This is a genomic window from Coleofasciculus sp. E1-EBD-02, from assembly GCF_040218245.1.
Taxonomy (GTDB): Bacteria; Cyanobacteriota; Cyanobacteriia; order Cyanobacteriales; family Coleofasciculaceae; genus Coleofasciculus.
Genome location: NZ_JAVJQN010000069.1, coordinates 1 through 41,722 on the forward strand (window position 1 = coordinate 1; position 41,722 = coordinate 41,722).

General features: G+C 44.7%; 36 protein-coding genes. 18 read left to right on the top strand and 18 right to left on the bottom strand.

What is annotated here, in order from left to right:
- The first annotated feature begins 93 nt into the window (after positions 1-93).
- A complete protein-coding gene (locus RIC07_RS11830; protein ID WP_446394705.1) occupies positions 94-231 on the top strand; it encodes a hypothetical protein in 138 nt (45 codons plus the stop codon).
- A gap of 198 nt (positions 232-429) precedes the next feature.
- Here the strand turns inward: RIC07_RS11830 and RIC07_RS11835 are convergent, their stop codons facing one another.
- From RIC07_RS11835 to RIC07_RS11845, 3 genes are all read right to left on the bottom strand, one after another.
- Entirely contained in the window at positions 430-978 is a 549-nt protein-coding gene (locus RIC07_RS11835; protein ID WP_446394706.1) for a Uma2 family endonuclease, read from the bottom strand.
- A 77-nt stretch (positions 979-1,055) separates the two neighbouring features.
- Positions 1,056-4,655, bottom strand: coding sequence for an NACHT domain-containing protein (locus RIC07_RS11840; protein WP_446394707.1), 3,600 nt, complete (start codon positions 4,653-4,655; stop codon positions 1,056-1,058).
- A 628-nt stretch (positions 4,656-5,283) separates the two neighbouring features.
- Positions 5,284-5,475, bottom strand: coding sequence for a hypothetical protein (locus RIC07_RS11845; RefSeq protein ID WP_446394708.1), 192 nt, complete (start codon positions 5,473-5,475; stop codon positions 5,284-5,286).
- Between the two features lie 82 nt (positions 5,476-5,557).
- Here RIC07_RS11845 and RIC07_RS11850 point away from each other — a divergent pair, with 82 nt between their 5' ends.
- Both RIC07_RS11850 and RIC07_RS11855 read left to right on the top strand, forming a co-directional pair.
- Positions 5,558-5,698 carry a hypothetical protein gene (locus RIC07_RS11850; RefSeq protein ID WP_446394709.1) on the top strand — a complete coding sequence of 47 codons (141 nt, stop codon included), beginning with the start codon at positions 5,558-5,560 and terminating at the stop codon, positions 5,696-5,698.
- 163 nt (positions 5,699-5,861) lie between these two features.
- Positions 5,862-7,586, top strand: a complete 1,725-nt coding sequence (locus RIC07_RS11855) for an ABC1 kinase family protein (protein WP_446394710.1) — start codon at positions 5,862-5,864, stop codon at positions 7,584-7,586.
- Positions 7,587-7,914: 328 nt separating this feature from the next.
- On the opposite strand, the gene RIC07_RS11860 is transcribed toward RIC07_RS11855, so the two are convergent.
- The gene (locus tag RIC07_RS11860) at positions 7,915-9,414 is read right to left on the bottom strand and encodes a glycosyltransferase (protein WP_446394711.1); all 1,500 of its coding nucleotides are present in this window, start codon (positions 9,412-9,414) and stop codon (positions 7,915-7,917) included.
- A 181-nt stretch (positions 9,415-9,595) separates the two neighbouring features.
- Between RIC07_RS11860 and galT the strand changes: the two genes are divergently transcribed.
- Complete coding sequence (galT, locus tag RIC07_RS11865) at positions 9,596-10,594, top strand: galactose-1-phosphate uridylyltransferase (RefSeq protein WP_446394712.1); 999 nt, start codon at positions 9,596-9,598, stop codon at positions 10,592-10,594.
- 117 nt (positions 10,595-10,711) lie between these two features.
- Here galT and RIC07_RS11870 read toward each other — a convergent pair whose 3' ends face one another.
- Positions 10,712-11,617: an Rpn family recombination-promoting nuclease/putative transposase gene (locus RIC07_RS11870; RefSeq protein WP_446394713.1), complete on the bottom strand. Its 906-nt coding sequence runs from the start codon at positions 11,615-11,617 to the stop codon at positions 10,712-10,714.
- Between the two features lie 299 nt (positions 11,618-11,916).
- Between RIC07_RS11870 and RIC07_RS11875 the strand changes: the two genes are divergently transcribed.
- The 7 genes from RIC07_RS11875 to RIC07_RS11905 all read left to right on the top strand — a co-directional run bounded on the left by RIC07_RS11875 (position 11,917) and on the right by RIC07_RS11905 (position 20,991).
- Positions 11,917-13,023 (top strand): ATP-binding protein, encoded by a 1,107-nt coding sequence (locus tag RIC07_RS11875; protein WP_446394714.1) that lies wholly within the window; start codon positions 11,917-11,919, stop codon positions 13,021-13,023.
- Positions 13,024-13,089: 66 nt separating this feature from the next.
- Positions 13,090-13,521 carry an FHA domain-containing protein gene (locus RIC07_RS11880; protein ID WP_446394715.1) on the top strand — a complete coding sequence of 144 codons (432 nt, stop codon included), beginning with the start codon at positions 13,090-13,092 and terminating at the stop codon, positions 13,519-13,521.
- Positions 13,522-13,671, top strand: a complete 150-nt coding sequence (locus RIC07_RS11885; RefSeq protein ID WP_446394716.1) for a hypothetical protein — start codon at positions 13,522-13,524, stop codon at positions 13,669-13,671.
- Between the two features lie 639 nt (positions 13,672-14,310).
- On the top strand, positions 14,311-17,004 hold the full coding sequence (locus tag RIC07_RS11890; protein WP_446394717.1) for an MHYT domain-containing protein: 2,694 nt from the start codon (positions 14,311-14,313) through the stop codon (positions 17,002-17,004).
- Positions 17,005-17,042: 38 nt separating this feature from the next.
- A complete protein-coding gene (locus RIC07_RS11895; protein WP_446394718.1) occupies positions 17,043-17,276 on the top strand; it encodes a hypothetical protein in 234 nt (77 codons plus the stop codon).
- Positions 17,254-17,781, top strand: coding sequence for an enoyl-CoA hydratase-related protein (locus tag RIC07_RS11900; protein WP_446394719.1), 528 nt, complete (start codon positions 17,254-17,256; stop codon positions 17,779-17,781). Before RIC07_RS11895 ends, RIC07_RS11900 begins: the two co-directional genes overlap by 23 nt.
- 558 nt (positions 17,782-18,339) lie before the next feature.
- A complete protein-coding gene (locus RIC07_RS11905) occupies positions 18,340-20,991 on the top strand; it encodes a DUF5682 family protein (protein ID WP_446394720.1) in 2,652 nt (883 codons plus the stop codon).
- Between the two features lie 157 nt (positions 20,992-21,148).
- Here RIC07_RS11905 and RIC07_RS11910 read toward each other — a convergent pair whose 3' ends face one another.
- Positions 21,149-23,527: an NACHT C-terminal helical domain 2-containing protein gene (locus RIC07_RS11910; protein WP_446394721.1), complete on the bottom strand. Its 2,379-nt coding sequence runs from the start codon at positions 23,525-23,527 to the stop codon at positions 21,149-21,151.
- Positions 23,528-24,086: 559 nt separating this feature from the next.
- Here RIC07_RS11910 and RIC07_RS11915 point away from each other — a divergent pair.
- The 5 genes from RIC07_RS11915 to RIC07_RS11935 all read left to right on the top strand — a co-directional run bounded on the left by RIC07_RS11915 (position 24,087) and on the right by RIC07_RS11935 (position 25,896).
- Positions 24,087-24,353 (top strand): hypothetical protein, encoded by a 267-nt coding sequence (locus RIC07_RS11915; protein WP_446394722.1) that lies wholly within the window; start codon positions 24,087-24,089, stop codon positions 24,351-24,353.
- Between the two features lie 48 nt (positions 24,354-24,401).
- On the top strand, positions 24,402-24,650 hold the full coding sequence (locus tag RIC07_RS11920; RefSeq protein ID WP_446394723.1) for a DUF1816 domain-containing protein: 249 nt from the start codon (positions 24,402-24,404) through the stop codon (positions 24,648-24,650).
- A 329-nt stretch (positions 24,651-24,979) separates the two neighbouring features.
- Positions 24,980-25,309 (top strand): hypothetical protein, encoded by a 330-nt coding sequence (locus RIC07_RS11925; protein WP_446394724.1) that lies wholly within the window; start codon positions 24,980-24,982, stop codon positions 25,307-25,309.
- 73 nt (positions 25,310-25,382) lie between these two features.
- Entirely contained in the window at positions 25,383-25,580 is a 198-nt protein-coding gene (locus tag RIC07_RS11930) for a hypothetical protein (protein ID WP_446394725.1), read from the top strand.
- Positions 25,581-25,608: 28 nt separating this feature from the next.
- Complete coding sequence (locus tag RIC07_RS11935) at positions 25,609-25,896, top strand: DUF1830 domain-containing protein (protein ID WP_446394726.1); 288 nt, start codon at positions 25,609-25,611, stop codon at positions 25,894-25,896.
- On the opposite strand, the gene RIC07_RS11940 is transcribed toward RIC07_RS11935, so the two are convergent.
- The 8 genes from RIC07_RS11940 to RIC07_RS11975 form a co-directional block, all read right to left on the bottom strand.
- Entirely contained in the window at positions 25,893-26,024 is a 132-nt protein-coding gene (locus tag RIC07_RS11940; protein WP_446394727.1) for a hypothetical protein, read from the bottom strand. The genes RIC07_RS11935 and RIC07_RS11940 overlap by 4 nt on opposite strands.
- A 164-nt stretch (positions 26,025-26,188) precedes the next feature.
- Entirely contained in the window at positions 26,189-27,013 is an 825-nt protein-coding gene (locus RIC07_RS11945; RefSeq protein WP_446394728.1) for a PhzF family phenazine biosynthesis protein, read from the bottom strand.
- Positions 27,010-27,936 (bottom strand): Rpn family recombination-promoting nuclease/putative transposase, encoded by a 927-nt coding sequence (locus RIC07_RS11950; protein ID WP_446394729.1) that lies wholly within the window; start codon positions 27,934-27,936, stop codon positions 27,010-27,012. Before RIC07_RS11950 ends, RIC07_RS11945 begins: the two co-directional genes overlap by 4 nt.
- Before the next feature lie 148 nt (positions 27,937-28,084).
- Positions 28,085-28,975, bottom strand: coding sequence for an Rpn family recombination-promoting nuclease/putative transposase (locus RIC07_RS11955; protein WP_446394730.1), 891 nt, complete (start codon positions 28,973-28,975; stop codon positions 28,085-28,087).
- Positions 28,976-29,014: 39 nt separating this feature from the next.
- The gene (locus tag RIC07_RS11960; protein ID WP_446394731.1) at positions 29,015-30,679 is read right to left on the bottom strand and encodes an AIPR family protein; all 1,665 of its coding nucleotides are present in this window, start codon (positions 30,677-30,679) and stop codon (positions 29,015-29,017) included.
- Positions 30,680-31,402: 723 nt separating this feature from the next.
- Entirely contained in the window at positions 31,403-31,786 is a 384-nt protein-coding gene (locus RIC07_RS11965; protein WP_006099434.1) for a response regulator transcription factor, read from the bottom strand.
- Positions 31,787-32,052: 266 nt separating this feature from the next.
- A complete protein-coding gene (locus RIC07_RS11970; RefSeq protein WP_446376392.1) occupies positions 32,053-32,676 on the bottom strand; it encodes a hypothetical protein in 624 nt (207 codons plus the stop codon).
- 451 nt (positions 32,677-33,127) lie between these two features.
- Positions 33,128-33,274: a hypothetical protein gene (locus RIC07_RS11975; protein WP_446394732.1), complete on the bottom strand. Its 147-nt coding sequence runs from the start codon at positions 33,272-33,274 to the stop codon at positions 33,128-33,130.
- Between the two features lie 122 nt (positions 33,275-33,396).
- On the opposite strand from RIC07_RS11975, the gene RIC07_RS11980 reads away from it, so the two are divergent.
- Positions 33,397-33,747 carry a Mo-dependent nitrogenase C-terminal domain-containing protein gene (locus tag RIC07_RS11980; RefSeq protein ID WP_446376396.1) on the top strand — a complete coding sequence of 117 codons (351 nt, stop codon included), beginning with the start codon at positions 33,397-33,399 and terminating at the stop codon, positions 33,745-33,747.
- Between the two features lie 38 nt (positions 33,748-33,785).
- On the opposite strand, the gene RIC07_RS11985 is transcribed toward RIC07_RS11980, so the two are convergent.
- The 4 genes from RIC07_RS11985 to RIC07_RS12000 form a co-directional block, all read right to left on the bottom strand.
- Positions 33,786-35,849, bottom strand: a complete 2,064-nt coding sequence (locus RIC07_RS11985) for a prolyl oligopeptidase family serine peptidase (RefSeq protein ID WP_446394733.1) — start codon at positions 35,847-35,849, stop codon at positions 33,786-33,788.
- Positions 35,850-35,978: 129 nt separating this feature from the next.
- The gene (locus RIC07_RS11990; protein WP_446394734.1) at positions 35,979-37,307 is read right to left on the bottom strand and encodes a TMEM143 family protein; all 1,329 of its coding nucleotides are present in this window, start codon (positions 37,305-37,307) and stop codon (positions 35,979-35,981) included.
- Positions 37,308-37,570: 263 nt separating this feature from the next.
- The gene (locus RIC07_RS11995; protein WP_446394735.1) at positions 37,571-39,316 is read right to left on the bottom strand and encodes an LIC_10190 family membrane protein; all 1,746 of its coding nucleotides are present in this window, start codon (positions 39,314-39,316) and stop codon (positions 37,571-37,573) included.
- 116 nt (positions 39,317-39,432) lie between these two features.
- Positions 39,433-39,618, bottom strand: coding sequence for a DUF2283 domain-containing protein (locus RIC07_RS12000; protein ID WP_446394736.1), 186 nt, complete (start codon positions 39,616-39,618; stop codon positions 39,433-39,435).
- 279 nt (positions 39,619-39,897) lie between these two features.
- On the opposite strand from RIC07_RS12000, the gene RIC07_RS12005 reads away from it, so the two are divergent.
- Positions 39,898-41,451 carry a hypothetical protein gene (locus RIC07_RS12005; RefSeq protein WP_446394737.1) on the top strand — a complete coding sequence of 518 codons (1,554 nt, stop codon included), beginning with the start codon at positions 39,898-39,900 and terminating at the stop codon, positions 41,449-41,451.
- The last annotated feature ends 271 nt before the right edge of the window (positions 41,452-41,722 follow it).

Sequence of the window (41,722 nt, forward strand, 5' to 3'; positions counted from 1 at the left end):
TCATTGTTTGGGAGTTAGGGGTGAATTCGATAATTTTATCGGGAAACGCAGAGGTTCGCAGAGGGTAGCGCAGAGGTTCGCAGAGGGGTTATTGTGGCGTTTTGGGTGGGGTGCGATCGCGTTTGTTTTTTGAACACTGAAGATCCAGAACTGGGAATTGTTGATATTGGCGCGTTGGCGGAACCTGTTCCAAAGAGAACGTATCGCATCCATATTTCTGGCATGTTCTGACGCTTTAACGGATTTCTTGACTAGGGCAATTTGCACTCTTACTGATGGGATAAGCTTAAACCCGTGATTTCACCGAATGTTTGTGTTGAATCGGGATGAAATCGACCCTATAGGTGGGCATATTTTCCCATTATGAAGTAAGTCTAAAATAAAACCACCGCATTTGTCAATACTGAAATAGAAATGATTTTAGTGATTCTAGGCTAATAGTTCATCAACAGTTATACGGAAACCGGGTAAAACAGTTTGTGTACTCACCACTTCCCCAGAAGTAAATACCAATCTCTGGTTGTGAGTGGCGATAATAATCCAACGGCTTTCTGGAAAGACTAACCAAACTTCCTCACCTCCTGATTGTAAATATTCTTGGGCTTTGAGAATCACATCTTCAGCTAAATCAGTGGGGGAAACGATTTCTGCACTCAGGGGAAAACTGCGGGGGAGGACTTTTGCATCACCATATTGGGTAACGAGTTCTGGGGGAAGATAGGCGACATCGGGACAACGCCCTTGTTTATTGGTGCGACAAGGAACATCTGTATATACTTTTCCTCCTTGTCCACTAGAGTCTTGATAACTTCTCCAGTAAAAGTACAAGTTCCCCTGAATTTCACTATGTTTGAGTGTCATGCCATTGGTCTCGATTAATTCTCCATTGATCCATTCTGTACCAATGGGGGGATTTTCCATCCAGTCTTCTAGGGAGATGGGTTGGGGGTAAATGGTGGGAATTGTTGAGGTGATCATGGTTAGGGGTGAATTCGGTAATGTTTATAGGGTAACGCAGAGGAACGCAGAGGGTAGCGCAGAGGTTCGCAGAGGGGTTATTGTGGCGTTTTGGGTGGGTGCGCGTTTGTTTGTTTTTGGCGTAATTTGTCCAATTGTTCGCGGGCAAAGCGTTGCACGTTAGGATCTGGATCGTATGCTATCAGGTTTTGCAAGAGTTTGAAAGTTTGAGGATAATGAGGGTATTGTTTTACAATAATCTCAAGTCCGGTTTTTCGAGGATTATTGTCATAACAACTATAAAAATTCAAATCATGTTCGACCACAAAATAACACAAAAAACTGAATATAGATGAGTTGTTTTTCCAAGCCAATGCTAATTCTTGTATTGCCACTTTTCGCACAGTTTGGTTTCTATCGAACAGGGCGCATTTTTTGATCAATGTTAAAATATCAGGGTCATCTTTCCAGCCACGAGCTAACTCTTTTAAGGCTGACTGCCGCACGGTTGCCCTGCTAGACTGAGCGCATTTTTTGAGAAAAGCTAGGGTATCAGGATCATCTTTCCAGCCACGGGCTAATTCCGGTATGGCTAATTCTGGCACAATTTTAATGCTATTAGACTGGACATGTGATTTTATAAAAGCTAAGGTATCAGGGTCATCCTTCCAGCCATGGGCTAATTCCTGTAGAGCGAATTTTTGCACTGATCTATCGCTATTGAACTGGGTACAGGATTTGAGAAAAGCTAAGGTATCAGGCTCGTTCTTCCAGCCACGGACTAATTCCTGTAAAGCACATTGTCGTACTGATGCATCGCTCTTGGACAAGATAAAAAACTTTATAAAACCTAATGTATTAGGATCATTTCTCCAGCCACTGACTAATTCCTGCAAGGCGAATTTTCGTACATTAATATCCCTGTCAGACTGAACGCATTTTTTGAGAAAATCTAAAGTATTAGGCTTGTCTTTCCAACCACGAGCTAATTCCTGTAATGCGAATTTTCGCACAGTTACATCCCTATCGGACTGGACGCATTTTTTGAGAAAATCTAATGTGTCTGGCTCATCCTTACAGGTACGAACTAACGTTTGTAGTTCAGCTATTCGTATTTGCGGATTTTCATCATACTGAACACGGATTTTGAGACTTATGATTTGAGTATCATAGTGCCAATTATGAATTAACTCTTTTAAGAGCATCTCTCTTACCCTGGAAGAGTTGTCATAATAGGCGCGAATCTTAAGTAAATACAAAGTTTCAGTATGATATTTCCAGCCCTTAATTATCTCCTGTAGAATAGCTATTCGCACATCTGAGTTATTATGGGACTGAGCGCAATAACTTAAAAGCTGAAATGTATCAGGATGTTCTTTATACCCCTGAACTATCTCCTGCAAAATTGCTTGGCGCACTGAAAGAACGTTGTTTTGAGCAAGACGAGATATAAGCCAAGGTAAAGTTTTGCTGTCCTCTTTCCAAGTTGAGGCAATTGTTGTTACTGCTTGAGTCTGAATTTCTGTGATTAAGCTGAATTGTTTTTGATTTTTAATCTGCTTATAATCTACCCATTTGCATAAGGTTTTCAGTTGATCAAGGAGTTGAGTCGCCGTTTGGCTAATCTGGGAACGAATTCTAACTTCAGTAAGACATTTAGCTGCTAAAAATAAATTCCTAAACTTAGCCGCTTTACCATTCTGCTTGATTAAATAATCGATAATTTCCCCAACAAACTGCTCATCAATCATCGCCGCAATTAACCGCAGTACCTCATGCCAACTCTCCTCCTGCCAATGCTTGCCAAATACCTCCGTCTTAAGTTCCTCTATGGAAAGCGATTGTTTCTCTTTAAATTGCCAGACAAACTCCCACGCACAGAAAAACTCCAGGAACGTGCGATGGACAAAGGAATAACAATCAGCACCAGAAAAACATAAAATAAAATTTCGTTCCCGTAACTGCTTAATAATTAACCGAGACACCGTTCGCGGTTTTTCTACGTCTTGTAGCGTCTCTAAATATCCCGCTAAAATCCGTTCCAACTCATCCACATTAATTAAATTCCCGGCTAACCCTTGAGGTGCGGCTTGCATCTGATACGCTACTCGCCGCAACATCGCCTGTTTTTCTTTGCGAGTAATCGTGTCGGGGGACAGTTTTTCATCGGGGGGTAATCCTTTCTCAATATCCCATTCATGGAGGAGAACCCGCGATGCTTCATCGTAAAGTTCTGCCCGTTCCCGTGGCAATTCTCGGTTGCGATTTAAGATTGCCATCATGGTTAACAATAAGGGATTTCCGGCTAATTCCCGAATCGCGGGTGACTCATTAATTGCCCGTTGTAAGCGGTTTTGTAGTCGGGGTTTATCCGGTTGATTCCCAAAGGCTAAATCATGCCATTTCTGTACAAATGCCTGAATTTGCTCGGCTTCAAAGTCCTGTAAGGTAAAATGACGAAACTGGGCATCCCGTAACCGTTGGGCTTTATAGCCAATAATCCGAGAGGTTACCATGACTCGAACTTGGGGATATTGATTCGTAAAGCGGATAATCTCGGTAATTAGCGTATCTCTAGCAACGGGGTCAAATATTTCATCTAAACCATCAAATAAGACAAATGCATCCCCGGCTTCTAAGACTTCATCTAAGCGATGTTGATTCAGATGACAAATCGCCGCCGCCCCCTGATGGATAAACTCCAAGAAGGTTTTCGGTAACGTGCGATCGCGGGCATAATTCCGTAATTCTATCAGCAGGGGAATTGTTTTTGTCGGTTTCTCTGCCCAATCTAGCGCCACATATTGGGCTAATGTGGATTTCCCGGAACCTGGATCACCTAAAATAACGATGTAGGGGTAATTGGGTTGATGGAGTATGTCTAATACCGAACGAATCGGCTGTCGGTAGTAGGTTTCCCGATACTGTTCCAATTCTTCCGGGGAAATCTGTTCATCTAACTGGTTGGCATCTTGTAACCGTTTCAGATAATCTCTAGGAATATCATAAAGCGGCATGGCTTCCCGCACCATTTGAGGGACAAACACCTGCCATAAGCGCATCGGGTACTTGTAGCTACCGGGATCTAAGGTTTCTAATTTGAGATAGCCATAGAACTCTTGTAGGCTTTCCCGATACTGGCGTAGGTCAAAATCTGGGATAATACCTGCGATCGCGTCAGTATTGTCTCGAATCGCCTCTAGGTTCTGGGAATCGAGAATCATTCTTAATTCATCAGACTCTCGACAGATTGCTTTCACTCGCCGGAGATACTGCTGAGTAATCGCTTGCCAATCAAATTCTGCTGGTAACGCCTTTAATTGCAGGATTTCCCAGGTTTGGGCTAAGGTATACCCATCCAGAGAACGACACCCCTCGGCAAAGGCTTGACTTAACTCTTGCTTAACCGCCTTATCGTGAATAAATCTCTTTAACGCCCCCTGATAGGGTTTCAATTCATCCTGACTCAACCCCCAGGTTTCCAACTCCTCTTGTACCAATTGCAAGAATTCCTTTAGGGCTTTACCCATGGCTTTCACCAGAGGTTCTTTGTTGAAGCGTTCCGGTAAGGCTTTAATGCGATCTTTGAAGAAATCTTTCGTATAATCTTCTAAGGTTCCCTTCGCCAACTCCTTGAGAACATCCCCAAAGACGAATCCAACCGCATTGGCAACCCCCCAAACAACGAGCGCATCCATCCGATACTATCCAACGACTCATCTCTATTTTTCTACTATAGTCGCCAGTGGGTCAATGATAATCTTAACGACTCTAATCATGATTTCACCCCATAGTTGTGTTGAATACAGGATGAAAACAGACCCTATAGGTGGGCATATTTTCCCATTATGAAGTAAGTTTCTCACAAAATCCTGGCATTTGTCAATACTGAAATGGCAATTATTTTCCCTGTTCGGGAGTTAGGGGTGAATTCGATAATTTTATCGGGAAACGCTCCAGGTCAAGAGAGGGGTTGTTGTCGCGTTTGGGGTGGGGTGCGATCGCGTTGGTTTTTTGAACACTGAAAATCCCCTGACTGAGACGATAACTGGGAATTGTTTATCAAAGCGCGTTGGCGGAGCCTGTTCCGAAGAGAACGTATCGCATCGACTTTTTTACAGGTTCTGACTCTTTAACTGATTCAGAGACGTTGTGCTTCCTTGAGACCTTTCACACTCTTACTGATGAGACAAACTTAAACTCCTGGTTTCAGTTATAGTAGGGGTGTTGAATTGGGATTCAATCGACCCTATAGGCGGGCATATTTTCCCATTATGAAGTAAGTCTCCCACAAAACTACGGCATTTGTCAACACTGAAATGGAATTTATTTTCCCCGTTTGGGAGTTAGGGGTGAATTCGATAATTTTATCGGGAAACGCTCCAGGTCAAGAGAGGGGTTGTTGTCGCGTTTGGGGTGGAGTGCGATCGCGTTGGTTTTTTGAACACTGAAAATCCCCTGACTGAGACGATAACTGGGAATTAATTTATCCAATTGTTCGTGGGCAAAGCGTTGCACGATGGGATCGGGATCATTTGCTCTTCGGTTTCGTATGCGAGTTGGTTTGGGTTCTCAAAGGAGGCAACTTTACAAATGACAAATGACGAATGACAAAGGACGATCTTCACCGTTAACTTTAATTGTCCCCACCTACTTATTCTATTCTCCCAGAAAGGCGATACCAACCAATCCAACATCGGCTAGGAACACCCAAATAGCTACTGAAAGCTTTATCAGGTAATGGTTTCAGCCCACCTGCTTCCCGTCAGCCTCTCGACTCTCCCCACTCCCCCTCAGCACTGTTGTGGTCTGGACTAAGTAGGATCACTTAGAATATACTTAACAAAACGATAAAAAAATAAATAAACTTTTCTAGTTTGTTACGTGAGAGGCTATAAATCGCTGTGAGTCAGCATTACATTGAAGTTGATTATCTTGAAGCCGAGCAGATTAAACCCCGACGGCGCTATGATCCCGACGTGATCGCAGCTAAATACCGCTATCGCCCTTGGGTGGTTCTCTGGCGGGCGTTAAGGATTATCTGGAACTTCGTACAGTTTATTCTAGGTCTCAAGTGGGACGAGTGGCGGAACCAAGTTGAGCGGAATCGGTTTAAACGCGCTACTCAACTGCGACAGATCCTGACTCGCCTCGGTCCGACATTTATTAAAGTGGGACAAGCGTTATCCACGCGCCCCGATTTAGTTCGCAAAGATTTTTTAGAAGAACTGATTAAGCTACAAGACCAACTTCCACCCTTTGACAATAAAACCGCCTTCGCGATTATTGAGTCAGAGTTAGAGCGTCCGGTGAGTGAAGTCTATCGCCAAATTTCCCCTGATCCAATCGCGGCGGCAAGTCTCGGTCAAGTCTATCATGCTTATCTCTATACCGGGGAAGAGGTAGCGGTTAAGGTACAGCGCCCTAACCTACTCAAATACCTAACTCTGGATCTCTATTTAATGCGGAAGTCAGCCGGCTGGTTATCCCGATGGCTTCCCCTGAATCTGGGTCATGATCTGACATTAATTGTCGATGAATTTGGCATTAAGTTGTTTGAAGAAATCGATTATGTCAACGAAGGTCGCCATGCGGAACTCTTTGCTAGTAACTTCCGTGATGATCCCAGTGTTAAAGTACCGACCATTTATTGGAGGTACAGTAACCACCGGGTCTTAACCTTAGAGTGGATTAATGGGTGTAAGTTAACCGATACTAAAAGTCTTTGCACAGCGGGACTTGATGCTGACCAAGTGATTCAAACAGGGGTCATAGCGGGTTTACGTCAACTCTTAGAACACGGCTTTTTCCACGCTGATCCCCATCCCGGTAACTTGTTTGCTATGCCCGATGGTCGCATGGCTTACATTGACTTTGGCATGATGGATCAGTTGGAGGAAGAAACGAAAGAAACGATTGTCAGTGCGGTTATTGATTTAATTAATAAGGACTATGTTGAGTTAGCGAAAAAGTTTGTCATCCTCGGCTTTTTAACCCCAGATACAGACATCACACCAATTATTCCCGCCATAGAACGAGTGCTGGGAGACGCGGTGGGTCAAAGTGTACGGGACTTTAATTTTAAAACGATTACGGATAGTTTTTCCGAGTTAATGTTTGAGTATCCGTTCCGAGTTCCCGCCAAGTTTGCCCTGATTATTCGGTCATTGGTGACTCAGGAAGGGTTAGCGTTAACCCTGAATCCAGATTTCAAAATTGTTGAGGTGTCTTATCCTTACGTCGCCAAACGTCTACTCAAAGGAGAATCGCCAGCTATGCGGCGGCGGTTGATTGAGGTGTTGTTCAAGGATGGTAGGTTCCAATGGCAACGCTTAGAGAATATGATTGCGATCGCGCGATCTGATGATAACTTTGATTTGCTCCCCACAGCGCAACTAGGATTGCAATATCTGTTATCGGAAGAAGGGAAGTTTTTGCGGCGTCAGGTACTATTGGCGTTGACGGAAGATGACCGATTGCACACTGAAGAAGTGCAACGCCTCTGGAATTTGGTCAAAGATGACTTGAAACCAGGACGATTATTTAATGTGGCGTTAAATTCTTTGGGTAATATGTCAACGGAGCAAATTGCGGCAATTTTACCCTTGACGGCGATGCTTCGTGATTAGAGCGCAACAAGACATGATATCATGTCCGGTTGAATACCCATAATTAGGGTGATGGGGAGATGGGGTGAGGGTGAGATGGGGAGAAGTTTTTATTATGGGTGATGGGTCCAGACATCAGATGAATCAAAGTCCTCCTTTTTAAGGGGGATTTAGGGGGATCTAAACGTTTAACACTACTCATATAAGTGCAGCGCATAATAGTAGTTTTTCTCCCCCAAGGGCGGGTTTAGTAAAGTTATCGATTTGTGCCAAAATGTTATCGGTAAAACTCGCCCCTACAGCTTGGCTTCATCGGATTTTTAGCGCCCAAGCGCAACTAAGAAACTGGCTATTTACCAAAGTAGAGTTGACTCAGTTCTGCCAAGGAAACATCATTTTCCGGTTGGGGATCACGCCAAAACGGATGAATCGGGAGTTGCGGTACTCGACGATTGGTTTTAGGTGACGATAAAATCTGCTCAATTACGTTTAAATAGCCTTGAGCCGTACTCTCCCAGGTATAGTGATTTAATACCAGTTGCTGAGTCCGACTAGAAAAACTCTGCCACTCAGATTCATTACAGATTAACCGCTCCAATCCTCGCGCCATATCCGCCGGATCATCGGGGTCAATCAAAACGCCATAGTCTTGATTATCTGTCTGTAAGCTTTCTGTAATTCCGCCATTTTGAGTAACGACAACTGGCAATCCGGCGGCGGCGGCTTCTAAGGGGGCTAAACCAAAGGGTTCAAACAGAGAGGGTAGGGCAAATACGGAGCGGCGTTGGGCTAAAAAGCGATAGGTTGCGGCTAGGGCGGGTTGATCGGGGACGCAAAAGGCGCTAATTTTGCCCCATAAGTTATGGTCATTCACCACTTCTCGGATTGGTGCTAATACCTTTTGTTCGGTTTGTTCATCCTTTACTTTCTCCTTTAGGGGATTATCTAACCCAGCCGTAATTAGCACCACATTGGCTCGTTCTTGCAAGGTGGGACTGTAGGCAAAGGCTTGCACAAGTCCCAAAAGATTCTTTTTGGGGTCTAATCGACTCGATGCCAGAATCACGGGTAAATCGCGCCGCGACTCAGCAATATCCCGCGCTAATTTATCTTGAACTAACTGATAGGTTGCCTCTTCGTTGGCAGAGCGAACCTCAGCACTAAACATAGCTGGGTCTACTCCCGGTGAAATTACCGCAAAGCGAGCATCATTATGGACATCGACAGCATCCCGATACGCCGGATGACTATATTGGTTGAAGCGTTCTTGGCGAGTATTAGTAATGTTAATCGCCGAGTGATTCATGCTTAAACGTTCGACAACCAGGCGGCGTCCAAAGAAGTAATAGTTGTTCATTTGTGCCAAATTTTCTGGCGTCACATTGAGTTTATCCATCTTTTGAGCGCCCAGGGAATGAGCGGTAAATGTGAAGGGTATACCTGTTTGCTCTTCAAGTAATAGACCCGCCAGTCCCCCGTCTGCGTAGTGGGCGGTCATGATGTCGGGAAAATCCCCCTGTTCTTGATAAAATTTGAGAAGATTAGACACCCAATCTCGAACCAAATGAGTCCAGAGTAACTCTTTGCGTAAAAATTCCTGGGGTCCGGCGGGTAAGCGGACAATCCGGACATTTTCTACACCGGGATACGCATCAAAGGGTTCAGCAAACCCCTCCCACTCTGGATCGATGATTTGACGGGTGAGAATATCAACCCGGTGTCCCTGTGCCGCGATCGCCAGGGCGACTTGCTTGACATACACCAGTTGACCGCCAAAGTCGGGATGTTCTGTAATATACCTGTCATCTGGGTCAAAGTTGCCTTGGGGGTTGAGAAAGCCAATGTACATTGTCTGAATAATGAATGATGAATGAGGGATGCAACGGATGAGTTGACATCAGACAAATGATGTCTGGATGATAAATGATAGACGCAACGGATGAGTTAACATCAGACAAAATTCCGATCAGAACGATTATCAACAACTATAAGACAACGATTATCCAAGTACATTATAGGGGCTAGATAGTATGCAATCCGGTCAAATCCGACTCAACAAGGTGACGAAAGAATGGGTGATTTATGCACCCAGTCGGCGTAAACGTCCCCAGGATTTTCAGCAACAGAGTCGCCAAAAACAAGCTTCAGGGATTCTACCTCGAGATTGTCCCTTTTGTCCCGGCAATGAACATAAATCTGAGTCAATTTTTCTGGAAATGCCCAGCCGACACCACAAAGGCTGGCAAACGCGAGTTGTACTGAATAAGTTTCCGGCGTTAACCCCCAATGAAGACAGAGAACGATCGCAGGAGGGTATTTATTTAATGATGCCCGGTTATGGTCAGCATGAAGTGATTATTGAAAGTCCTGATCATGATCAAGATCTTGCCACAATGTCAATCGAGGACGTAGAAACGGTGATTGAGACGTATCACAAGCGCTACGTCTCACTCATGCAAGTCCATAAGAATATGATGGCAATCATCTTTCGCAATCATGGGATGAAAGCGGGTGCATCGTTAAGTCATCCCCATTCTCAAATGATTGTCACGGGTATGGTTCCGCAAAATATTCGAGTGCGAGAACAAGAAGCCCAGCGATATTATGATCAATGGCAACGATGTGTGTATTGCGATATTTTAGAGTTTGAACAGCATCACCGCAGACGGGTGATTGCTGAAAATGAATCATTTCTGGCGTTTATTCCTTTTGCGGCTGATGTGCCCTTTGAAACTTGGATTATGCCAAAGGAACATGAGGCAGATTTTGGCAGTATCTCCGCTATAGAAAAATCCCATTTTGCGTTAATTCTCAAAAATGTCCTGACTCGGTTGTATGAAAAGCTAAGCGATCCCGATTATAATTATGTGATTAATACCGCTGCCCGTTACAAAGCAGAAGAACCCCAAATTCACTGGTATTGCCAAATTAGCCCTCGGCTAACGACTCCAGCCGGATTTGAACTGGGTTCTGGGATTAGTATCAATCCTTCTTTACCTGAAGTTGATGCCGATTTTTTGAATTCTTAATTGGTCGAGGGAACAGGGAACAGGGAACAGGGAACAGGGAACAGGGAACAGGGAAAATTTGAGGCTTGTTCACATTTCTTAGTACAGCGTACAAAATTTATGTCCAGGTACTTAGTTCTACAAATTCTCAGACTCTTCCTCGCGCAGTTCTCGAACGACTTCCAGACTTAATCCCGTTGTTCCCGCGATCGCTTCGTCATCCAGTAGGGTGAGTAGCTTTTTAGCAATAGCGCGTTGTTCTTCTTTTTTGCCTTCTTGACGACCTTCTTGACGACCTTCTTCCCGCGCCTCCTGCGATGCTTCTTCGGTAGCATATTTAATGCGTCCTATCTCATCTCGCAACTGCATGGCTCGACGACTGACTTCCTCGGCTTCTGCTGGTGTCAGGTTCGCTTGATTAGCTATCGTTAACGCTTTTTCTATTGCTGTAACTTCTGCCAAACTTTCGGGAATTTCTTCTAAGTCTTGAGCCTGCGTCATAAAATAAATCCATTTCTCTGCCAATGTCTGTAATTCTGGCAATTTTTTCACAAATCTCGGTAATTCCACAAAAATTAGCTGCAATTCATGTTCAGGATATTCCGATGAGCTTTCTTGGTCTTTGAACACAAAATGATGAATACATTTATGGCTTTCTTTGAACAGAATAAAATCGGTGATTGTCACGGCAATAACTGGCGTAATCTCCAGGTAATAGTCTCCTGATTCCAACTGATTAGCATAAGCTTTGCAGAGATTGTAGGTCACTCGCTTATGAAAAGCGGCTATCCGTGCGACCTGCATTTCAATGAGGACAATTTCTCCATTATTTAGAACAGCCCTGATATCCAAGTAACTATCTTTTAAGGTTTCGACTTGACCGGGATTGTAAGGGTTGACAATGGTTAAGCTAGAAATGACACTTTCCCCATTGTAGACAATTGCATTTAAGAAGCTGATGAGAATGTCTTCACTTTGGTCTGAACCAAATATTTTTTTGAAGGCATAATCAATTTTAGGGCTAATAAATTTTCTCTTAGTCATAATTTATTCCTCTTTGAAACCATAGCAATTCCAGAGTATTTATGATAAAAACAGATCAAAGATTTCGGGAATAGGGAACACCTGCAACTTTTATTGTAAGTACCTGGACATAAACGCTGTACGCTGTGCTAAGAAATGTTAACAAGCCTCAAACCCTTACTGTTGCCTGTTGCCTGTTGCCTGTTGCCTGTTGCCTGTTGCCTAATCTCAACCGTTAACTTTACTTTTGTCCGACTACTTAGTGAGAAAGTTAGTTTAGTATAGCAGGTACGGAAGAGTCTTTTTCAGGACAAACAACTGTGAATCGTGCAAAGCTAAACAATCAAAACTTTTTATTGCGTGAACATGCGGAACAACAGTTTGCCGAAGAATTAGCGGAATTGGCAAAAGCAGATAAACGCCAGCGCCCACCGAACTGGAATTTATCCCCCTGGGCAGTCACAACGTATCTATTGGGAGGTACACTAGAGAACGGGTTTGTGGTATCGCCCAAGTATATTGGCGATCGCAGACTCATTGAAATAGCTGTAGCCACCCTCACCACAGACCGCGCCTTACTCCTGATGGGGGTTCCGGGAACCGCCAAGTCTTGGGTATCAGAACATTTAGCTGCTGCTATTTCTGGGGATTCAACGTTACTGATTCAAGGTACAGCCGGAACCAGTGAAGAGGCGATTCGCTATGGGTGGAACTATGCCCGCTTACTGGCAGACGGTCCCTCGATGGAAGCGCTAGTGGCAAGTCCGTTGATGGTGGCGATGGAAGCGGGGAAAATTGCCCGTGTCGAAGAATTAACTAGGATTCCGGCAGATGTCCAAGATACGCTGATTACGATTCTCTCGGAAAAGATGCTACCAATTCCCGAATTGGGGGATGAGGTGCAAGCGATTAAGGGCTTTAATATTATCGCCACAGCGAATAATCGCGACAAGGGGGTCAATGATTTGTCTAGCGCCCTGAAACGCCGTTTTAATACTGTTGTCTTACCGTTACCTAAAACCATTGATGAGGAAGTCGAGATCGTTCAACAACGAGTCGCAAGCTTAGGACGTGCTTTAGAACTCCCGGTGCAAGCCCCTGCTTTAACCGAAGTCCGGCGGGTGGTGACAATTTTTCGAGAATTGCGTAGCGGTATTAGCGAAGATGGTAAAACTAAACTAAAATCTCCCAGTAGTACCCTGAGTACAGCCGAGGCAATTTCGGTGGTGAATAGTGGGTTAGCCCTAGCCGCCCATTTTGGCGATGGACACCTCAGCGCTGAGGATATTGCTTCGGGATTGGTGGGTGCTGTGGTGAAAGATCCGATCCAAGATACGTTAGTGTGGAACGAGTATCTCGAAACTGTGGTCAAAGAACGCAAAGACTGGACAGACCTGTATCGCGCTTGCCGAGATGTTGGATCTTAGGATCAAGTTGTTTCAGTCGGCGACTCCTGTCGCTACCATTATCTGTAGTGCTTGAGCATAAGTGAGATGTTGCCCATAGAACCTTCTCCAGATTCTCCACCCGCATCGGATCAGTCATCTACTGATGCGGTAAGTTCTGATACGTCTGATTTTCCGGAGGGACATGTTCTCATTGTTCAAGATGACCGAGGACGACATCGGTTTGTTTTAGACGGTGAACTCTATTCCATTGGCAGAGACCATGATTGTGATATTCGTCTGTTTTCACAGTTTGTCTCCCGTCACCACGCCACGTTAATGCGAGTAGAGGGTGAGGATGGGCATGATGCCTATCGCATTGTTGATGGCAATCTCAAAGGGAAGTTAAGTTCTAATGGCTTGTTAATTAATGGTCAAAAGCACCAAAGCTATGAGCTGCAAAATGAAGAGGAGATTGTCTTTGGTCCTAATGTGAAGGCGATTTACTACCGAGTGCGGCGGGATCAGGGGGAGGGTTAATTGGTCATTGGTCATTGGTCATTGGTCATTGGTCATTGGTCATTGGTCATTGGTCATTGGTCATTGGTCATTGGTCATTCGTCATTCGTCATTGGTTATTCGTCAGCGTTGGAGGACTATTTGCAGAAGTTAATCTTAATCTCAGTTTAAAAAAAACGAATTAGCCCTTGACTTTGCGGGAGATTTTAGGTACTTTTATATCATGGGAAAATGTGCCGTCCTATAGACCCCGATCAACCGTAATTCGTAGGGTGGGTTAGGCGGTAATTAATTCACAACACAAACCCTTTAATTGGCGCTTCGCCGTAACCCACCACGTTATCGAAATAATGGATTTCCCGGTAACGATATGCAGCGACTCGCCCCTACAGCCCCTACTTTTCCTAACTGAATAATATGAAGTTTAAATGCACAATAGATTAACCCTGTCCTCATCTACATAAATAACGGTTATTTTATGCCTTAAGATACAGTCTCATCTAAATCTTAAGAGTCATGGCAAGAACGGGTTGTTTTTCTTAGAGTTAGGTATAGTCAGTTTTACTGAATAGCTATCCCCATCGTCTCTAAACTTAGTTGTATCGAACCGAATCAAACAGATAGCCAGGATTAGGATGGATTTTGGGGTTTAACGTGAGATTGTAGGCATAACTTAAGCAGCAAACCTGTAGTGACTCCCTCGGCTTAGGCAAAAAAGCAGGGGCGATTGCTGCGGGTGAGTAACTTGAAACCCTACTGCACTAACAGCAGTGATTCAACTCTCTAGTGGTTGAATTCATTTCACCACTAATGGCTGTTAAAGCCATCGATATTTTCGACCTATCCCAACGGGTAAAACGTAATCTAACTCACACGGATACAACTATGACGGCTACCTATAACTTCAACCTAGTTCTCCTTTCTATTGCTATTGCCATCATTGCCTCCTACACCGCACTTGATCGGGTGGGGCGTGTCACTGTGGCAAAAGGACGGACTAGCCAGTTGTGGTTAGCTGGGGGTGCGGTGGCGATGGGGATTGGCATTTGGTCAATGCATTTTATCGGTATGTTGGCGTATAACTTGCCAATTCCGATATCATACAACCTTTCTCGTGTCTGGGTGTCGCTGCTGGTGGGAATTCTGGGTTCCGGAGTGGCGTTGTGGCTGGGTTCTCGTCCTCATATAAGGTGGCTGCAACTGCTATTAGGTAGTGTGTTTATGGGATTAGGGATTGCCGCGATGCACTATACGGGGATGATGGCAATGAAATTAGAAGCAGTTGCCGATTATAACCTGACGCTGGTGGCGGTTTCGATAGCGGTTGCGATCGCAGCCTCTTTTATTGCCTTAGGGTTAGCGTTTCAACTACGGCATATCCAGGCTGATGCGAGAATCTTACCTAAGCTGGCGAGTGCGATTGTTATGGGTTTAGCGATTTCGGGGATGCATTATATCGGCATGGCGGCGGTTCGCTTCCAAGGGACAGATTCCATTGTTCTGCCTTCATCCTCAATGATTGATAACCTGTGGCTGGCTCGATTTATCGCCGTGGCGACGTTGTTTATCTTAGCATTACCCCTAATTGTCTCCTTATTTGATCAACGCCTGAATGTGGAGAAGGCAAAAGCTGAAACCTTGCGCCAAAGTGAAGAACGGTTTCGGGCGTTGCTGCAAAATGCTTCTGATTTCATCACCGTGGTGACAGGCGAGGGGATGATTCGCTATACCAGTCCCTCTTTACCGCGTGTGTTGGGGTATGACACGGAGGATTGGCAAGGTAAAACCATCGGGGAATTTGTCTTAAATGACGATAATCCCATCGCTGATAGTCTGTTAACCCAAGCCCTGGATTCCCCTAACGCTAATGTAACCGTTGAATTACGATTACCCAACGCCTCAGGTGAGGTGCGCGAGTTTGAAGTCATCGCCAATAACCTGTTGCGTCTGCCGAGTGTGGCGGGAATTGTCCTCACCTATCACGATATTACCGACTGTAAGCAGACGTTTCAGGCACTGCAAGCGTCGGAACAGGAAGCTCATTCCCTTGCCCAACGGGAAGCTTTACTCAATTATCTAGGGCGAGAGATTCGCAATTCTTTGGATGTGAATACAATTCTAGACACGGCTGTTTTCTCGGTTCGCAGCTTGTTAAATCTCGATCGCTGTCAATTCCTCTGGCGTACCCCAGACGGTGGAAAACCCAGTATCGCCATTACTCATGAGGCGCGAAAATCGGGTTTACCCAGTCGCGTCGGGTACTACTCGAATCCAGAAGTCATCTCTTTGATCCAATCCATCCAGGATTTAGAGATGATTCAGATTAATGATGTCACCAAAGACCCAGACTTGAATACCGCTCAACGCCAACTCCTAACTCGGTCTCAGGTTACAGCGCAACTGATTCTCCCCCTGAAAACGAATTCCGGTCAAATTGGTGCTTTAGTTTGTACTGATTACCGAGAACCCCATACCTGGAGTCAGAGTGAAGTCGAACTCCTGACGGCGGTTGTCGATCAACTCGCGATCGCGATCGACCAAGCCCAACTTTATGCTTCTGCCCATAGCACCGCAACCACGGCGACGGCGCAAGCGAAGGAATTGCAGCAAACTTTGCAGAAGTTACAACAAACTCAGGCGCAATTGATTCAAAGTGAAAAGATGTCCAGCTTGGGTCAAATGATTGCCGGGATTACCCATGAACTGAATAATCCGGTGTCGTTTATCTATGGGAATATTAAACCCGCTCATCAATATGCTCAAGACTTGCTGCGGCTATTAAAGCTTTATCAGCAGTATTATCCAGAACCCCCGGCGGCTATTCAGGAACAAGCTGAGGCAATGAATCTGGAGTTTGTGATCCAAGATTTTCCCAAACTCTTAGGGTCTTTAAAAATGGGGGCGGTGCGTATCCGGGATTTAGTCAAATCTCTGCGGAATTTCTGCCGCTTGGATGAGGCGGATGTGAAGCCAATGGATATCCATCAAGGAATTGAGAATACGTTGCTGATTTTGGGTAACCGACTCAAAGCCAAGGAGAATCATGCTCCTATTGAGATTATTAAACAGTATGGTCAATTGCCCCAGGTGGAGTGTTATGGGGGGCAATTAAATCAGGTGTTTATGAATCTCCTGGATAATGCGATTGATGCCCTGGATGATCAATCCCCGCCATTACAAATCACGATTAGCACCGAGGTTCTGGAAGAGACGGATCAGGTACGGATTCGGATTCAAGATACGGGTTCAGGTATCCCTGAGGATGTTAAAACTCATTTGTTTGATCCGTTTTTCACGACTAAACCCGTGGGTCAGGGTACGGGGTTAGGATTGTCGATTAGTTATCAAATTGTCGTGGAAACACACAAGGGTACATTACAGTGTTTCTCCCAACTTGGCGAAGGAACAGAGTTTTGTATCGATATTCCCATTTCTCAAACTCAAGGTAGAAATCTTGGTGATTCAGTATCCCCGAAACCGTTACGGGAAACCTGTGAAGTTTAATTGTCCTTTGTTTCCGAATGACGAATGACCAATGACTAATGACTAATGACCACTTAGAGGTTGCATCTATGAAGATATTACTTTTAGCCACAGCATACAATAGTTTAACCCAGCGCACTCATTTAGAGTTGGCGTATCGGGGTGATCAGGTTTCGATTGAATTAGGCTTAAATGACGAGGTAATGATTGAAGCCGTGGAACTCTATCAACCGGATTTAATCATTGCGCCAATGCTGAAACAGGTGATTAATGTTAGCCTTAGCCGCCGATAAGGTTTATGCCCGTCGGGGGATTGTTTTAAATCCGCATTATAAGCGCATGGGATTATATGGATCAGAATATTGGACGTATTCTCTCCCCAAGCGAGTGGGTTCTCAAAAAGCCTGGGAATTGACGGATATTTGTATGCCCATGGGAACTAAAGTTGCCCAGAAAATCGGACTGATTGATCAGGCGTTTGCGGATCAACCGGACAGTTTTCGCCAGCAGATTCAATTCGTCGCTGAAGAATTTGCTCACCATCCCGCTTATGGGCAACAATTAGCGCTGAAGCATGAACAACGGCAACGGGATGAACGGTTTAAACCCTTAGCGGCTTATCGAAATGAGGAGTTAGCTCAAATGAGACGCAATTTCTATGATTTTGAGCAATCTTATCATCAACAGCGGTATAATTTTGTCTATAAAGTTACGGCGTCCCAGACACCGCGTCATTTAGCAATTCATCGTCAGAGGGCGGATTCGCAAAAGGTATGTTCGCTGATTTTTGCACAATGAAAGAGTTAATCTACGGCTTGCTCGGCATGATTTGGTAAGGGCGTATGTCTATTTGCTCATCGTGATTTGGTAAGGGCGCATGTCTATGCGCCCCTACAAGGTTTCCAACTAATCCGATTTAACCCAGTCGGTAGGGGTTGATTTCTTACAAGAGGAAGGTATCACCTATGATCTGTTTTGAAAGGGGATCAGTATAAGTAAAACTTTATAGTCTGTCGGTTAGCCTTTTAAATCTGTCAAGTAAAGCAAATGATACGTTTTCTGTTAAGGAATGTGAACACCTAAAAAACAACTGGAAACCCTTATCTTGCCGTTGTGCCGGGACTGTAGTATGATTTGTGAAGATAAATTAAACATGAGACGTTGGGTTTATATTCGCTTTTATCAATAAATTGAGTCAAAAAATCCTCCAATAGCTGATTATGCCAACAATCGGGCAGTTTTAAGGATCAAGCACTACAAGTATTACACGCCGATCTCAATGACATAATTTTGGCAACGCCATCCGTGGCTGATTTGACAAAAAAAACGCTATATGCAGGGGAGTCAGACTGAGAAATGAGCATCCATATCTTTGGCATACGTCATCATGGACCCGGATGTGCGCGATCGCTCTGTCATGCTCTGCACAATCTCAAGCCGGATATCCTTTTAGTTGAAGGTCCCCCGGATGGGGATGGGATGCTCCCGTTAGTTGCCCATCCCCAGATGCAACCGCCTGTAGCGTTATTGGTTTATAGACCCGACCAGCCCCAGAAAGCCGTGTATTATCCTTTTGCTATTTTTTCCCCAGAATGGCAAGGGATTGATTATGCCTTAACTCAAGGGATTCCGGTGCGGTTTATGGATTTGCCTTTGGTGCATCAGTTGGCAGAGGGAGATGGGGAAGCAGGGGAAGCCGGGGAAGCCGGGGAAGCAGGGGAAGCAGGGGAAGCGGGGGAAGCAGGGGAAGCAGGGGAAGCGGGGGAAGCAGGGGAAGCAGAGGGAGCAGGGGAAGCAGGGGAAGCGGGGGAAGCAGGGGAAGCAGAGGGAGCAGGGGAAGCAGGGGAAGCAGGGGAAGAGGATGAGATTTACTATGATCCTTTGGGTTATTTGGCAAGAATTGCTGGGTATAGTGATGGGGAACGCTGGTGGGAACAGTTAGTTGAACATCGCCAGGAGAGTACGGATGTATTTGAAGCGATTTTAGAAGCAATGACGGCGTTGCGTCAGGATGTACCCCCCAGAGATGATCCGAGGGAAGCGCAACGGGAAGCCTATATGCGGAAACAGATTCGGGCGGCGCAAAAAGAAGGATTTCAACGCATTGCTGTTGTCTGTGGTGCATGGCACGCTCCTGCTTTGGTGGATATGCCTGCGGCGAAAGCGGATAATGCGTTGCTGAAAGGATTGGCGAAAACGAAAGTGGAAGCCACTTGGATACCTTGGACTTATGGGCGACTGGCATTGAAGAGTGGCTATGGGGCGGGGATTGAATCGCCGGGTTGGTATGGTCATTTGTGGGATTGTTATCAGGATGGGGGAGATGGGGGAGATGGGGAAGCAGAGGAAGCTGGGGGAGCTGGGGGAGCAGAGGGAGCTGGGGGAGATAGGGGAGATGGGGGAGATGGGGGAGATGGGGGAGATAGGGGAGATAGGGGAGATAGGGGAGATAGGGGAGATAGGGGAGATAGGGGAGATAGGGGAGATGGGGGAGTTGATTCAAGTCTGAGTCAGGGCGGGTTTTGTACCAACGTTACTATCAATCGCGACAAGAAAGTCCCTAAACCCGCCCCTACAGATACGTCAGGACACATATCAAAACTCAACAATCAACAATCTGCGATCGCGATTCGGTGGTTGATTAAGGTGGCGCAGTTGTTGCGTCAGGAAGATTTAGATGCCTCATCTGCCCATATTATTGAAACGGTACGGTTAGCGGAATCTTTGGCAGCATTGCGCGATCGCGCGTTACCGGGTTTGCTGGAGTTAAATGAAGCGACGCAAACCGTTCTATGTTTTGGCTCTGATCTACCGATGGGTTTAATTCAGGATCAACTGATTGTGGGTGAACGATTGGGAGAGGTTCCCGATGATACGCCCATGGTTCCCTTACAACGAGATTTACAGCAGCAGCAGAAACGCTTACGCCTCCGGGCTAATCCCACCGAGAAACAGTATGAACTCGATTTACGCAAAACAAATGACTTAGCGCGATCGCATCTTCTCCATCGTCTCAATTTACTCGGTATTCCTTGGGGGATACGACAATCGACAAGGGGGAAAGGAACCTTTAAAGAAGGATGGCGGCTGCAATGGCATCCAGAATTTGCGGTGAAACTCATCGAAGCCGGGATTTGGGGGAATACGATTGATGCAGCAGCGACGGCGTATGCCCGAAATCAGGCACAACAGGCGCAAGCGCTACCCAGTCTGACTCAGTTAGTCGAAACGGTTTTATTGGCAAACTTACCTGATGCGTTACCCGAAGTGATGCATCGCCTGCAAACTGAAGCCACCCTGAATCGAGATGTCGCCCAATTAATGGAAGCGTTACCCCCATTAGCGCAGGTATTACGCTATGGCAATGTCCGCCAAACTGATACTCGGATGATTACCTCGGTGGTGGATGGGTTGGTGACTCGGATTTGTCTGGGTTTACCCTTAGCTTGTGCCTCTCTGGATGATGAAGCGGCGCGACATATCGATCAGCGTATCCAACAAATGAATTACGCGATTTCCCTGTTAAATAATCCTGACTATAAACAATCCTGGCAACAGGTATTATGGCAACTGGCAGATCAAGCCAACCTGCATGGGTTACTCGCGGGTCGAAGTTGTCGATTATTATTAGATGCTGGGGTATTTAAGGGAAATGACGCCTCCCGTCGGTTAGAATTTGCTCTATCTCACGCCAGTGAACCTCCCCAAGCGGCGGCTTGGATAGAAGGGTTTTTACAGGGGAGTGGATTGTTACTCGTGCATGACCATACCTTGTGGCAGATAATTGATGATTGGGTTACTCAGCTTCCGGGGGAAACCTTTACCGAGATATTACCCTTATTACGTCGCACCTTTGCCAGCTTTTCTACGGCTGAACGCCGCCAAATCGGTGAACGAGTTAAACGGGGAACCTCTGTTGAGACACCAGGGATAGGGGAAGAGGAATTGGATGGCGATCGCGCGAATGCGGTTTTGCCGATTGTGGCGCAATTGTTAGGTGTTAGATAAGTCGGTAGTGGCGTGGCACACCTTAATTGGTGGATTAGCATCGTAGGGGCGCACCGACGTGCGCCCAATTTCACCGTCAAATCTATCCCACAATTTTAGACAAATGACAAATGACCAATGACCAATGACAAATGACGAAGGACAAATGACGAATGACTTATTCCCGATACAAAAATAACTCGTCCTCCATTTGTTGCTGCACCTCAATATTCACCTCATCACTGCTCCTTAAACAATCCACCACTAATTGATTCGCATCATAATAATCCCACAGCGATCGCGTCTGGTTTCTGCTAAACTGCCACTCATGTTCCCCTTGGTCATGTTGTCCCATCAAAAAGCCAACTCGTTTGATCCAAGAGTGACGATGATTAAACCACCACGAGTTCAACATCTCCCCATTGGATTGAAACTGAAACACCGGATCGAGTAAAGTTGTTAGCGATCGCGCTAATGTACCCAGACGCTCAGGATCAACCGCTAGGTAAAATGCCAGACTATACTCTAAGATAGCGTTGAGGATTAACGCTCGGTATAACGGCGGCGGTAAAGACGTTGGGGGTAAATAATCCTCCACCTTAAACGCTAAGGCTTCCGGTACTGTAAATTTGGCGTCCAATTTTTGGGGTAAGGACAAGCAGGAGGGTAATTGCTGCAACGGTGGCGGTTCCAACGGTTGATCAAGCCGAGAGGAATTGAGTGTCTGGGTTAAGCCTTGATCTAAAATTAAAGCCAGGGCAAAATTAAAGGCACGCACGGCGGCTGACTTGTGGGATAATGGGCTAGATTTCGATTGATGGTCTATCCAGTTCACGAATTGCCCTAATCGCTGATCCGGTATCAATAACTGATCCACCTCTTGTTTCATCGCCTGGATTAATTGTTCAGGGTGACGCAATAGAGTGACAGTAAATAAAAATACCTCTCGCCAAGATTGTTCGGTCAAGTGAGTGACTAATTCCGCGATCGCGTCAGGATTCTGATTCGTTTTCGTGGTAAACTCTCTAGCGGTGAGGTATTGCTGAAGACTCCAATTCGCAAAGGAATAAACTCGCCGCGATCGCTCTACCAATACTCCATGGTGACATTCAATCGCTTTTAAAATCCCTTGACTCTGTACTTGTAAACCAACCGGATCAACATCTTGATAATCCGGGATTGTTCGCAGATAGTCACCAATATAGTGTTCCACCTGAGATTTGGCAAAGCAATACCGCTGTTGGGTAAAGGTAACAGACGCCACTTGATCCAACAACTTCAACCGATTCACCAAAGACAAGGGTTGTTCAGCCGAATCTCGCTCAACCCCTTTGCAATCATCCCATTTCTGGAGCAAAATATCCAATCCTTCCTGATATAGCCTAGCCTGTTGGCAAGGAAAACGGGCTTGGGATTGGAAGACATGACAGATGAAACTGAGAAATAGAGGGGTTCTCGCCATGTCCTGAATCGTCCGGTTTTCCGGATACTCCAGTTGTACCCTAAACTCAGCCGCTTTCGCTAACCCCCTCTCCCAATTCGCACCAGCCACCGCCACAAAGTACTTCTGGGCAAAATCGCCTATTTGAGTCAGCGTCCAATTGGCAAGTTCCACCTCAGTAAATCCACCAAACCGATACAAATCCGCCCCAGTGCGACAGGTGATCACATAGCGATTTTTAGGATAACGATAACAGAACCACCGCAGTTTGTTGAATAGGGAAAAACGCCTCGATGGGGATACCTCATCCCAGCCATCTAGCAAAATCAGCAGTTTTCCCGCTTGGAGTAAGGTGTTCACCTGATCCCCAGAGATACCGCGATCGCGAAACTCTTGGCAGATATAATCCAGTAAGCTTAGAGTATTGGCATCTTGCACCAAATCCCTCCATTCAATATAAATCGGCACCTGATCCGCCGCAAATTTGCCGTGATTACACTGAGTCGCCACATACTGCAAAAACGTCGTTTTACCCGTTCCCGGTTTCCCCCAAAGGATTAGGTTGGTTGGTCTTGCCAATATCTCCATTGCCAACACTCGTTCCGGAGAGGTTCCATCCGGACTCAACCCATAACCCCTCTCCCGATTCACCTGAAAATGTCGCCGCCAATCCGCCAAGTCGAACCAGCATCGGTTGGGGATATCTTGCCAAACCTCCACATCAATATAAATATCCGCTAAGGAAATCGGTTTCGGCACATCCCATAACGGCACAGTACCCAATTGAGTCTCAATCTGATCCTGGCAGCAAGCACGAACCTCAGCAACTAAGGCATTGAGTTCCACAGGCTGATTTGCCGCAGGATGCATCGGTTGGGATCGCCTCTCGTCTGGAACCTGAGTCGCCACCTCTTGCCAGGATAAATCCAGTTGCAAGCAAATCTCAATGAAAATCCGTCGCTCAACGGGACGACCTGCAAAAAATTTACTGATGGATTGGCGAGTCTTAATCCCAACTTTTTTCGTCAGCACTTGATGAGTCCACTGTTTCCGCGCCATGGCTTCTTTGGCTTGGACGATACCCTGTGCATTTGCCGAAAGCGATCGTTTACTCATATCACACCTTAACCCTTCTCGAACACCGATTCCGCGATCGCATCCTGTTGGGGAGGTTCTGAAAAAACGGTAACACCGCTATACAATAATCTCTTTGTTGATGTTGAATGAACGCGACAAGATGCATCTCAACATCCAATCTGGTTCTCCTCAACTGGGATGACTGAATTGGTAGTCGATGAACCTGAATTCAGTTATTTGATTGGCGCTACCGATTTAGGTGATATAGAAAAAACACACCAAATCGTACCAACTTATACATATTGACCATAAATCTCAACGCGATGTTGATATATCACCCTATAGACTAGGATAAAGCTTCTCAAACTAGAGCCTAGCATAAGTTTACCTAAAGTATCATTTTGTTATATTCATTAAAGAAAATAAGCAAATAATTAAGTTATGCAAAAAAGCACAAACACAAACCTTTCTGATTTAAATCATACAAATTCAAATCAACAAAAACATTGACGAACTCCGGGGATCGTGTAATCTATGAAGTAGATAAGAATTACAAGTTTCCCAGCTTTTGAAAAATGAGAAGGTAGGTTTTCAGAAAATGGAACTCTTGCAACAGGTAAGACTCACTGACTTCCCCCAAACTAACTTGAGTCACTTAAAATATGGATTTACCTATAAAATCTCCCAAGAGCTAGAAGAGCAGATGCTCTTGATCAAGATTTTCCTCAAACTCCTAGAAGACTCCCAGGGACACCTGAGCGACGATCAACAGTTAGAGTATCTGCAAATGATTCAAGACTCGGTACACCAGATGACTCAAGCCTTACAGGAGGCGATCGAGGATTTTGTCGCCGAAACTGGTTAACCTTTAGTTAACCAGCCGTCTGATAACATTGAGGGAGATAATCATGATATGAACTTAAAAACAGAACAGTCTTTAGAAATCTTGTCCAAACTGGGATTAGCCTATTGGCTGGAAGTGATTACCCATGATCCTTGGTGTGTTTACTACTTTGGTCCCTTTGGCACAATCCAAGACGCTGAATTATCCCAGCACGGTTATCTGCAAGATATTCTCGAAGAAAGCGCCCAACTCATCAGCATAACCATCAAACAATTTCAGCCTCACACCCTAACCATTTTTGAAGATAGTCTGGTTTGAGATTGGGGTAAACCTGAGTCATTTGTCTCTGGATTTATGGCATTAATTCCTGTTTAAACATGAGGTGAGCGGGTTAAAACGACAGTATCCTTTTACTGTTTTTATAACCCAATCATTTTTTCTTTAATTAACCCATAGACGTAGATTGCTTCTTTTTTGGAAGCGAGTATGACGATTTTCATCGTTAACCTTAATTTTGTCTGACTACTTATAGACACGAAATGCTGTGTCTAGTCAAGACAATTTTGGGGTTAAAGTTCAACGACTGAATCGATGTCCTTGACTTGTGTTACAACCTAAACACCTGAATCGACTTTGACGTTATAACCATGAGCAACAATGTGCCAGTCCAAACCCGCCTCTTGAAAGTCATTCAAGAAGAAATTGAAAACGCCTTAGACGCTTATCCGAACAAGTTTTGCCGAATTTTTTTTACCTGTCCCAACCTACGCCATGACTTACTCGGCTACGTTTTGTGTAAACTATCGAATGATCCCCAAGCTGTTGCGGTTAAACAAGGCAAAAAACTGTGCAGTAAGCATACGTTTCCCTATTATTCGTTGGAAATGCGATTACACCTGGAATCGTATATTCGTGAAGGCATGAATTGTTTATTGTCAGATAGCTACCACGGTTTCAATTTCGGGAATAGGGAATAGGGAATAGGGAATACTCTTTTTTCCCTTCTACTTTCATTGAATTCTTTTTTAATCAACCCATTTTAATCAAATCATGAGAACCATCAACTATGCAGTATCAATCTGTCGTCATTGCGGTCACTATCAACTTCAAAAAGGCTGGGGAGGTTACTGTCAACAGCTAGGCGTGGCTGTACAGGGAAAATGGAAAGCTTGTCCTTTAGCCATTTCCCCCTTTGTCACCTGTGCTGAACACCTCGATGGGGTGGACTGTGGCTTAATGCATCGATAATTAGTTCCTTCCTGTGGTATCACTTCCCATGTTTAATTCCTTACCGACTGAATACACCAATCGAATTCTCTGCTACTATACAAATACCAGTAAACAGATTCAGATCATTCGGATCACTGATATTCCCAATTGGTACTTTGAACGAATTCTATTTCCCCAACAGCGCCTCCTGTTTGAAGCAATTCCCCACGCTCATTTAGAAGTCTATAAAAAGAGATTTGGCGTGGCAGATTTAGCGGCTACGATTCTGTGCGATTTTTTGCAAGTGCAACAGGAAACGGAAACGCCTTCTCCTTTATATAGTGCTACGCGCTAGGCAATAGGCAATAGGCAATAGGCAATACTTGTAGTGCGAGCATCTTGCTCGCTACTGAGTCGTCTAATTTGAACTTGCTGCACAACTTCCAAACCCTTAGCTATCAATGCTTTGAGTGGCATTGACATTGGCTCATCTTCAAGAAAATGGGGTAAAACCCTTTCATACCCTTGCACCGCCATCAGGGAAAATGTATCATTGCTCCCCCAGCTTCCCCAGCTTCCCCAGCTTCCCCAGCTCCCCCAGCTTCCCCAGCTCCCACAAGACTTATTCAGCAGACCCTAATTCTGCATTACTCCGTCAATTCCCCCCGCATCACAGTAACCGCTTGTCCGCCCAAAATGACGCGATACGTTCCTTCGGAACAGGCTCCGCCAACGCTCCCGGTATACTTTACCTTGACTACCCCGCCTCGATGGGAGGCTTGATAGGCTAAGAACTCATCTTGATTCATGCGATCGCGCCAGAACGGTGCTAGACAACAATGGGCTGCACCCGTCACCGGATCTTCGTCAATCCCTAACCCCGGTGCAAAGAAACGAGAAACAAAATCATACTCTGAACCTGAATCAGTCTGACTGGTAACAATTACCTCAGATATCGGTAAGGTTTTAAGTAAGCCAAAATTGGGCTGTAGATGTCGCACCATCTCTTCCGATTCCACTTCCACCAAATAGCCCAAAGAATTCTGCCAAACGGACTGAATCGGTACACCTAACGCTGACGCAAGGTTTGGGGGGGCGGTTGTAGGTTGGGAATGATTCACCGGGAAATCTAACTCAATCCATTCACCCTGACGCTGGGCGATGAGTATGCCGCTTTTGGTATAAAAATGAGCGGGTTTCTCCGGGGACAGATGACCCTCTGACCACAAAACATGGGCGCTAGCTAAGGTAGCGTGACCACAAAGGGGGACTTCTACTGTCGGAGTAAACCAACGCAGATTAAACCCATCCTCTTGCGGAACCAAAAAGGCAGTTTCCGACAGATTCATCTCCTGTGCCACATTCTGCATCCAGCGATCCGGTTGGGGAGTCGGTAAAACACAGACAGCGGCTGGATTACCCGTAAATGGAGTGCAGGTGAAGGCATCAACTTGAATGATTGGCTGGTTCATAGTTTCTCAATCTCTTCCCTAGTCAGTCCTGTTGCTGCTGTGATGGTATCAAGATCAGTCCCTTGTTGTTTTAATAGTCTGGCTATGTTAACCTTCTCTTGCTGTTTGCCTTGCTCCATGCCCTCTTGGATACCTTGCTCCATACCCTCTTTCATCCCTTTCTCCATGCCCTCTTCTAAACCCTCCAATCTTCCCTCTGAGCGGGAACTTTCGATTAGACTGATTTCATAGCGCCGATTTTCCATAAATCTCAGGTAGTTGGCTCTTTCTGCTTCACTCAAACTATCGACGAGTAAGTTTTCCTTCGCTTCCGCTAAACCTTGGGCAGTAAACTCATCTTTGATTTGGCTCTTTTTCAAGAAATATATCCATTCATCTAGGGTATCCTTCGCTACCTCGTTAAAGTTGTTGACTTTAATCACATAATACTCTGGAAAAACCTCATAGACATCTTGGATATTAAACAGTTTCCGCTGGTTGATTGATAGCCCCAACCTGTCTTCTATATGCAAGCCCCGAAACTCTAATGTCCCGTGGTAAATATAATCATCTCCTTGTCCCAGCGAAAAGTAGACGATATTCACTGAATAGACTTTCTTGACGTTGCCGTAAGGTTCTCCTTTTTCCAGAAAGTCGGTAATTAATCTGGATGTGCCATAGAGCATCCGATGAAAATAATCTTGTTCTGTACTATTTTGCACCTCGATGAGAATTAATTCTCCCTGGTCATTTTCGGCGAGAATATCGACTCGATTTAGCTTATCTTCCTCGGCTTGTTGATTGCTTTCACCTTCGAGTATGGATTGAATCGTGATCGGTTTCCTCAACAACTCGCTTAAGAAACCTGCCAAAACACCGTAATTGGCTTTGTTTCTCAGTAATTTTTTAATCGCCCAATCAAATCGGATGTGGGTTTGGGGCATAAGGGCATTGATGAGAACGTCTACTGCATCTATTTTGACAGATTTCGTCTTAATCTTTCAAGATAAGCGTCTCAAGTCTTATGTAATGCGAGCATCTTGCTCGCTACCCATTCCCAATTTAAATGCGTGACAGCTTAGGCTAATTGCGCTACAATTTCTCAATCTCTTCTCTAGTCAGTCCAGTTGCTGCTGTGATTGTGTCAACATCAGTCCCTTGTTGTTTTAAAAGTCTGGCTATGTTAATCTTTTCCTGTTGTTTGCCTTGCTCCATGCCCTCCTTGAGTCCCTCTTCTAAACCCTCCAATCTTCCCTCTGAGCGTGAACTTTCGATTAGGCTGATTTCATAGCGCCGATTTTCCATAAATCTCAGGTAATTGGCTCTTTCTTCTTCACTCAAACTATCGACGAGTAAATTTTCCTTCGCTTCCGCTAATCCTTGAGCAGTAAATTCATCTTTGATTTGGCTCTTTTTTAGAAAATATATCCATTCGTCTAAGGTATCCTTCGCCACCTCGTTAAAGTTGTTAACTTTAATCACATAATACTCTGGAAAAACCTCATAGACTTCTTGGATATTAAACAGTTTCCGCTGGTTGATTGATAGCCCCAACCTGTCTTCTATATGCAAGCCCCGAAACTCTAATGTCCCGTGGTAAATATAATCATCTCCTTGTCCCAGAGAAAAGTAGACGATATTCACTGAATAGACTTTCTTGACGTTGCCGTAAGGTTCTCCTTTTTCCAGAAAGTCGGTAATTAATCTGGATGTGCCGTAGAGCATCCGATGAAAATAATCTTGCTCTGTACTGTTTTGCACTTCAATGAGAATTAATTCTCCCTGGTCATTTTCGGCGAGAATATCGACTCGATTTAGCTTGTCATCTTCGGCTTGTTGATTGCTTTCACCTTCGAGTATTGATTGAATCGTGATCGGTTTCCTCAATAACTCGCTTAAGAAACCTGCCAAAACACCGTGATTGGCTTTGTTTCTCAGTAATTTTTTAATCGCCCAATCAAATCGGATGTGTGTTTGGGGCATAACGGCATCGATGGGAACGTCTACTGCATCTATTTTAATTTACTGAAGCCTAGTTATTAAGTCGCCGCGTCGAAAGGTTGCAGATAGCTGCTGCAAGGAAATCTCCTGTCTACCATAAAGCTCATGAAGCGCATTTTGAATATCCTGTACTGAGGCGTTGAAATAAGTTTCGCTATTTTGTGCAATAAGCTGTTGAGCAGTTGGGAAATTTTGATGGCTAATATCTCTCATGTTAATCCCCAGCTCAGCAAGGATTTTTCGCCCCATCTGCATAGCAATAAAGCATGAAGCATAGCGAACGAAATCCGGGTCAGTAGGCTCTGGTCGTTTGCGGCGATTTTCTGCGATTCTGTATAGTTGCACAGCAATTATAACCTGTGAACCGTTCAACTGATCCGTGAATATTGAATCATACAGTTTGCCAAAATGTTCACGAGAGAAGAATTTAGCCTGATGCGGTTTTTTTCTCCAGACAGATAGTACGGCTTCAGCCGCTACTCCTGAAGTAATATCTGTAGAGCGGGTACTTGTATCAGAGCGCTTACGCCGATAATTAAATCCTAATTGCTGAATATCCATCTCTAATCTTTGCTGACGTTCATCATTAGCGCGTAAGTCTTTGAGATCTACTGGATTTTGGCTATTCGTGGCATAAGTAATTCTTGTAACTAAGTCTTCATTTTCACGAGGCAATTGATAAAGCCGAAGAAGAACATAAGCTTGAGCATTTTGATGAAGTAAATCCGGTTCCTGCAAAGTTTTGAATATGGTCATGCATGTCTGACCACCGTTAATGATTTGCAAATTTTCGACACGCACCTGATAATCACCATCTTGTAATGCGTTATAGGAAAAATTGTCACACGTTAAAGTTATGCCATTATTGTAAAAGTAGAAATTATTTTTTTCCTGACTGGTTAAAGTATGGCGAATACCTTCGTTAACACGATTACCCTGTAAGCCTAAATAGCGACGAATATTACGCTCTAATAATCGTTCGCCATGCCGAGCAATGAGAGTTGCAATCTCAGTTACTGAAATTCTTCCTACCAGTACTCGGCTAAACTCCATATCTTCAACTATAGCTTTTCCACTTAGCTGCAAAGTATCTTTTACTGGTCTAGTAGCTTGAAGGATTTGGACTAAGCGCTCGTGATTGACGTGTTCCCATGTCACCTGATCGCCGAAACCAGTACGTTCAATAGCTTCCTGAGCAGATTGATTCCACTGCAGTCCATTATTACAGGCTAGTGCTCGAACTTGGGGAATATAGCCATCTTGAATTAAGCTACGAGCTTCTTCCACCTTGGTAAGTAGTCGTTGATTGATATGTTCTAATCTAGCTGCTGGATTAAACAAATACTGAATGGCATTTATTAAACTCTCTATGCCTTGCTCAGGAAAATTCGAGTCTCCTGCTAGATTATTCTTATATTTTGCTTGAAATAAAGTAACAGTAAATTCACCATCATATTCTTCAGAAATATGCATGGCATCTACTCCAAAGTCACCACCTCCTTCAGTCAGGCAATCAAAAGCATTATCGTTCTCTAAATCTAAGATGGTTTTAACACAGAGATAAGCAAACGCTAAAGACTTGAGTCTGCTTTGATCGTTTATGCGTAACTCTTCAGCAGCCTTTTGACGGATATCGTTAACAACTGATGCTAAACGTTGATCAATAATAGATGCGTTGATATTCATGCAGTAGCTACCTATTCTGTCCAATACGAAGTCTGGAGTCTAGTGGGTCATAAGGGAAAAGTACAGGATTGGATGCAGGGCGAAGAACTGTTTTGAGGCTAGCATACAATGCCAAACTTTATTGAAGCGGCGATGCTCGCCTAGTCAACCCTTACTACTCAACCGTTCTAGCATAAATTCCTTGGGTAGGCGATCGCACTATACTAAGAACTATACTAAGAACTGTTAACAAGTCTCAAACCCTTACAAGGGATATAGCTTGCTTCTCAAGGGCAGCGAGTTCCCCACAGTTAACTTTCATTGCCCCACCGTACTTATCATTTCACCTTTTTTTCACGTTTTCTCTCTAAGCTTGCGGATGGGTGAAATAAGGAATGAGCTTTAGTTTGATAGAGTCATCTCCTTGCTTAGAAGTCAGATATCAATCGGTTATACAGGGTCACAGCAGCAAAAATGCTTGTCATTGTTGAACCCTAATGATTTGAGCCTGAAGGGGTATAAGTCTCCCGGTGAAGGTAGGTAGTGCATCGCGGCAAAAATACTTGAGCAGCTTCGTAGAGACGATGAAGCTGGGGGAGCTGAGGGAGCTGGGGGAGATATTAGCTGTTCAGTTATTTCTGCCTTCTTGCAGTAGTTAGGTATTAGGTGAGTGTTAGATTGTAGTGGGAGCGTCTCCCTAGCGATTTGGGAGATTTGATCTCTTTTAACTTAAAAGATGGTCAATCAGCTTGCCGCTTGATGATGGGACTTTAATAATTTCTTTACAGTCTCGACAATTTCTTGGGGATGACAAGGCTTGGCTAGGTAAGCATCCGCGCCTTGCTTCATTCCCCAGTAGCGGTCAAAATCCTCTTTTTTCGCGGAACACATTAACACCGGAATATTCTCAGTCTCAGGTTCCGATTTCAGACGACGACAGACTTCATAGCCATTCATCCGGGGAAGGACAATATCCAAAATCACCAAATTTGGGTGAAATTGCTGAATTTTCTCCAGCGCCTCCACACCATCCCCAGCCACAATCACTGTCAGCCCTACACGCTCAAGCAGCTTAGAGAGCAAATGTTGTTGGGTGAGATCGTCCTCTACGACTAACACTGTACTCATAACAACCTATACCTACTATGGCTCTCTAGCTTTTAGGTATTATAACATTTACTCTGAGCGACAAAATATCGTCATAAGGCTGATTTCGGGTTACTCAAGTTCCGCAATCTGGCTGAATTTGGGAGTGCAGGGTGCAGGAATGATCGTGACGTACCCTGCACCGCTGTTCCTTCGCTTCTCTCAGGAGGATAAGGGAGATGGGGACGTTCCAGACGTAGCCGACTACATCTGGAACAGTCACTCAGGCATCCGTCAAAAACTTAAGATTACCGAATCGGCGGACAATTCAAATCAATTAAATATCCCCCTGCCTCAATCACAAAATCATCGAAATCATCATCATTGCCAACTTCTACCCGTCCCCCATCTTCCCAAGACACGCGACTTCCTGTAATGTTACCCTTTCTCCCCCCGTCCAAACGACCATTAAACTGAGCCAAGTTTTGGGTCGAAACAATACGACGTCGGGTTTGACCCGTAGGACTTACGGATTCGAGAAAGAAAACATAGCGGTTATTGGCTTTAAACATAAACTCGTTGAATTGATTTGATATCGTTCCCCCCTCAACTGTTCCGACAAAATCCGCTTGCGTCCCCAGATCATTTTGACCAGGAGAGGTTTGTATCGGCTGGTTTGTGCCAAAAGCATCATAGGGTTTGACCTCCTGAAACAGAATCGTTTCTTCCCCGGTTGTTTCATTCCGTACACCAAAGGCGGCTTGGTATGATCCATGAGATTGCAGGAATTCAAATTCCACAATCGTATCCTCTGGGAATTGCACTGCCCGATTATCAAAGATATCCTGAGCTTGCACAGACGTTGCCAAGGTACTCATTAATCCAGTCGCGATCGCGCCAATGAACCAAGATTTGCTGTAGAGTTGTCTCATTGCGAATTATCCTTATTATCAAAACCCTGTTCTTGAGCGAAGCGAAGGATAAAAATTTAATCCTTTACCACGCCAACAGCGCCAGATTTGACCAAGAACATGTCGCATCTAATCCGGTAATCTGAATCATCTTTTAGCTTCAGTTCTCAGTTGTTCTAACGCTGACAAGCAACAGGTACTGGTAACGTTAACATCATCATCGCGCACCCTAGCTTAATAACTACTATTATAGAGTGTTGCGATCAGTACAATATTCCACGGAAATATAAACACTTAAAGTTATAAACACTTAAAGTTGGCGACTCGCCCAACTTTTAATTCATAGGAGATTTCCTACTTAGGGTTTGCGGCACAACTCCAAAAGCATTATCTATCAAGGCTTTGAGTAACATGGACATTGGATCATCTTCAAGGACATAAGGTAAAACCCTTTCATACCCTTACACCGCTATCAGGGAAAATGTATCATTGCTCCCTCAGCTTCCCCAGCTCCCCCGGCTCCCCCAGCTCCCCCAGCTCCCCCAGCTTCCCCAGCTCCCCCAGCTTCCCCAGCTTCCCCAGCTTCCCCAGCTTCCCCAGCTCCCCCAGCTTCCCCCAACAGGACAATGCCTACAAGCAGAGCTAATCAATGATAATAGTTTTTTATATTTGCGCTGTCGCTAAATTGGGTTAAATTATGAATAGAGACAAACAAACCACACATACGGAGCAAATCAAACCATGTATACCACCTACCAAAACGGACTGATCAATTCCACCCCTGTTGAAGCCAAGACAAACCCCATCACCCCTCCCACCTCGCCCCAACAACCCATCAAGCCACTGCAAACCATCAAGCAATGGTTAGAGAACATCGAAATTCACAACCCCACCAAAGCTAGATTCTTCTGCAAAATGATTCCCGCTCAATGTCCCTTTGAACGCGATATCTGCCTCTTTGGGCGTCGGGTTGCCCACATTCCTCCCTTGTGCAAACTCAATCCTTTCTATGACGAATTCGTTAGCCTTCGCTTTCGCGCCCTTTGCTACTTGGCTGATCAATGTGGGGAAGATATCAGTGCTTATTGTTAATCATTTGTTATTCGTCCTTTGTCATTCGTCATTCAAGACTAAAAATCCATGACTCGCTGCAAAAATGCCCACTTATCGGCAATCTCTTCAATAATCTTAGCCGTCGGTTTTCCCGCACCATGACCCGCCTTTGTTTCAATGCGAATTAAGACCGGATTATCCCCAGAATGTGCCGCTTGTAACGCTGCTGCAAACTTGAAACTATGGGCTGGAACCACGCGATCATCATGATCCGCTGTCGTAATTAATGTGGCTGGATAAGCCGTTCCTGGCTTGAGATTGTGTAAGGGAGAATAGGCATAAAGTGCCTGAAATTCCTCTAGATTTTCCGGTGAACCAAAATCAGAACACCATGCCCAACCAATCGTAAACTTATGGAAGCGCAGCATATCCAGAACCCCAACTGAAGGAAGGGCAGCACGGAATAAATCGGGACGCTGAGTCATACAAGCCCCGACTAATAAACCGCCATTACTTCCGCCACCAATTGCCAGTTTTTGCGGACGAGTATATTTATTCTCAATTAACCATTCCGCTGCGGCAATAAAATCATCAAACACATTTTGCTTGTTCAGCTTTATTCCCGCTTGATGCCAATCTTCGCCATACTCTCCACCGCCTCGGAGATTCGGAATCGCATAGACGCCTCCCATTTCCATCCACACCAGATTACTAATTGAAAAGCTGGGAGTTAGGGAAACATTAAACCCGCCGTAACCATAGAGATAGGTGGGATTATTGCCATCTAATGCTAACCCCTTTTTGTGGGTAATAAACATCGGCACTTGTGTCCCATCTTTACTCTGGTAAAACACTTGCCGTGTTTCGTATTGAGTCGGATCAAAGTCTACAGTCGGTTGGCGAAATAGGGAACGTTCCCCAGTTACCATATCGTAGCGGTAAATTGTGGCTGGGGTGGTGAAACTGGTAAACACATAGAAGGTTTCCGTATCATACCGCTTCCCGCCAAATCCCCCGGCTGAACCAATTCCCGGTAATTCTACTTCCCGAACAAAGGCACCATTGAGGTCAAAAATCTTAATCGAAGAACGGGCATCTTTGAGGTAATCGGCGACAAACTGGTTATTCAGAACCCCGACATCTTCTAATGTTTCTTCAGCTTGGGGAATAATTTCTTGCCAGTTCTCTCGCCCTGGGTTATGAATATCAATGGCAATCACCCGACCTCGTGGGGCGTCTAAGTCAGTTTGAACCCAGAAGATTGATCCGTCATTGTCAATCAGACTGAAATTTGCTTCAAACTCGGAAATTAATTCGACGATGGGAGAATCGGGGTTTTGTAAGTCTTTGTAGAAAACCAGATTTTTGGGATCAGTTCCTTGACTGACATAAATAATCAGATAATGCCCATCTTCTGTCACCGACCCATTAAACATCCATTCTTTCTGGTCAGGACGATGATAAATTAACTGATCATCGGATTGGTCTGTGCCGAGTTTGTGATAATAGAGTTTGTGATAATAATTGATATCTTCTAATTTTGTGGCATCGTTGGGTTCATCATAACGGCTATAGAAAAACCCTTGATTATCGGTTGTCCAGGATGCACCAGAAAACTTCACCCATTTGAGATGATCGGATAAATCGTCTCCCGTTTCCACATCCCGCACTTTCCATTCTTGCCAGTCGGAACCGGAGGTAGATAAACCATACGCCATGCGGTTGCCATCGTCACTAATCGCGATACCCGATAGGGCGATAGTCCCGTCTTCGGACAGGGTATTGGGGTCAATCAGGACTCTGGGTTCTCCATCCAGAGAGGTTAAGGTGTAGAGAACGCTTTGGTTCTGAAGTCCATCATTTTTGAAATAGAAGTAGCGGTTCCCTTCTTTATAGGGAATGCCATATTTTTCGTAATTCCAGAGTTTGGTGATGCGCTGCTTCAGGGATTCCCGTTGAGGGATGTCTTCCAGATAGCCGAAGGTGACTTTATTTTGCGCTTCTACCCAGGCTTTGGTTTCGTCGGAGTCGGGATCTTCTAACCAGCGATAGGGATCAGCGACTTTCGTGCCATGATAGTCGTCTACTTGGTCAGCTTGGCGGGTGGTGGGGTAGGTCAGAGGTTGGTGAGAAGATGGCATAGTCGGGAATGTGAGGCAGTGTTTTCTAGGGTAGCACTCTTTGGGGAAGGGTTAGGAAGCGTGTGGAGGATGGGACGCGATCGCGCAAAGATTACCATACCAAAACACGACTCTGAAGCGCTTGATGATTCAGGTGTAGAGAAAGATATGATCCCAAATGTAATCGATTAATCGTTTAGCATCATCTAAAGGCAGAACCTGACAACATCCTCGCTTATCTTTGGTCAATAACGGAATTTCCGGGAGACTTGCCGTATCTTTGCCATCTTGCACCAATTTACCCCGGATATCCTCTAAATTATGAATCGGACCATTGATATCAAAATCAATCTTTGTGCCAAACTTATTATCCATCCAACTTTCAATTTGGTTGTCCAACTGTGCAGGAGTTAGGGGATTCTGGTTAATTAAAAGATGGTAATAAACTAGAATTATCTCTTTACATTCCTCCTCTTCCGCCGCATCAATTAAGGCATGAAACACGCTGGCATTATTTGCCATATTCTTAAAAAACAGGGTTTCGGTCACAGTTTGGCGGAATTTAATCTGCTTACTCTTATAATTGCTATACTGCTTATAGGCAAAACCTCCTAATGTCACCAGTAGCGATAACACAGCAACGAGGACGGGCATAATATCACGCACCTCCTCTTCACTTGCCTGAATCGTGTCCAGAACTGATGGTCCCATGGTAAAAAATAAAATAGCCCCAATCACAACGAGAAGTTTAGGCAGAACTCTCAAGATGACTGGAACAGCGGCACCAACAGCCGGAACGATTAAGAAGAGACGGTCTTTCCAGGTCATGCTAATTTTGATATTGGGGAAAAGGAGTTCCAAGTCAAACTTAGGGATATTCTTGTAAAAATAGAGATACATCTTCCCTGGTGTGAACTGGAGAGAATCTAGTTCATCGCCTTTGTGTTTGAAATAATCGGCGTCTTTGAATTTAATCAATAAAACAACTCGTTCAAAAAGATTTATTGTTTTGTCTTTTTTCTTCAAAAACTTTTTAACCTGAATCGTTTTTTCAATATCTCCCCGACAGTAGCAAACGAGTTGGTCAAATTCATCAAAATCAACATCAGTTTTCAGTTGAATTAAGGACTTTTCCTTAAAGGCGCGTTGTAAACTATTCGCAGAGAGGGGAACATAATTGGCGCGTTCGAGAATCGTCTGAAAGTCAGTCACCACATTCGCTTCGCGTTCGGCTAACTTATCGGGAGTGAGTTCAATCCGGGATTGAGTATCAGCATCGGGGTTGAACGGATCATAATTATCCTTGAACCGTTCCAAATAGGCATGAAACTTAAAATGATAATAGGCGGAAAGTAGCGTGCAGAATTCTCGGAACTGTTGCACCTTCTCGTTAGCTAACTGTCCATCGTCTAGGCACAGTTCGATTAAGTCGCTGCGGCGATAGGGAATAAACGCTTCTCGGTCTTGATAAGTTGCCATATTTTACAATAGACTAAGTAGTCGGGCAAAATTAAAGTTGACTCTTGAGACTAGGGAATAGGGTACAGAAATGACTCTTCGCTTTGCTAGTCGGGCATGGCGCGTGATTGTGTAGGGGCGGGTTTCACCACTATCCTTTCCTTAGCATCTAGATGTAACTAAACCCGCCCCGACTGAGTGCGAGAGTTTTGACCCTTCACTTCGGAAAGAGAGCATGTTTTTGACAATCTTGAACTCAGTTAACAAAATTGATGTCCAGGTACTTATTTCACAGACACAAATCCAGCACCAATTCCCTGTGACGGGTCACGAAGTCGGATATTTTTAATCGGTACGGCTGAACAAGGTAATGGAGATGCCCAACATCGGACTGTCCAGTCGGCTGGATAGACATAAGTAACATCATTCACTTGGTCAGATACTAGATTAGCACTGGGTAAGGGAGGAGGTAAAATCAATCGCGATTGAGCATTATCCTGAATCAGACCAACGGTAGTTAAGCCAATGACAAATAGGGAAGTCAACAGGATTGTTTGAGGTTGTTTTAGGGTATGAGTAAATCGAAACAGCGGTTGGGTTAATTTAGAGGGGATCTTCTCAAACAGAATTTGACCATATATCGACCCAAATAAAGCTGGAATAAGCAGAAAATAGCCCAAGCCAAACCGGAGTAAAGGACTTTGGAGCATAATAAAGGTAATGCCGAGTAATCCCAATAATACTATCCAGGCAGTTCCTAATTTGAGGTGTTTTTTAAATTGTCGGAATATAGGGATAGAAAAAATAATAACAAAAATTGTAATAAATGCCATTATTTGAGATTTAATCGAACCTTTTAACCATCGCCAAAGTCCTAACGCGATAGCCGTCAATCCCGACTCATTTGAATCCGAAAATACCCACCAAAACTTGATGGGCTTAGTTTCTTTTATGGCTTCTTCGATGGGAACTGACCAAGGCAGGTCGAGGCACATAAAGGTGGAAGGATACAGGGGACATCCGGATGTGGTCAGGCTATATAAAACCATGGGTGATAGGATTAATAGAGTAATAGCACTGCCTGTCAATAGCCGCTGAATATTTAGTTTCAATTGATTACCCATCAGATAAAACAGAAATCCTATGGGGAGCAGCGGTAGCGCCGAAAGCTTAACGGTTACGGCTCCGGCTGATAGGATTAGGGGGATAGTTTTGGCATCGAAAAGAGGCGTTTTGGCATCAGTATCCCGTAAAGAAAATTGAGCGCTGTGGGAAATAACTAGAATTGACCAGGCTGTCACGCCAATCAGAAAGGCTACGGTTACATCAGGAGAAAATGAGATGAGTATCGGTGAACCCGTAAACGCGGTTCCTGTATAAACGAGAATAGCGATCGCTGAAAATATCAATAAAAACCAGTCCGATAAGCGTCCTTTCCGGATGACGATTTGATTCAGCGTAATTAGAGATTGTAAAATAGCGATAAGGAAGACAAAACCATTGGTAATCGCACTGACTCGACTGCCAAAAATTGGCGATGTAAGTGGTGCGGCGAGAGCAAACCAAGAAGAGGTAAAGCCAAACTTACCATTGATTAGCGCTAATCCATTAACCGCGCCAAATTGAGACATCCATCGCATAGAACCAAAGTGATAGAGTCCAGTGTCAAACCAGACTATTTCTTGACTGGTAAAAGCGGCAATAATTAGTTCTAAGGTAATAAATCCAACGATGAAGCTGGGAGAAAGAATTGAGCGAAGTGTCGCCAGTTCACGCCGGGTTGACTGAGACAGGAGAGATAGGGCGACTAAACCGACGACAAGGACAAAACCAACGGCGCTAGATAACGGTAAAATCAGGGAAGTTGCCAGCAGAGAGACGCACAGGACAATGATTCCCAGCCAGACGGCGGCGATGAAGCGATCGCCTCTACGATCAATGCGATCGGCTTGCAACCCATTTACAATAGCTGTGCCAATGGAGAAACAAACACCAATTAGAAAAAGCCAGGTAATCATAAAATAAAGCATTCAGCACCTCTAGTCATGACTAGCGCGATCGTCGCTATTTCACATTTTTATCTACTTTACGCCCAAAAGGTACGTTATTAAACCGCGTGAACTGTAGCAATTTGGCTCTCCGGGAGTTAGTTCGTTTCCTGAAGATTAAACAGTTGGCGTTGAGAGGCATTGAGAAACTCGATACTAACGGGTTCACAAGTTTCGTCATAACTAACAATCACGCCTCCCGGTTCAGAAATAGCATTGGCAGGAATTGCATCACGCAAAACAAAGATGAGAATATCTGCATCTGAATCATATTTAACATTCATCAGTTTACCCCTGCCAGTATCGATTGACTTGATTTGTCCAGTACAAGGTCAAAATTCGTTGATATTGTACTTCAATTTGACGTGTATCTTGTAGTACAATAAGCTTAGGAAGGTTGCCAGCAGGGAGACACAGAGGGCAACAATTCTCAGCCAGACGGCGACGAAGCGATCGCTAATCAAGTTATAGCGTTAATCGCACTCTGTTTGGGACTATCTCCCCAAAAATTTGAACAATCAACCATGAACCATGAACCATGCAACAGGTAACCCGGAGACTACATGAAAACGATTTCAAAGATAACGTTGATTGCCTTCTTATGGATTACCGTCATCAATTCAGGAACATTGGGTGTCCTGGATACAGAACTCAGGTTGCAGATGGCTCATAGTTGGTGGACAGGAACCGAAGAAGTACAAGTTGCTCCCGATTATAAACCCAGAGGACGAACCGACATCCGGTTAGGAGTCGTCGGCGTTGGGGGTAAGCGTTACATCGCCTATGAACCGGGACAGTCTATGCTGATGCTTCCGGGTGACTGGTTGGGAACTCAGCTTCATCAATGGTTTCCCCTATTACCCGCCAAGGATTTTCGAGCTTTAGTTGTCAGTCTGTTAATTTTTATCCCTTTAAATGTGGCGGCTGTCGTCTCCTGTTTCTGGTTGCTCAGACTGTTTAACTTTGAAGAACGAATCGCGGGTTTAGCGAGTATTGCTTGGTTACTGGGGACAACAGTTTTGCATTACTCTCAAGTTCATCACCAGAATAATCAAGTCCTGCTGTTTGTCACTCTCGGTTACGCTAATGCACTGGCTTTTCTACTGCGCCAAAACCCTCGTTTTCTGATTTGGAGTGGATTATCACTGGGGGCGGCTATGCTGATTCGGGTAACCAGTGCTATTCATGCCTTAACTGTAGTCTTGTTCTTATTGGGCTGTGCTGCTTATCAAAATCGGAATACGCGCAAAGTTCTCAAAGTCATCGGATTGTGGATTCTCGGTTTTATTCCCTTAGCTTTCCTCGGACGCCTATTGGATTATATTCGCTATGGTAATTTTTTAACCCATGGACAAAGCTTACAATTGCATCAAATCAACCCCGAAGCCAATTCATCGAATGCACCTAAAATTGGTATGCCTGATGAGTTTTCCAGTAATCGATATCCTGGACTCTGGGGCGTGTTTTTTTCGCCAGCCAAAAGTATTTTTATTTATGATCCATTACTACTACCGGGCTTGGTATTAGCGATTAGATTTTGGCGGAGACTTTCTCCTTACCTACAGTGGTATCTGGTGACGGGAATCCTCAACTTGGGTATCCATATCATTCTTACCAGTCGTCTCAGTTTTTGGCACGGGGATAGCGCTTGGGGGGCAAGGTATCATCTAACGTCTGTTCACCTGTTACTCATTCCCCTTACGGGTCTGTTTATCCAGCATCTTCTATCGGCTAAAGGGGTGAAGGTGTGGCTACTACGGGGAATCCTCACATTAGCGATTCTATTCCAAATTGCGTCGGTGGCAATGCCGATGAACTTAGAAATTTATCAAGCTAGAGTGGGAATGCCAGGGTCTCGGCTTGAATTCCGCATCGGTCAGCGTTTGATTAATATCGTTTGTTTGAGCAACGGCTCATTGTCTAAATTTTGCGTCAATAGTAATCCGGACAAGAGACCCTATTTAAAACATTTGAATCACCTCAACTTTCTCCCGTTTACTCTTCGTCAAGAGGCTGCCGATAATCCGGCTTTAGGTAAATTTTCCCTAGTTTTATTGATCGTTTGGGGATTGGTATTAATTCTAGCGATCGGTACAACAGTATGGTTCTGTGGCTGAAGGGGTGACAAGCTCGCGTCAAAGGTAGGCAGGGTGTGGGGTATGGGGTGTGGGGTGTGGGGAAAATCGGTAAGAAACACAAAAGAAAAGCCCATAAGATGAGATAGGGTAAGGAGCGAGCGCTCTCTAGGCGAGCCAACGAATAAACAATTTTGGTGACTTCCTGAGTAAAGTTCAACACCTCGACTCCGCGGCAATTGAGCCTGTCGAAATTCGGTGTTGACGCCCTCGCGGAGTCGAAGCGTCAATTTTTCCCTACACCCTACACCCT

What these genes read in the sequence shown, in the direction of transcription:
- RIC07_RS11835 (WP_446394706.1), bottom strand. Translation starts at nt 978, where the DNA reads ATGATCACCTCAACAATTCCCACCATTTACCCCCAACCCATCTCCCTA.
- RIC07_RS12005 (WP_446394737.1), top strand. Translation starts at nt 39,898, where the DNA reads ATGAAAACGATTTCAAAGATAACGTTGATTGCCTTCTTATGGATTACC.
- RIC07_RS11850 (WP_446394709.1), top strand. Translation starts at nt 5,558, where the DNA reads ATGACGAATGACAAAGGACGATCTTCACCGTTAACTTTAATTGTCCCC.
- RIC07_RS11940 (WP_446394727.1), bottom strand. Translation starts at nt 26,024, where the DNA reads ATGTCAATGCCACTCAAAGCATTGATAGCTAAGGGTTTGGAAGTTGTG.
- RIC07_RS12000 (WP_446394736.1), bottom strand. Translation starts at nt 39,618, where the DNA reads ATGAATGTTAAATATGATTCAGATGCAGATATTCTCATCTTTGTTTTG.
- RIC07_RS11970 (WP_446376392.1), bottom strand. Translation starts at nt 32,676, where the DNA reads ATGAGACAACTCTACAGCAAATCTTGGTTCATTGGCGCGATCGCGACT.
- RIC07_RS11910 (WP_446394721.1), bottom strand. Translation starts at nt 23,527, where the DNA reads ATGAGTAAACGATCGCTTTCGGCAAATGCACAGGGTATCGTCCAAGCC.
- RIC07_RS11870 (WP_446394713.1), bottom strand. Translation starts at nt 11,617, where the DNA reads ATGACTAAGAGAAAATTTATTAGCCCTAAAATTGATTATGCCTTCAAA.
- RIC07_RS11995 (WP_446394735.1), bottom strand. Translation starts at nt 39,316, where the DNA reads ATGCTTTATTTTATGATTACCTGGCTTTTTCTAATTGGTGTTTGTTTC.
- RIC07_RS11895 (WP_446394718.1), top strand. Translation starts at nt 17,043, where the DNA reads ATGACTAATGACCACTTAGAGGTTGCATCTATGAAGATATTACTTTTA.
- RIC07_RS11900 (WP_446394719.1), top strand. Translation starts at nt 17,254, where the DNA reads ATGTTAGCCTTAGCCGCCGATAAGGTTTATGCCCGTCGGGGGATTGTT.
- RIC07_RS11905 (WP_446394720.1), top strand. Translation starts at nt 18,340, where the DNA reads ATGAGCATCCATATCTTTGGCATACGTCATCATGGACCCGGATGTGCG.
- RIC07_RS11965 (WP_006099434.1), bottom strand. Translation starts at nt 31,786, where the DNA reads ATGAGTACAGTGTTAGTCGTAGAGGACGATCTCACCCAACAACATTTG.
- RIC07_RS11925 (WP_446394724.1), top strand. Translation starts at nt 24,980, where the DNA reads ATGAGCAACAATGTGCCAGTCCAAACCCGCCTCTTGAAAGTCATTCAA.
- RIC07_RS11980 (WP_446376396.1), top strand. Translation starts at nt 33,397, where the DNA reads ATGTATACCACCTACCAAAACGGACTGATCAATTCCACCCCTGTTGAA.
- RIC07_RS11960 (WP_446394731.1), bottom strand. Translation starts at nt 30,679, where the DNA reads ATGAATATCAACGCATCTATTATTGATCAACGTTTAGCATCAGTTGTT.
- RIC07_RS11985 (WP_446394733.1), bottom strand. Translation starts at nt 35,849, where the DNA reads ATGCCATCTTCTCACCAACCTCTGACCTACCCCACCACCCGCCAAGCT.
- galT (WP_446394712.1), top strand. Translation starts at nt 9,596, where the DNA reads ATGCAATCCGGTCAAATCCGACTCAACAAGGTGACGAAAGAATGGGTG.
- RIC07_RS11880 (WP_446394715.1), top strand. Translation starts at nt 13,090, where the DNA reads ATGTTGCCCATAGAACCTTCTCCAGATTCTCCACCCGCATCGGATCAG.
- RIC07_RS11860 (WP_446394711.1), bottom strand. Translation starts at nt 9,414, where the DNA reads ATGTACATTGGCTTTCTCAACCCCCAAGGCAACTTTGACCCAGATGAC.
- RIC07_RS11935 (WP_446394726.1), top strand. Translation starts at nt 25,609, where the DNA reads ATGTTTAATTCCTTACCGACTGAATACACCAATCGAATTCTCTGCTAC.
- RIC07_RS11920 (WP_446394723.1), top strand. Translation starts at nt 24,402, where the DNA reads ATGAACTTAAAAACAGAACAGTCTTTAGAAATCTTGTCCAAACTGGGA.
- RIC07_RS11915 (WP_446394722.1), top strand. Translation starts at nt 24,087, where the DNA reads ATGGAACTCTTGCAACAGGTAAGACTCACTGACTTCCCCCAAACTAAC.
- RIC07_RS11945 (WP_446394728.1), bottom strand. Translation starts at nt 27,013, where the DNA reads ATGAACCAGCCAATCATTCAAGTTGATGCCTTCACCTGCACTCCATTT.
- RIC07_RS11930 (WP_446394725.1), top strand. Translation starts at nt 25,383, where the DNA reads ATGAGAACCATCAACTATGCAGTATCAATCTGTCGTCATTGCGGTCAC.
- RIC07_RS11840 (WP_446394707.1), bottom strand. Translation starts at nt 4,655, where the DNA reads ATGGATGCGCTCGTTGTTTGGGGGGTTGCCAATGCGGTTGGATTCGTC.
- RIC07_RS11955 (WP_446394730.1), bottom strand. Translation starts at nt 28,975, where the DNA reads ATGCCCCAAACACACATCCGATTTGATTGGGCGATTAAAAAATTACTG.
- RIC07_RS11990 (WP_446394734.1), bottom strand. Translation starts at nt 37,307, where the DNA reads ATGGCAACTTATCAAGACCGAGAAGCGTTTATTCCCTATCGCCGCAGC.
- RIC07_RS11950 (WP_446394729.1), bottom strand. Translation starts at nt 27,936, where the DNA reads ATGCCCCAAACCCACATCCGATTTGATTGGGCGATTAAAAAATTACTG.
- RIC07_RS11890 (WP_446394717.1), top strand. Translation starts at nt 14,311, where the DNA reads ATGGCTGTTAAAGCCATCGATATTTTCGACCTATCCCAACGGGTAAAA.